Origin of the sequence: Streptomyces sp. NRRL S-31, assembly GCF_000718775.1 — a bacterium.
GTDB lineage: Bacteria > Actinomycetota > Actinomycetes > Streptomycetales > Streptomycetaceae > Streptomyces.
Map to the genome: position 1 here is coordinate 1 of NZ_JOCB01000003.1, position 57,210 is coordinate 57,210.

The following is a 57,210-nucleotide window of genomic DNA, read 5'->3' on the forward strand; positions in this document are numbered from 1 at the left end:
CCGCCGGGCAGCGAAGGCGCCGCACCCGGAGCGCGGCGGGCGACGACGGCCGCCGCACAGCCGGGGCGAAGGCGGACCGACGCAGGCCCGCCGACTCCCGCCCCCGGTCGTCCGCCGCCGAAGCCGCCCGCCCCGGCACCCGGAGCCCGAGCGCCACGCGCGCACGCGCGGCGGACGCGGGTGACTCCGCGGCCGGCGGGACGCCGTCGGACGGCACGCACCGGCGCCCCCAAGGCGACGGATGAGCACCGACCGGTGTCAGCCCGGGCAGGCGACGGTTGCGACGCATCCGCTACCGGTGGTGCGTTCGGTACCCGCGCTGCGACAGCCGGACGGGACGAAGTGCCCGGTGGCGGACGGTCCGCGCCTGGGCGCCTGACGTCGTACGACCGGGCGCCTGACCTCGTACGACCAGGAGGATGAACCTTGGACGACGCCATATGACCGGAGCACGGGTCCGGCCCCGCGCGCCATGCCGGAACGAAGCGGAATCGCCGTCGATACGCCCGATGAGGGGAGTGTTTATCGTCAGGAAGACGACTATGATCGCCGCATGCCCTACGACCCGTCAGCCTTCCCGCCCTTCGCCGTCACCGTTGACCTGGTCGTGCTGACCGTGCGCCGCCATGCCCTGTGCGCACTGGCGGTACGCAGGGGCGAGCCTCCCTTCCAGGGACGCTGGGCGCTGCCCGGTGGCTTCGTACGGGACGACGAGGACCTGTCCCAGGCGGCGGCGCGCGAGCTGGCCGAGGAGACCGGGCTGTGCGCCCACGAACCCTCGGCCCCCGCCCAGGACAACGGAGCCCATCTGGAGCAGCTCGCCACCTACGGCGACCCCAAGCGGGACCCGCGGATGCGCGTGGTCAGCGTCGCGCACCTCGCCCTCGCGCCCGACCTGCCCGCACCGCGCGCCGGCGGTGACGCCAGCAACGCGCGCTGGGCCCCGGTCGAGGAACTGCTGGCGCGGGGCGGGTACGGCCGGGACGGCGAACCCGTCGCACCCCTCGCCTTCGACCATGCCCAGATCCTCGCCGACGGGGTCGAACGGGCGCGCTCCAAGATCGAGTACTCGTCGCTGGCCACCGCCTTCTGCCCGCCCGAATTCACCGTCGGCGAGCTGCGCCGGGTGTACGAGGCGGTGTGGGGCGTGGCACTCGACCCGCGCAACTTCCACCGCAAGGTCACCGGAACCCCCGGTTTCCTCGTGCCCACCGGAGGCACGACCACCCGCCAGGGCGGCCGTCCGGCCCAGCTCTTCCGGGCCGGTGGCGCCACCCTGCTCAACCCGCCGATGCTGCGCCCCGAGGTCTGAGCGGCGGGGCGCGGAGCGTCAGGCGCCGGAACCGCCGGGCGGTGGGTCCGCCGGTCGCCCGCGCCGAGCGCGGGTTCCATCCGGCCGAGCGCGGACTCGGGTGCGGGCTCGGGCTCCGTCGAACGGCGGACAAAGGCGGGGCGAGGTCACACGGCATCTAGTCGCAAGTCGCCTTATACCCGAAAAACCAGACATGTCGCGCTATCTTGCTTCAGGTGATCCAGGCCTTCGGACTGACCAGCAACCCCCGCAAGGCGCATCCGCCCGCCGTCGACGACGTCTCCTTCGAAGCGCGCGCCGGGCACGTCACCGCGCTCCTGGGGCGTGCCGGCGCGGGCAAGACGACGGCGCTCAAACTGATGCTCGAGCTCCAACAGGGGCGTGGTGTCACCTACTTCAGAGGGCGGCCCCTGCACCAGATCGCCCATCCGTCCTGGGAGGTCGGCGCACTCCTCGGCGATGTGCCGGGTCACCCCGCCCGCTCCCTCCGCGGCCATCTGCGGATGCTGTGCGCGGCGTCGGGAGTCCCCGCGCGGCGAGCCGACGAGGTGCTCGAAGCCGTCGGTCTGGTCAGCCTCCGTGAGGAGCGCCTCGGCACACTGTCACGCGGCATGGACCGCAGGCTCGGCCTCGCCTGCGCCCTGCTGACCGACCCGCACACACTCGTACTGGACGAACCCACCGAGGGCCTCTCCACCCGCGAGGCGCAGTGGCTGCACGGCATGTTGCGGGCCCACGCCACCCAGGGCGGCACCGTGCTCTTCACCACGGCCCAGCCCAGGGAAGCCGCACGCACCGCCGACCGGGTCCTCACACTCGACGACGGCAGGCTCGTCGCCGACCAGGAGGCCGGGGTGTTCGCCCGCACCCGGCTGCGCCCGCGCGTGGCCGTGCGCAGCCCCCATGCCCCGCGCCTCGCGGCCCTGCTCGCCAAGGAAGCCCGCACCGCCCGACGCTCCGTCGAAGTCGTACGGGAGGGCGGCAACCGCCTCTCGGTGTACGGCAGCACGACCGCCGACATCGGGGAGATCGCGTACCGCCACGGCATCCTCGTCCACCAACTGGCCGACGAGGTGGGCGACATGGGCCCGGGCGCGGGAGAAGAGGAAGACGCCGGGACGCCCTCCGGAGCACCCCGGCAGCCGGTACCGGACGCGCCGCCCGCGGCGCCGGGGGACCGGCCGGAGCACGGAACCACGGGGCGGGACCCGGTCACCCCCGATGCTCCGCGCGGCGACAGGAAGCGGGTCTCGGCCGCCCGTGCGCGGGTGGGGATCGGACACGCGGTGCCCGGCGGCGTGGCACGGGAAGCCGCTCCCGCCTCCGCGCCGGACGCCGCTCATGCGGCGTTCGCCGGTTCGCCCGGAGAACCGGGCCGGGCAGCGGGCGGCACGCCGACGAAGACGCCGACGAAGACGCCGACGGAGCCGGAACACGCGAGACCGGCTGTACCGCACGGGGCCGCGCCCCCGGGCCTTCCCCCGGGCCTTCCCCCGACCGGGCCGCGTGCCACCGAGCCGCCGGTGCGGCCGGGTCCGGCCGCGGCCGGATCGAGTACGGCGACCCGTGATCGCTCCGCACCGGAACCGCGCACCCCGGCGCCGGGACGTACCCCCGCCCCCGGTCACCCGACCGAGCGGCGGGAGCGCACCTCCGCCGGCGACCTGCCGACACCGGAGAAGGAGCGGACCAAGGCCGGCCCCTCTCCGGTGGGGGAGGGCGAGTCGGCGACCGGTCGTACGGTCCCGGAACGTTCGTACGGCCCCGGAGGCGAGCGGTCGGCGCGTGCCCAAACTCTCGACCGGGAACCCGGGCCGGACCGCCCGGTGAGCGCCTCCGGCACTCGGCCCCGTGACGTGCCACCGGCCGCCGCGACCTCCTCGGCGGGAGGCACGACTCTCGGCGGCACCGCGCCGGGCGGCAGGAGCCGGACCGGCGAGGTGCCGGGCAACGCCGCCGACGGCCGGCCCACCGGGGCGACGGCCCGCCCGGAGGGCGGCCCCGGCCCGGCCACGGCGCCCCGCGAGCCGCAGACCGGCGGCGCGGGGGCTCCCGCCGCGACCGTCACCGGCACCCGCACCCTCCTGCCCGGGGCCAGGACCCCCGGCACCCCGCCGTCGCGGACCGATCGCACCGCCCGTCCAGACCATGTGCGGGTCGCCGCCGTCTCCTCCCCGCTTCCTCCTCCCATCTCCGTCCGGGCCGCCCCGAGTCCCCTGCGTCCCCTCCGCTACGAGATCCGGCGCGCCGCCGGCATCGGTACCGGCTTCCTCACCTGCGGCGCCGCGCTCCTCCTGTCCGCGCTCATCGCCGTACTCCTGGCACGGATCGGGCACACTCCGCAGGCGCGGCTGTTCGCGGCCTGGCCGCGGCAGGTGCCGTTGCCGCCCGCGGCACTAGCGGCGGGGCTGCTCGGCGCGCTGGCCTTCGGCGACGAGTTCCGCCACCCCGCCCTGGCCGCGGACCGCGGCACCGTCCCCCGACGGCTCGGGCTGCTCACCGCGAAACTGCTCGTCTCCGGGGTCACCGCGGGGCTGCTCGCCTTCCTCACCGTGGGCTGCGACGCCGAGGTGCTCTACATCGTCTACGGACGGGAGCTGACGGAAGTTCCCGCGGACTGGCTGCCGCTGACCGCGGGTTGGTTCGGGCTGGTCGTCGGCTGTGCCTGGGCCGGTGTACTGGCGGCCGGCGTGTTCCGGTCCACGACGGCCGGACTGGCCGCGGTCCTGGCCGTACCGGTCGTCGTCGTCCCCCTCGTGCACAAGGTGCTGCCGGGCCCGGCGACGCGGATGGCGGCCGGCTTCCCGGTGCGGATGCGGGAGGTCCTCCTGTCGCAGTGGCCGTTCGGAGGTGATCGGTACCTGCTCGCGGCCACCCGTGTCCTCGGCCAACCCGTGGGCGGGGCACTGGTGTTGTCCCTCGCGGGGCTGCTCTGCGCGTATCTGCTCACGGCGCTCCGCACCAGACCGCGATGACCGCCGCCTGTCCGCTTGTGGTCCTGCTCTGCGCACAACTCCCCGCAGGAAGCCCATTTCTTTCCGATAAGGCGTCAATTGCGACGGGGTGAGCGATCACCCTTTCGTGTGCTTTTCACCAAAGACCTCAAGGGAGTTGGAGGCGGCGCCGACAAAGGATCCGTGAGTACCCTTGCGCACACCATGATGAACGCCGCCCGCTCCACCGACTCAGGTCTGGTCGGCCCGGGCGAACTCGACCGCTACCCCTACACCGAGGCCCCGGTGACCGACCGCGTCGGTCCGCCCGCCTGGGACGGCGGGGAACCCGAACTGGGCCGTGTCGGCCGGCGGGCCACGGGCAGCCGCGGACGCGGACTGCACGGCCAACTCGTCCAGCAGCTGGGACAGATGATCGTCTCCGGCGACCTGGGCGCGGACCGCCCGCTGGTGCCCGAGGAGATCGGCCAGCGGTTCGAGGTCTCCCGCACCGTCGTCCGCGAGTCCCTCCGCGTCCTCGAGGCCAAGGGCCTGGTCAGCGCCCGGCCCAACGTCGGCACGCGCGTGCGTCCCGTCAGCGACTGGAACCTGCTCGACCCGGACATCATCGAGTGGCGGGCCTTCGGGCCACAGCGCGACGACCAGCGCCGGGAGCTCAGCGAGCTGCGCTGGACGATCGAGCCGCTCGCCGCCCGTCTCGCCGCCGGCCACGGACGCGAGGAGGTGCAGCAGCGCCTGTGCGACATGGTCGAGATCATGAGCCACGCCATGGCGCAGGGTGACGCGCTCACCTACTCGCGCGCCGACACCGAGTTCCACGCGATGCTCATCCAGATCGCGGGCAACCGCATGCTGGAGCACCTCTCCGGCATCGTCTCGGCGGCGCTCCAGGTGTCCGGCGGCCCGGTCACCGGCTGCGACCGGCCGAACGAGGCGTCCCTCGCGCAGCACGCGCGGATCGTCGACGCGCTCGGCACCGGCGACGGCACGGCGGCGGAGGCGGCCATGCGCCAGCTGCTCACGGTCCACCCCGAGGTGGAGCGTGTGGTGCCCGCCCCGCGCGAGCACTGACTCCGCGAGGGGCGCGGTGCGGTCGCCGGTGTGCGGTGTCCTCGTGGTGCTCGGGTTGGTGCCGGGGCCGGGCACCGGCCATCGCCGGACCCCGTCGGATCTTCGGGGGATCCGGCGGGGCCCGGCGGTGCGACGGGAGGCCTGGTCATCGGCACGACCGCCTTGGTGGCGGCTGATGATCTCGTCTGTACGTATCTGACTGCTTTTGGCCACTTACGGGGTGTGACTCGGACCACGCAGAATGGGCGTAACGCTCGCGGAGACAGCGCGATGACCTAAGAGGTGATAGCCGCGGAGGGAATACGGACGCCGTACACGGCGCTGTGCATCTTCCCGGCCCCGCCCGCGCCGTCGGCCCATCCCCAGGCCGGTGGTCGGCTCCCGTCCGCAGTGGACGGTGCCGGAAGCCGTTTTCCAACGTTCCGAGAGGTTGTTCGTGTCGGCCAGCACATCCCGTACGCTCCCGCCGGAGATCGCCGAGTCCGTCTCTGTCATGGCGCTCATTGAGCGGGGAAAGGCTGAGGGGCAGATCGCCGGCGACGATGTGCGTCGGGCCTTCGAAGCTGACCAGATCCCGGCCACTCAGTGGAAGAACGTACTGCGCAGCCTCAACCAGATTCTTGAGGAAGAGGGTGTGACGCTGATGGTCAGTGCCGCAGAGCCCAAGCGCACCCGCAAGAGCGTCGCAGCGAAGAGTCCGGCCAAGCGCACCGCCACCAAGACGGTAGCGGCGAAGACGGTGACCACCAGGAAGGCCACCGCCGCCCCGGCCGCCCCCACGGCAGCCGCCGCTCCGGCCGCGGCCGATTCCGCCGAGGATGCCGCATCCGCCAGGAAGGCTGTCGCGAAGAAGGCGACGACCGCCAAGAAGGCCGTCGCCAAGAAGACCGTCGCCAAGAAGACGGCCGCGAAGAAGACCGCGGCCAAGAAGGACGACGTCGAACTCCTTGAGGACGAGGTCCTCGAGGAGACCAAGGTCGCCGACGAGCCCGAGGGTGCCGAGAGCGCCGGGTTCGTCCTGTCCGACGAGGACGAGGACGACGCGCCCGCGCAGCAGGTCGCCGCGGCCGGCGCCACCGCCGACCCGGTCAAGGACTACCTGAAGCAGATCGGCAAGGTCCCCCTGCTCAACGCCGAGCAGGAGGTGGAACTCGCCAAGCGCATCGAGGCGGGTCTGTTCGCCGAGGACAAGCTGGCCAACTCCGACAAGCTCGCCCCCAAGCTCAAGCGCGAGCTGGAGATCATCGCCGAGGACGGCCGCCGCGCCAAGAACCACCTCCTGGAGGCCAACCTCCGTCTGGTGGTCTCCCTGGCCAAGCGCTACACCGGCCGCGGCATGCTCTTCCTGGACCTCATCCAGGAGGGCAACCTCGGTCTGATCCGCGCGGTCGAGAAGTTCGACTACACCAAGGGCTACAAGTTCTCCACGTACGCCACCTGGTGGATCCGGCAGGCGATCACCCGCGCCATGGCCGACCAGGCCCGCACCATCCGTATCCCGGTGCACATGGTCGAGGTCATCAACAAGCTCGCGCGCGTCCAGCGCCAGATGCTCCAGGACCTGGGCCGCGAGCCCACCCCGGAGGAGCTGGCCAAGGAACTCGACATGACCCCGGAGAAGGTCATCGAGGTCCAGAAGTACGGCCGCGAGCCCATCTCGCTGCACACCCCGTTGGGCGAGGACGGCGACAGCGAGTTCGGTGACCTCATCGAGGACTCCGAGGCCGTCGTCCCGGCCGACGCGGTCAGCTTCACGCTCCTCCAGGAGCAGCTGCACTCCGTGCTGGACACCCTCTCCGAGCGCGAGGCCGGCGTCGTCTCCATGCGCTTCGGTCTCACCGACGGTCAGCCGAAGACCCTCGACGAGATCGGCAAGGTGTACGGCGTGACGCGTGAGCGCATCCGCCAGATCGAGTCCAAGACCATGTCGAAGCTGCGCCACCCGTCGCGTTCGCAGGTGCTGCGCGACTACCTCGACTAGGTCGCGGTCGTATGACGGCGAAGGCCCGGCTCCCCTTCGTGGAGCCGGGCCTTCGCGCTGCGCGATCCCGTGTCGTGGATCACTCTGGGTCCCCAGCAGGACTCCAGAGTGAGGAGCACGCATGCGCCGTTCCGTAGCCCGGGCACTGGTCCGACCACTGGCCCTGATGGCCGCCATGACCGCGATACCCCTGGTCAGCGCGGCCCCGGCGGTCGCCGACAGTGTGGTGGTCGGAGGCTTTCCGATCGATGTCTCCCAGGCCCCGTGGACGGTGGCGCTCGCCAGCCGTGACCGGTTCGGAGGTACGCGGGCGGGGCAGTTCTGCGGCGCCGTGGCCGTCGGGCGCACCACCGTGCTCACGGCGGCCCACTGCATGGCCGAGGAAGTCCTCGGGGCACCGCCGAACCGGATGCGCGACCTCAAGGTCATCGCGGGCCGCACCGATCTGCTGTCGTCGGAGGGCCAGGAGATCGCCGTGCGGGACGTCCGGGTCAACCCCGGATACGACGTCACGACCAACTCCGGGGACTTCGCGGTCCTCACGCTCGCCGAGCCGCTGCCGTGGAGCAGTGTCGTCACCATGGCCCGCCCGGGTGATCCGGCCTACGCGCCGGGCACCCCGGCGGTGGTCTCCGGGTGGGGTGACACGAGCGGTGACGGAGCGTACCCACGGCGCTTGCGGGCCGCACACGTACGCGTACTCCCCGACGAGCAGTGTGCCCGCGCCTACCCCGGCGGCCCGGACGGCGCCTACCAGGCCGCCACGATGCTGTGCGCCGGTGAGGTCGCCGGCGGTCCCGACGGCTGCCAGGGCGACAGCGGCGGCCCGCTGGTGGCGGGAGGGCTGCTGATCGGCCTCGTCTCCTGGGGCAGCGGCTGCGGGCGCCCGGGGCTCCCCGGGGTCTATACACGCGTCTCCGAGGTCGTACGGGCGCTGGAGCCCGCCACGAAGGCCCGGAAGGCGCCCCACGGGAGCGTGTGAGCCCCTCCGGGGGCGTGCGCGGGCATGAGCACGGGCGGTCGCTCCTGGTGGGAGCGACCGCCCGTTCACCGGCCTGAACCGGGGCTGGCTCGTCGTGTGTGCGAGATTCAGCGCTCTTCTTCGGAAGCGGTGTTCGGAACGGACGTCAGCCGCTCCGTCTCGTCCTGTATCTCAGCGGCGATCTTCTTGAGTTCCGGCTCGAACTTGCGACCGTGGTGGGCGCAGAAGAGCAGTTCTCCGCCGCTGAGCAGGACGACGCGCAGGTATGCCTGGGCGCCGCAGCGGTCGCAGCGATCGGCGGCCGTCAACGGGCTCGCGGGGGTCAGAACAGTAGTCACGTCGCCTCTTCTCTAGCTCGACGAGCTGTCGTACCAGGGTCAACATCCAACCAGCCCCAAACGTTCCCGCTCGTGGCTTTCCCTCGAAAAAATCTCCGGGGGCGGCTGTCTGCTGCCGGTTGGCGGCGAATGTGCCGTATTGCGTCTCTATGTGCGTACGGTTTCGCGCTGTCTTGCTGTCTCGGTCCTCCCGGCCGGGTTGCCGGTTGTTCATGAGGACGTGCCCGGAGCCTAAATGGTTCATGCCCCAAAGGGAACGTGATATGTGCTTCACTCCATCGAGGGATCGAACAGGCATGCGAGGCTGGACTAGTGTGAGTTGCCACCGAGGGTGGCGTTACACCGGCTCTACCAGGGCTCGGTACCCTCTGAGCGGCGACCGAAGCCGCCCCCTTACCCAAAAGGGGGCCATCTGAAATTCAGCGAGGAGCGAACCGCGTGACCGCCGATACGTCCGTGCCGTCCACAGCGCTGCTGGCAGGAGCAGACCGGGACGGTTCCAACTACACCGCGCGGCACCTCCTCGTCCTTGAGGGCCTCGAGGCCGTGCGCAAGCGCCCGGGCATGTACATCGGCTCGACCGACAGCCGCGGCCTCATGCACTGCCTGTGGGAGATCATCGACAACTCCGTGGACGAGGCCCTCGCGGGGGTCTGCGACCGCATCGAGGTGATCCTGCACGACGACGGCTCCGTGGAGGTGCGGGACAACGGCCGCGGTATCCCCGTGGACGTCGAGCCGAGGACCGGCCTGTCCGGCGTCGAGGTCGTCATGACCAAGCTGCACGCGGGAGGCAAGTTCGGCGGCGGTTCCTACGCCGCCTCCGGCGGCCTGCACGGCGTCGGCGCCTCCGTGGTCAACGCCCTCTCCGCCCGTCTCGACGTCGAGGTGGACCGCGGCGGCCACACCCACGCCATCAGCTTCCGGCGCGGCGTGCCCGGGGCCTTCGCGGCCGGCGGTGCCGACGCGAAGTTCGAGGCCGCGAGCGGACTGCGCAAGACCAAGAAGGTTCCCAAGACGCGCACCGGCACGCGCGTGCGGTACTGGGCCGACCGGCAGATCTTCCTGAAGGACGCGAAGCTCTCCCTGGACACGCTGCACCAGCGCGCCCGGCAGACCGCGTTCCTGGTGCCCGGCCTGACCATCGTCGTCCGTGACGAGTTCGGTCTGGGCGAGGGCGGCAGCAAGGGCGAGGAATCCTTCCGCTTCGACGGCGGCATCAGCGAGTTCTGCGAGTACCTGGCGAACGACAGGGCGATCTGCGACGTCCTCCGCTTCTCCGGCAAGGGCACCTTCAAGGAGACCGTCCCGGTCCTGGACGACCACGGTCAGATGACCCCGACCGAGGTCACCCGCGAGCTGGGCGTCGACATCGCGCTGCGCTGGGGGACCGGCTACGACACGACGGTCAGGTCGTTCGTCAACATCATCGCCACCCCCAAGGGCGGCACGCATGTGGCCGGCTTCGAACAGGCCCTCACCCAGACCATGAACGATGTGCTGCGCGCCAAGAAGATGCTGCGCGTGGCCGAGGACAACATCGTCAAGGACGACGCGCTGGAGGGCCTCACCGCCGTCGTCACGGTGCGCCTGGCCGAGCCGCAGTTCGAGGGCCAGACCAAGGAGGTCCTCGGCACGTCGGCGGCCCGCCGTATCGTGAACAACGTCGTCACCAGCGAGCTGAAGGCGTTCCTGACGGCCGCCAAGCGGGATGCCGCCGCCCAGGCCCGGGTCGTCATGGAGAAGGTGGTCGCCGCCGCCCGCACCCGGGTCGCGGCCCGCCAGCACAAGGACGCCCAGCGCCGGAAGACCGCCCTGGAGTCCTCGTCCCTGCCGGCCAAGCTCGCCGACTGCCGCAGCGACGACGTCGACCGCAGCGAGCTGTTCATCGTGGAGGGCGACTCCGCGCTCGGCACGGCGAAACTGGCGCGGAACTCCGAGTTCCAGGCCCTGCTGCCCATCCGAGGCAAGATCCTCAACGTGCAGCGGTCGTCGGTGACCGACATGCTCAAGAACGCCGAGTGCGGAGCGATCATCCAGGTCATAGGAGCGGGCTCGGGCCGCACCTTCGACATCGACCAGGCCCGGTACGGCAAGATCATCATGATGACCGACGCCGACGTCGACGGGTCCCACATCCGCTGCCTGCTGCTCACGCTGTTCCAGCGGTACATGCGGCCCATGGTCGAGGCCGGCCGGGTCTTCGCCGCCGTGCCCCCGCTGCACCGCGTCGAGCTGATCCAGCCGAAGAAGGGCCAGGACAAGTACGTCTACACGTACTCCGACCGCGAGCTGCGCGACAAGCTCATGGAGTTCCAGAGCAAGGGCATCCGGTACAAGGACTCCATCCAGCGCTACAAGGGCCTGGGCGAGATGGACGCCGACCAGCTGGCCGAGACCACGATGGACCCGCGCCACCGCACCCTGCGCCGCATCAACCTCTCCGACCTGGAGGCCGCCGAGCAGGTCTTCGACCTGCTGATGGGCAATGACGTGGCTCCCCGCAAGGAGTTCATCTCCGGCTCGGCGGCGACGCTGGACCGGTCGCGCATCGACGCCTGACCACTGCGCCGGGTATCGGCCGAGGGGGGTGGCGGACAGAAGTCCGCCACCCCCCTCGGCCTTGGGTGACGCACCCCCGACGCCCGTTCGCCGGCCGTCGGCGGGCACCCGCACACCGTGCGGCTTCGCCCTGCCCGGTTGTCCGGCCCCGAGGGTTTCTCCACCCCTGGGTGGAGATGAACCGCCGTGCGGATCTCCACCCGTGATCCACCCGGGGTCCGATCCGCCGGCCCGCCGATCTCCGTAACTTCGAAGGCACCGGGGCGGTGCTCGCTCCGGCTCCGCCTACTCGCTCACGGAGGATCCGATGTCCGGGCTCGTCGACGTGCTGGTGATCGCGGCCGTGGCCGCCCTGGTGATCGCGCGGCAGTTCCGCGCCCGCCCGATCGACACGGACCGTCGCTGGTGGCTGCTGCCCGTGGTCCTCGCCGCCGTCGCGTTGCGCGAGCCCGGCGTCCTGGACCCCCACCACCGCGCGGAGTCGGCCGCCCTGCTCGTGGTCGAGCTGTTCATCGCCCTGGTCACGGGCGCCGGCTGGGGCTGGACCACCCGCGTCTGGACGGCGGCGGACGGCGTCGTGTGGACCGCGACCACCAAGGCCGGTATCGGCGTGTGGGGCGTGGGCATAGCCCTGCGCGCCGGTGCCTTCGCCCTCGGCTCCGTACGCGGGCTGCACCAGGACAGCTCCGCGCTGATGCTCGGCCTCGCCGGCACGCTGCTGGTCCGCGGCGCGATCCTGACCTGGCGGGCCCGGTCCTTCGGTGCCGCGAGCCCTCCCGCCCCGGCGTACGGTGGCGGCGTCCGGCCGGCCTGGAAGGAGCGCGTGTGACGGAGAACGTCTGGACACGCTGGCCGTCACGCGAAGCGCTCGGCCCCACCGGCATCAGCCGGCCCCGCCGCCTGCTCGCCTGGGCCGTCCGCCTGCTCGTGCTGGCCATGCTCCTGTGGGCCGCCTTCAGCCAGCGGCACGTCGGCCCCTGGGGAGCGCTCGCGGCAGTGGGCGGGATCGTCGTCGCCGCTCTCGTCTCCTGGGCCTTCTTCCGGACGACCTATGATCACCGGCTGGTGCCGTCCCTCGCGCTCATGGGCGTGCTCCTGGGCATCGCGGTCGCCGCCGAGGCGACGGGATTCACCGGACCGGCCCTCGTGATCTGGTGCGGCTGCGGAGTCAGCGCGCTGGAGCGGCTCCCGCTCGGTGCCGCGGTCCCGAGCGCGTCGGTGGCGCTGGCCTCCTACTCCGCGTTCACCAACGACGTCTGGCTGACCACGGCGGCCACGGTGGCCGGCATGGCCCTCGCCGGATACGTCCTGCGGCTCGACGCGGAAGCCCGGGGCGGCGCGCAGCGGCTGCTCGCGCAGGAACGCGCCGCCCGCGCGGCGGAGGCCGAGTCCGCGGCGCTGGCCGAGCGGACCCGCATCGCACGGGAGATCCATGACGTGCTGGCACACAGCCTCTCGGCGCAGCTCGTGCACCTGGAGGCGGCCCGGCTGCTGATCGAGAACGGCGCGGATCGCCAACGGATCCTGGAGCGGGTGGTGGCCGCCCGGGGGATGGCCCGCGACGGCCTCGCCGAGACCCGGCAGGCGCTGTCCGCGCTGCGGGGCGAGCTGACCCCGCTGGAGGACTTCCTGACCGGCCTCGTCAGCGGCGCCGACGGTGCCGAGGTCACCGTCACAGGTGAACGCAGACCCCTGCCGGCCGAAGCGTCCCAGGCCGTGCGGCGGGTCGCGCAGGAAGCGCTGACGAACGTCCGCAAGCACGCCCACGGCGCCAGGGTCGACGTCCGGCTCGACTACAGCGAGCACCAAGTGACGCTCGATGTGCGGGACTCGGGCGGCCGGCCGGGCGAACTCGACGGCTCCGGAGGTGGGTACGGTCTGCTGGGCATGCGCGAACGCGCGGAGCTGCTGGGCGGTTCGCTGGACGCCGGACCGGACGAAGAGGGGTTCGTGGTGACGCTGAAGGTGCCCGTATGACGGATCCGGAGGTGGAGAGGAAGTCCGCGCGGGTGGTCGTGGTCGACGATCAGACCGTGGTCCGGGAGGGCATCGTGATGCTGCTCGGCCTGCTGCCCGGCGTGGACGTGGTGGGGGCCGCGGGCGATGGCGAGGAGGCGGTGCGGCTGGTCGGTGAACTCGCGCCGGACGTCGTGCTGATGGACCTCCGGATGCCGCGCTGCGACGGCGTGGAGGCCACCCGGCGGATCCGGACGCGGTATCCCGGCACCCAGGTCGTGGTGCTCACCACCTACGCGGACGACGAGTCGCTGTTCCCCGCGCTGCGGGCCGGCGCCCGGGGGTACCTGACGAAGGACGCGGGCGGGGAGGAGATCGTCCGTGCCGTGCACAGCGTGCTGTCGGGGGACGCGGGGTTGTCGCCGAGCATCCAGCGGCGGCTGCTCGAGCGGCTGGCGCAGCCCGAACCCGAGCCCCTGCCGGCGGCGGGGCAGGCGCCCGACGGACTGACCGCGCGGGAGACCGAGGTCCTGGTGCTGATCGCCGAGGGGCTCAGCAACCAGGAGATCGCTCGCAGGCTCCATGTGTCGACCACGACCGTGAAGACGCACACCAACAACCTCTTCGCCAAGACGGGCCTCAAGGACCGAGCGCAAGCGGTGCGTTACGCCTACGGCAAGGGGCTGGTGCGGCCTTCTCCCCGGTAAGTCACCTGATGGAGTGAAGAGCCGGAGGAAGAAGAGTCAGGGATGGTCCCGGTCTGTCCATCCTTGGGCATGCAGTCAAGCAATGGTCGTCCCCAGGGAGCCGGGAACGGTCCCGAGAGTTCGGGCGGGAAGCACGAGGACCACGGCGGGCCCACCCGTGACGTGACGTACCAGGACCCCTGGTACGACGCCGCGGACGCGGGCTGGGCGAACCTGGACGGGGCGGGTCTGCCGACGCCGTCCGTGCCGCCCGCGCGGGGCGGGCCCGGCGAGCCGGGGGTGCGCGCCCGCGATGTGTACGTCGAGGTGCAGCGCGGGCCGGCGTTCCAGGAGGTGCGCGGCAGGTACCGGCGGTTCGTGGTGCCGGGAGTCGCCGGCTTCCTGCTCTGGTATGTGGGTTATGTGATCGCCGCGACGACGGCGCCCGCACTCATGGCCCGGCCCGTGGTGGGGGCGGTGAACGTGGCCATGTTCGCGGGGCTCGCGCAGTTCCTCACCACGTTCCTGTTCACCTGGGCCTACGCCCGGCACGCGCGGCTGCGCCGCGACCGGGCCGCGCTGGAGCTGCGCTGGGACACCCAGGAACTGGCCCGCGGAGCCAGGGGAGGTGCCGCGTGAACGGTGACCATCAGACCCTGGCGCTGCTGCTGATCAGCGGGTTCGTGGCGGTCACGCTCGGGATCACGACCTGGGTGAGTCGCGGACGGCACGGTTCCGCGGAGGAGTTCTACGCCGGCGGGCGGCTGTTCACCCCGATGGAGAATGGTTTCGCCATCGCGGGCGACTACATGTCGGCCGCCTCCTTCCTCGGCATCAGCGGACTCATCGCGCTGTACGGGTACGACGGGCTGCTCTACGGCGTGGGCTTCCTCGTGGCCTGGCTGGTCGTGCTGTTCCTCGTCGCCGAACTGGTGCGCAACTGCGGGCGGTTCACCCTGGCCGACGTGGTGGCCGCGCGGATGAGGGAGCGGCCGGTGCGGATCGCCGCGGGAACGTCCTCGGTGGTGGTGTCCGTCCTGTATCTGGTGGCACAGATGGTCGGCGCGGGCAGCCTGGTGGCGCTGCTGCTCGGGCGGACCGGGGGCGCGGCGCAGGTCTGGGCGGTCATCGGCGTCGGCGCGCTCATGGTGATCTACGTGTCGCTGGGCGGGATGCGGGCCACCACCTGGATCCAGATCGTGAAGGCGGTCCTGCTGCTCGGCGGGACGGTCCTGCTGACCGTACTCGTCCTGCTGCGCTTCCACGGCGACGTCGACCGGCTGCTCCTCACCGCCGCGGAGCGCAGCGGGCGGGGCAAGGCGTTCCTGGCGCCCGGGCTGAAGTACGGCGGGGACTGGACCGCCCGGCTCGACTTCATCAGCCTGGGGCTCGCGCTGGTGCTGGGCACGGCCGGACTGCCGCACATCCTGTCCCGCTTCTACACCGTGCCGACCGCGCGGGCCGCCCGCCGCTCCGTGGTGTGGTCCATCGGTCTGATCGGCGGTTTCTACCTGATGACGATCGTCCTCGGCTTCGGCGCGGCGGCGGTGGTGGGGTCCGGTGCGGTACGCGCGTCCAACGCGGCGGGGAACACCGCGGTGCCGCTCCTCGCCCTGGACCTGGGCGGCGGAGCGGGCTCGACAGGAGGCACCGTGCTGTTCGCGGTGGTCGTCGCCGTGGCCTTCGCGACGATCCTCGCCGTGGTCGCGGGCATTACGCTCGCCTCCTCCGCCTCGGTGGCCCATGACCTGTACGCGACGCTGCGGCGCCCCGGTGGCAGGGTCCCGCGCGGCGAGGTGGCGGTGGCACGGTGGGCCGCGGTCGGCGTCGGCGTCGTGGCGATCGCGCTCGGTCTGCTGGCTCGCGATCTCAACGTCGCCTTCCTCGTCGGGCTCGCCTTCGCGGTCGCCGCGTCGGCGAACCTGCCGGTCCTGCTCTACTCGCTGTTCTGGCGCTCTTTCACCACGCGGGGCGCGGTGTGGGCGGTGTACGGCGGTCTGGTGCCGGCGATCGCACTGGTGCTGCTCTCCCCGGTGGTGTCCGGCAGCCCGGAGTCGCTGTTCCCGGGCGTCGACTTCCAGTACTTCCCGCTGGAGAACCCGGGGGTCGTCTCCATCCCGCTCGGCTTCCTCGCCGGCTGGCTGGGCACGGTCACCTCGGACGAGGTCGTGGACGAGGCCACGTTCGCGGAAACCGAGGTGCGTTCGCTGACCGGGGCCGGAGCCGTGTGACCCGCCCGCGGGCCCGGCCCTTCCCGGACGCGAGGCCCTACGGCGCCACCCAGGCGTACCGGTGTTCCGGGCGGCCGGTGTCGCCGTACTTCAGGGACAGCCGGAGACGGCCCGCCTGCTCCAGATGGCGGAGGTAGCGCTGGGCGGTGGAGCGGCTCAGCCCCGTCCGGGCCGCCACCTCGTGGGCCGAGAGCGGATGGCCGGCGCGGTGCAGGACGCCGCAGATGAGGTCGGTCGTGGGCTCGGAGTGCCCGGTCGGCAGGCCGGGCGCGGAGGGAGCGGTGGCGGTGCGCAGGGCGCCGAAGATCCGGTCGACCTGCTCCTGCCCCGCCAGGCCGCGTCCGCCGACCCGGTCGACCGTGCGGCGCAGGGCGGCGTAGGAGTCCAGGCGGGTGCGCAGCGCGGCGAAGGTGAACGGTTTGACCAGGTAGTGCAGGGCACCGAGGCGCATCGCCTGCTGGACGGTCGTCACGTCGCTGGCCGCCGTGATCATGATGACGTCGGTGCGGTGGCCCTGCTCCCGCATGCGGTGCACGAGTTCCAGGCCGGTCCGGTCCGGCAGGTAGTGGTCGAGCAGGACCAGGTCGACGGTGCCGCGTTCGACCGCGGCCAGGGCCTGGGCGGCGGTGTGCGCACGGGCGGTCACCCGGAAACCGGGAACCTTTCCCACGTACTTGGCGTTGATCTCGGCGACGCGGAAGTCGTCGTCCACCACCAGGACGTCAATCATCGGGGCCTCTCCTTCAAGGCCGGCGAGCGTGGAGCCCGTCTTTCGGCTCCGCAGTTGTAGCGCGAGCAAAACGAGCACAACAGGTTCTTGCGAGCAAAAGAACGGCTTGAGCTCACAAGACTCCTGCCGTGACCGGGCCGCGCCTACCGTCCCGGCCCATGAGCGCATACACCGGCCCCGCCATCGAGCTGCGGGGCGCCGGCAAGATCTTCAAAACCCCGTCAGGGGGGCTGCACACGGCCGTGCACGGCCTGGACCTCACCGTCGGGCGCGGCGAGTTCGTGGCCGTCGTAGGTCCGACCGGCTGCGGCAAGTCCACCACCCTGACGCTGGTCAGCGGCCTGGAGGAGCCCACCGAGGGTGAGGTGCTGGTGGCCGGGGAGGCGGTCGACGGCGTCGGCGACAAGGTCGGCTTCGTCTTCCAGCAGGACGCCACCTTCCCCTGGCGGACGGTCCTGTCCAACGTCATGGCGGGTCCGCGCTTCCGGGGCGTACCCAAGGCGGAGGCCAGGGAGAAGGCCCGCGAGTGGCTGGCCCGCGTCGGACTCGCCGCCTTCGAGGACCGCTATCCGCACCAGCTCTCCGGCGGTCAGCGCAAGCGGGTCGCCCTGGCGGCCACGTTCGTCAACGACCCCGAGATCCTGCTGATGGACGAGCCGTTCTCGGCGCTGGACGTGCAGACCCGGGCGTTGATGTCGGACGAGCTGCTGGAACTGTGGGAGGGCACCGGTGCCTCCGTCGTCTTCGTCACCCACGACCTGGAGGAGTCCATCGCGCTGGCCGACAAGGTCGTCGTGATGACCGCCGGACCCGCGACCGTGAAGCAGGTCTTCGACATCGACCTGCCGCGCCCCCGCAAGGTCGAGTCGGTGCGGCTGGAACCGCGGTTCATCGAGATCTACCGCGAGATCTGGGAGTCCCTCGGCGAAGAGGTCCGCATCACCCGTGAGAGGGGTGCCGCCCATGTCGCCTGAGGTTCTCAAGCCCCCGGTCGTCGACACCGCCGCCGCGACGCCCGGTCGGGCCCAGACCCGCGCCCGGGCGGCACGCCGGCACAAGCTCCTCGTCAACGCGGCACGCGTGGTGGTCCTGGTGGCCGTCCTCGGGCTGTGGGAGGCGCTGTCCCGCGCCGAGGTCATCGACCCGTTCAACTTCTCGATGCCCTCGAAGATCTGGGACCAGATCCACACCTGGGTGACCCATGGGACGGCCCTCGGCTCCCTGGGCGAGCAGATCTGGTACACGCTGTACGAGGCACTGCTCGGCTGGGTCATCGGTGTGGTCGGCGGTGTCCTGCTCGGCATCGCGCTGGGGCGGATCAGATTGCTCGCCGAGATCTTTGGTCCGTACATCAAGGTGCTCAACTCGATCCCCAGGATCGTCCTGGCGCCCATCTTCCTGATCTGGTTCGGCCTCGGGCCGTCCTCCAAAGTCGCCTCCGCCGTGGTGCTCGTCTTCTTCCCGGTGTTCTTCAACGCCTTCCAGGGCGCCCGCGAGGTGGACCGCAACCTCGTGGCGAACGCCCGAGTCCTGGGCGCGAGCGACCGCAGGGTGACCCTCCAGGTGGTCGTGCCGTCGGCCACCTCCTGGATCTTCACCAGCCTCCACGTCAGCTTCGGCTTCGCGCTCATCGGCGCCATCGTCGGCGAGTACATCGGCGCGACCAAGGGCATCGGCCTGCTCGTCGCGCAGTCGCAGAACACCTTCAACGCGGCCGGCGTGTACGCCGCGATGGTCATCCTCGCCGTCGTCGCCCTCGTCGCCGAGGGCCTGCTGACCTTCGCCGAGCGCCGCATCTTCCGCTGGAAACCGACCGGTTCCGACAGCTGAGCCGACCTGCCCGCTTCCCTCCCGCACCCGCACCGCCCCCTCACAAGGACGTGAACCGCATGCGCAAGCCCACCGGACCCGTGGCCCTGGCCGTCGCCGGACTCCTCGCCCTCTCCTCGCTCACCGCCTGCGCCAACGACGCGGCCGGCCCCACGGCCGACACCGGCGGCGGAGGCGGCAAGGGCGAGACCGTCAAGATCATGGTCGGCGGACTGGACAAGGTCATCTACCTGCCCGCCATGCTCACCCAGCGCCTCGGCCACTTCCGGGCCGAGGGCCTGAACGTCCAGCTCCTCAGCGAGCCCGCCGGGGTCCAGGCCGAGACCGCGCTCGTCTCCGGCCAGGTGCAGGGAGCGGTCGGGTTCTACGACCACACCCTCGATCTCCAGGTGAAGGGCAAGTCGGTGGAGTCCGTGGTGCAGTTCTCGCACGCGCCCGGCGAGGTCGAGGTCGTCTCGGACAAGGCGGCCGGTGAGCTCACCTCGCCCGAGGACTTCAAGGGCCGCAAGCTGGGTGTGACCGGGCTCGGCTCCTCGACCGACTTCCTCACCAAGTACCTGGCGGTGAAGAACGGCGTGCCGATCAGCGAGTTCACACCGGTCGCGGTGGGCGCCGGGCCGACGTTCATCGCGGCGCTCCAGAAGGGCGCGATCGACGGCGGTATGACCACCGATCCGACCGTCGCGACGATCCTGGCCAAGAAGGCCGGGAAGATCCTCGTCGACATGCGCACCCCCGAGGGCTCGCAGAAGGCGCTGGGCGGGCCGTACCCGTCGTCCAGTCTGTACATGCAGACGGACTGGGTGAACGGACACAAGGACACCGTCCAGAAGTTGGTCAACGCATTCGTCAAGACGCTCAAGTGGATGTCCACGCACAGCGCCGACGAGATCGCCGCCAAGATGCCCGCCGACTACTCCCAGGGTGACAAGGCCCTGTACACACAGGCCGTCAAGAGCACCCTGCCGATGTTCACCGACGACGGCGTGATGCCCCAGGGCGGCCCCGAGACCGTGGAGAAGGTGCTCAAGGCGTTCAACCCCAACATCAAGAACGCCGACGTCGACCTGGACAAGACGTACACGACGGAGTTCGTCAAGGCGGCCGGGTGACCGCCGCGTAGGCGGCGGACCGGCCACCGCATGAGGTCCGCTCAGGCGCGGGTCGCCCACACGTAACGGTGTTCCGGGCGGCCCGCGTCGCCGTACTTGAGGGTGAGCCGGGCCCGGCCGGTGCGTTCCAGGAGCTTCAGGTACCGCTGCGCGGTCTGCCGGCTCACCCCCGTCCGCTCGGCTATCTCCTGGGCGGACAGCGGGTGTTCGGTGCTCAGCAGCGCCTGGCGCACCAGCTCGGCCGTCGTGGGGGAGTGGCCCTTGGGCAGACCGGGCTCCGACGGGGCGGACAGGGCACCGAAGATGCGGTCCACCTCAGCCTGCTCCGCCTCGCCGCCACCGTCCAGAGTGCGCCGCAGTTCGGCGTAGGCCTCCAGCTTGGCGCGCAGACCGGCGAAGGCGAACGGTTTCACCAGGTACTGCAACGCCCCCTGCCGCATGGCCGCCTGGACGGTCGACACGTCCCGGGCCGCCGTCACCATGATCACGTCGGTCTGGTGGCCGCGCCGGCGCATCTCCCGCACGACCGCCAGCCCGGTGTCGTCGGGCAGGTAGTGATCCATCAGGACGAGGTCCAGCGCCGGAAGGTCCTCCACCCGGCGCAGCGCCTCGGCCGCGTTGTGCGCCTCGCCGGCCACGTGGAAGCCGGGCACCTTCGCCACGTAGGCGGCGTTGACCCGGGCCACCCGGGTGTCGTCGTCCACCACCAGCACCTCGATCATCACGCTTCCTCCTCGGCGGCGGCCGGGACGTGCGCCGTCCGCGGGACCGGCACGACCGGGCCGGTGGGCTCCGGCTCCGGTTCCGGCTCGGTCAGCGCCTCGGGCAGCACCACGGTGAACTCCGCGCCACCGCCGGCGGCCGTGCCCACGGCCGCGCTGCCGCCCTGCCGCTCGGCGAGCCGCCGTACCAGCGACAGCCCGATGCCCCGCTTGCCGTGCGCGGGCGGCTTCTTGGTGGACCAGCCCTCCGTGAAGACCACCTCCCGCTGCTCCGCCGGGATCCCGGGGCCCGTGTCACGCACCCTGAGGACGACCGTACGGCCCTCCGCGCGCAACTCGACCTCCACGCGCGCGTGCGGTGTGCCCGCCACCGCGTCGAGGGCGTTGTCCACGAGGTTGCCCACGACCGTGACCAGACCCCGCGGATCGATCAGCCGGTCCGGCAACCGGGTGTGCTCCGACACCCACAGGGCGACCCCGCGTTCGGCCGCCACGGTCGCCTTGCCGACCAGGAGCGCGGCCAGCAGCGGGTCCTGGATCTTCTCCGTCACCTGTTCGGCGGTGGCCCGGTGGTCCCCGACCACCTCGCCGACGAACTCCACCGCGTCGTCGTACATCTCCAGCTCCAGCAGCCCCAGCAGGGTGTGCATGCGGTTGGCGTGCTCGTGGTCCTGGGCGCGCAGCGCGTCGATCAGCCCGCGCGTGGAGTCCAGTTCGCGCCCCAGCTGCTCCAGTTCGGTGCGGTCGCGCAGGGTGGCCACGGCGCCGCCGTCGTCGGTGGGCATGCGGTTGGCGACCAGGACGCGCTGGCCGCGCACGGTGAGCAGGTCGGTGCCGGTCACCCGGCCGGCCAGCACGTCCGTCGTACGGCCCGCGCCGAGCGCCTCGTCCGGCAGCCGTCCGACGGCCTCGTCGCCGATGCCCAGCAGCCGCCGCGCCTCGTCGTTGAGCAGGCGGACCCGGCCGCTCCCGTCCAGCGCGACCACGCCCTCCCGGATGCCGTGCAGCATAGCCTCGCGCTCCGCGAGCAGCGCGGAGATGTCGGAGAAGGCCAGGTCCCGGGTCTGCCGCTGGACACGGCGCGAGATCAGCCAGGCGGCCAGCGCGCCCACCGCGAGCGCGCCCCCGGCGTACGCGAACAGCCCCGGGATGGCGCTGATCAGCCGGGCCCGCACACTGTCGTAGGCGATGCCGACGGAGACCGCGCCGACGATGTGGTGGTCCGCGTCGTACAGCGGCACCTTGCCGCGCGCCGAGCGCCCCAGGGTGCCCTTGTCGATCTCCATGACCTCCTGGCCGGCCAGGGCGTCACGGGGGTCGGTGGAGACCTGCCGGCCGATCTCCGAGGCCGTGGGGTGCGACCAGCGCACCCAGTTCCGGTCCAGCACCACGATGTACTCGGCGTGGGTGGCCCGCCGGATCCGCTCGGCCTCCCGTTGCACGGGCCCGTTCCTGCTCGGCGGGGCGGCGCGGACGCCCTCGGCGATCTGCGGGTCCTGCGCTGTGGTCTCGGCGATGGCCAGCGCGCGGCGCATCGCCTCCTGGTCGAGCTGCTCGCTCAGCGGCGCCAGGAAGAGCCCGGTCGCGAGCACCGCCACCCCCGCGGCGATGGCCACCTGCATCAGCAGCAGCTGCGAGAACATCCGCCGGGGCAGCCCTAGGCGCAGTCGGCGTGCGGGGGGAGTGGGGCTCATACCGACGACGGTACGTGGGACAGCCGGGAGCGCCCCAGCGAGTGTGGGGTGGATCTCTTGATCAAGTCATGCCGACAGGGTGGACACGGTCCGCACCGGCGGAAACGGCGCCTCCGCCGGTCCGGACCGGGAAACGGCGACTCCGCCTCCGCTCCTAGCTCGCCAGCGCCGTCGGCCTCAGTTCCCGGACCTCGACCACGTCCATCCGCGCGGGCGTGCCGAGCACCGCGGTGCCACAGCTGTCCGGTCGCGGTGGCAGGGACGCCCCCTGCGCGACGGTGACCCGCCACCGGCGGCCGTCGGTGTGGGCGACGGTGACCTCCCAGCGGGCGGCAGCGCCGTCGGTCCGCACGACGCTGAGCACACCCGCCCGGTACTCGCCCGCGGCCGACCGCACGGCCAGCTCCGCCGCCTGGCCGGGCCGCTCCCACGCGGAGCACCCCCGGCACCCCTCGACGACCACGCGCCCCTCCCGCGCGCCGTGCAGCGCCTCCTTGACGGTGTGCGCCCCGGCACGGCCGTAGGCGTAGCCGTACGGCAGGACGAGCACCGTGGGAGCGAACCGATGTCCACCCAGATGGGTGACCTCCCAGACGCCCCGCACGCCCGACGCGACCAGCTCGGCGGCGAGGGGACGGCCCAGCAGGGCGCAGCAGCGGTCGCGCTTGCCGTTGGTGCACACGAGCGCCAGTGGCTCTCCCTGGTGGGGCCGCCCGCCGAGCACCGCGCCGAGTGAACGGTGGTCGCCCGCCCCGAGGCCGGCGAAGTCCAGGTCCAGCAGGCGCCGCGGCTCGCGTGTGGTGGCACTGTGCAGCCATCCACGCCCGGGAACGGTGTGCGCGGCGTACACCTGCCGCGTCGCGGATGTGCCGGGGTCGGCGTGGCGTCCGGGGCGGCGGATGAGCGCGACGCGGACGCCGGTTCCGTCGGCGGCGGCCTCCAGGGCCCGGCCCAGCTCGGGGTCCAGGTGGCTGGAGGTCAGGGCCTTCGCGCCCCACGGGCCGGGCTGTTCCAGCAGCAGCCACGTCGTCGCCGTGGCAGCCGTGCCGGAAACCGGCTCGTCAAGGCTCTGGGAGACGGTCGCACACCTACTCACAGAGGTGAGCCTAACCTGACTCGCCCGGGGGCGACTTCCGGCCCGGGCATGTCCTACTCCGGGAGGGGCCGCGGCGGCCGGGGACCGACGTAGTGGCCGGTGGGCCGCATGCGCAGCGGCCGTTCGCCGTACTCCTCCAGGGCGTGGGCGATCCAGCCCGCGGTCCGTGCGACGGCGAAGATCGTCTCGCCGGCCGTGGCGGGCATGCCGCTGGACGCGGTGAAGACTGCCAGGGCCAGGTCCACGTTGGCGTGCAGCGGGGCGTGCCGGGCGGTCGTGGCGACGACGTCCCGGGCCGCGAGCAGCGCGGACTCCGCGCGCGGGACCCGCTCCAGCAGCTCGAACAGCACCCGCGCGCGGGGGTCCTCGCCCGTGTACAGCCGGTGGCCGAGACCGGGGACGCGGCGGCCCGCACGCAGCTCCTCGGCGATCACCGGGACCGCCGTGCCCTGGTCGAGGACGTCCAGGAGCATCCGGTGGGCCAGGCCGCTGGCCGCGCCGTGCAGCGGGCCCTCCAGCACGCCGAGCCCGGCCGAGACGGCCGCGTAGGCGTGCGCCCGGGCAGAGGCGGCGACCCGGACCGCGAGCGTGGAGGCGGCCAGGTCGTGGTCGGCCAGCAGGGCGAGTGCGGTGTCCAGGACGCGCAGGGAGGCATCGTCGGCCGGGCGGCCGGAGAGCCGGCCCCACAGGCGGTGGGCCAGCGGACCGTCGTCCTCGCGGTCGTACAGGACCGGCGGCAGGGCGGCGACCAGGGTGGGGATGAGGGTGCGCGCCGTGTTCAGCACGGCCTCCTCGGACAGGTCGAAGCGCAGCGGGTCCTCCGCCGCCGCGGCGATCGCCGCCACCCGCAGCCGGTCGACGGGCGAGGCGTGTTCGGACAGGGCGTCCACCGCGCGGCGGGCGACCTCGACGGTGTCCCGGGGTGCGGTGAACCGCACCCCCGCGGCCGGCCGGCCGGTCCACAGCCACTCGGCGACCTCCTCGTAGGAGTGGCGGGCGGCCAGTTCCACCGAGTCCACGCCCCGGTAGAAGTACCGGTCCCGCTCGATCAGCGTGATCCGGGTGCGGACGGACAGGTCACCGCCGGAGCCCGGGCCGCCGGCGGCCTCGCGCCGGTTGCGGCGGGCGAGGGCCTCCACCTCCCCGGCCTCGAAGGTGCTGGCCCGGCCGCCGGGCTCGCGTCTGCTGCTGAGCAGACCGCGGCTCACGTACGCGTAGACCGTCTCGGGCTTCACACCGAGCAGTTCGGCGGTCTCCCGGGTGGTCAGCCGGCGCCCGGGGCGGTGGGGGGCGGTGTCGTGATCGCGCATGGAGGTCACCGTAGTCGTCCCTGCACATATTGATGACTACACATTGATTCAATCAACATTGACAGCAATATCGTCAAGCATGGACAGTCGGATCAAGTTCGGGAACACGTCCGAGGAGGCACCGTGACCGCCACCAGCCCCAGCCCCAGCGCCACCGCCCCCAGCACCGCCACCCCACTCATCGACGCCCCGCGCGGCCTCGCCGGCGTAGTCGTCGCCGAGACCGAGGTCGGTGACGTCCGGGGCCGGGAGGGCTTCTACCACTACCGCCAGTACCCGGCCGTCGCCCTCGCCCGCACCCGGAGCTTCGAGGACGTCTGGCACCTCCTCGTCCACGGCACGCTGCCCGACGCACGCCGCGGCGCCGCCTTCGCCGCCGAGACCGCGGCCCTGCGCCGCCTGCCCGGGGAGGTGCGCGCCGCGCTGCCCGCCATCGCCGGGGCCGGCCGGCTCGCCGGACCCCTCGCGGGGCTGCGCACGGCCCTGTCCCTGCTGGGGGCGGCGCGGGGCTTCCGGCCGGTCTACGACATCGACGCCGACCGGCGGCGCGCCGACACCGTGGCGGCCTGCGCGGCCGTACCCACCCTGCTCACCGCGCTCCACCGGCTCGGCCGGGGACTGGATCCGGTGGAGCCGCGCGAAGACCTGCCGTACGCGGCCAACTACCTGTACATGCTGACCGGTTCGGAACCGGACCCGCGCCGCGCCCGTGCGGTCGAGCAATACCTGATCTCCACCATTGACCACGGATTCAATGCGTCAACCTTCACCGCGCGCGTCATCGCGTCCACGGGCGCCGACGTCGCCGCCTGTCTGACCGGCGCCGTCGGCGCGCTCTCCGGGCCGCTGCACGGCGGCGCGCCCAGCCGGGCCCTGGACACACTGGACGCGATCGGCACCCCCGACCGGACCGACGCCTGGATCCGCGAGCGGGTCCTCGCCGGCGACCGGATCATGGGCTTCGGGCACGCCGTCTACCGCACGGAGGACCCCCGCTCACGGATGCTGCGCGAGATCGCCCTCGGCTTCGGGGGTCCGCGGGTGCGCCTCGCGGTGGAGGTCGAGCGCAGGGTGGAGGCGATCCTCGCCGAGCTGAAGCCCGGCCGGGAACTCCACACCAACGTCGAGTTCTACGCCGGCGTGGTCATGGAACTCTGCGGCCTGCCCCGGGAGATGTTCACCCCCACCTTCGCGACGGCGCGGGCGGTGGGGTGGAGCGCCAACATCCTGGAACAGGCCGCGGATCCGAAGATCATCCGCCCGGTGGCGCGCTACGTGGGACCCCGGCCCACCGCCGAGGTGCCCGCCGCCGGCTGACACACCCGCCCCGGCAGCCCTCTTATCCTGGTCCGCAGCCCGTCCACAGGAGAGAGGTCATCCCTTGGGGAACACCATGGCGCGGACCAGCCCGGCGCCGCACAGCGTGCCGCACGGCCGGGACGGCGGCCGAGGTCCGCGGCAGATACCGGTCGTCGTGCTCGCCGGTTTCCTCGGCTCCGGCAAGACCACGCTCCTCAACCATCTGCTGCACCGCAGCGGAGGCAGCCGCATCGGCGCCATCGTCAACGACTTCGGCGCGATCGAGATCGACGCGATGGCCGTCGCGGGCGCCCTCGGCGACTCGACCGTCTCGCTCGGCAACGGCTGTCTGTGCTGCGCCGTCGACGCGAGCGAACTCGACGGCTACCTGGACCGGCTCGCCGCGCCGGCCACCGGCATCGACGTGATCGTCATCGAGGCCAGCGGACTCGCCGAGCCCTGGGAACTGGTGCGCATGGTCCTCGCCAGCGAGCATCCGGGCATCGTCTACGGCGGGCTGGTCGAGGTGGTCGACGCCGCCGAGTTCGACGCCACGCGCGCGAAGCACCCCGAGATCGACCGGCACCTCGCCCTGGCCGACCTGGTGGTCGTCAACAAGCTCGACCGCGCCGACGACGCCGACCGGGTCCTGGAGCAGGTCCGCTCGCTCACCGGCCGCGCGGCCGTCGTCCCCGCCACCTACGGCCGCGTCGACCCCGAGTTCCTCTTCGACTGCCGGCCCGGCGAGGAGCGCGTCGGACAGCTGTCCTTCGACGACCTCCACGCGCACGGGGCGGAGGACGGCCACGCCGCACACCTGCACACCGGCTACGACAGCCTGTCCTTCACCGCCGACGTCCCCCTGGAGCCCCGTCGGCTCATGCGGTTCCTGGACAGCCGGCCCGAGGGGCTGTACCGGATCAAGGGGCATGTCGACTTCGGGCCGTACGACCCGGGCAACCGCTACACCGTGCACGCCGTCGGCCGGTTCCTGCGCTTCTACCCGGAGCCCTGGGCACCCGGCACGCCCCGCCTCACCCAGCTCGTGCTGATCGGTTCCGGCATCGACGCGCAAGCCCTCCGCACGGAGCTGGAGGCGGGCCAGGACGACACCCCACACGCCGATGAACACGGCATGTGGGGCGTCCTGCGCTACGTCCAGGGACCGGAGGAAGCGGAAGCCGACGTGGACGACGCGCAGGACCCGCCCTTCGACGACGGGCCCTAGGAGACCGGCCCCGCCACCACCGCCACGGTCTTCGGCAGCGACACGCCCGAGCCGTCCCGGCGCGGGTCAGGCTCCGGCAGCTCGGCCGGGGTGCCGTTCCGCTGCGCCGCGCGCGCGGGCGCCGGGCCCGCCCAGGCCAGCGACAGGCAGTCCTCGCCCTTCAGGAACCGCTGGCAGCGCACACCGCCCGTGGCCCGGCCCTTGCGCGGGTACTGGTCGAACGGGGTCAGCTTGGCCGTCGTCTGCACCGAGTCGTCCAGCGTGCCGCGCGAGCCCGCCATCGTGAACACCACCGCGTCGACGGCCGGGTCGACCGCCGTGAACGAGATCACCTTGGCGCCCTCGGCCAGCTTGACGCCCGCCATGCCGCCCGCCGGACGGCCCTGCGGGCGCACGATGGATGCCTGGAAGCGCAGCAACTGCGCGTCGTCCGTGATGAACACCAGGTCCTCCTCGCCGGTGCGCAGCTCCGTCGCGCCGACGATCCGGTCGCCCTCCTTGAGTGTGATGACCTCCAACTCCTCCTTGTTGGAGGGATAGTCGGGCACCACGCGCTTGACGACACCCTGCTCGGTGCCGAGCGCCAGCCCCGGGGACGACTCGTCCAGCGTGGTCAGGCAGACCACGGTCTCGTCGTCCTCCAGCGAGACGAACTCCGCCAGCGGGGCGCCCCCGGAGAGGTTCGGCGCGGTCGGCTCGGGCAACTGCGGCAGGTCGACCACGTTGACCCGCAGCAGCCGGCCCGCGGAGGTCACCGCGCCGATCACCCCGCGCGCGGTCGTCGGCACCGCCGAGACGATCAGGTCGTGCTTGACGCGCTTGGCGCCCGCCGCCCGCGGGAACGGCTCGTCCGTCGCCGTACGGGCCAGCAGCCCCGTCGAGGAGAGCAGCACCCGGCACGGGTCGTCGGCCACCTGGAGCGGGACGGTGGCCGCCGGGGTGCCCGAGGACTCCAGCAGGACCGTACGCCGGTCGGTGCCGAACTTCTTCGCCACGGCGGCCAGTTCGTTCGAGACCAGCTTGCGCAGCTCAGCGTCGGACTCCAGGATGCGGGTCAGCTCCTCGATCTCCCGGGTGAGCTTGTCCTGCTCCGCCTCCAGCTCGATCCGGTCGTACTTGGTGAGCCGGCGCAGCGGCGTGTCGAGGATGTACTGGGTCTGCGTCTCGCTCAGCGAGAAGCGCCCCATCAGGCGCTCCTTGGCCTGCGCGGAGTTGTCGCTGGACCGGATCAGCCGGATGACCTCGTCGATGTCGACCAGCGCGGTCAGCAGGCCCTCGACCAGGTGCAGCCGGTCGCGCCGCTTGCCGCGGCGGAACTCGCTGCGGCGCCGGACCACGTCGAAGCGGTGGTCCAGGTAGACCTCCAGCAGCTCCTTCAGACCCAGCGTGAGCGGCTGGCCGTCGACCAGGGCGACGTTGTTGATGCCGAAGGACTCCTCCATCGGGGTCAGCTTGTACAGCTGCTCCAGGATCGCCTCCGGCACGAAGCCGTTCTTGATCTCGATGACCAGGCGCAGTCCGTGCTCGCGGTCGGTGAGGTCCTTGACGTCGGCGATGCCTTGGACCTTCTTCGCGTTGACCAGGTCCTTGATCTTCGCGATGACCTTCTCCGGGCCGACCGTGAACGGCAGTTCCGTGACCACCAGGCCCTTGCGGCGGGCCGTGACGCTCTCGATCGTGACCGTCGCGCGCATCTTGAAGGTGCCACGGCCGGACGCGTACGCGTCCCGGATGCCGCTCAGGCCGACGATCCGGCCGCCGGTGGGCAGGTCGGGGCCCGGGACGTGCTTCATCAGCGTGTCCAGGTCGGCGTTCGGGAACCGGATCAGGTGGCGGGCGGCGGAGATGACCTCGCGCAGGTTGTGCGGCGGCATGTTCGTCGCCATGCCGACGGCGATCCCCGAGGAGCCGTTGACCAGCAGGTTCGGGAAGGCGGCCGGCAGCGCCACCGGCTCCTGCTCCTGGCCGTCGTAGTTCGGCGCGAAGTCGACCGTGTCCTCGTCGATCGACTCGGTCATCAGGCTCGTCGCCTCGGCCTGCCGGCACTCCGTGTACCGCATGGCGGCCGGCGGGTCGTCGTTGCCCAGCGAGCCGAAGTTGCCGTGGCCGTCGACGAGCGGCACGCGCATGGAGAAGGGCTGCGCCATGCGCACCAGCGCGTCGTAGATCGACGTGTCGCCGTGCGGGTGCAGCTTGCCCATGACCTCGCCGACGACACGCGCGCACTTCACGTAGCCGCGTTCGGGGCGCAGGCCCATCTCGTTCATCTGGTACACGATCCGGCGGTGCACCGGCTTGAGGCCGTCACGGGCGTCCGGCAGGGCGCGCGAGTAGATGACCGAGTACGCGTACTCGAGGTAGGAGCCACGCATCTCGTCCACGACGTCGATGTCGAGGATCCTCTCCTCGAACGAATCGTCGGGCGGCGGGGTCTTCGTGCTGCGGCGGGCCATCGCTGCCGGCTCCTCCTGGTCTGGTCGCTCACCGAGTGGGCGCGCACCCTCCGGCTCGCTCTTGCTGAAGAGATTGACGGATCTGTCGCGGACCATTGTGGACCGCGGTACTGACAACCCGTGCCAGGACCCGGTCCCAGCGGCCCCCTCCCGCACCGGGAGGGAATCCGGGGGCGGGTCCGACGCAGGCTACGCGATCCGCTGTGGGCGTACGTCCCGCGGGAACTTCGCCGAGGCCCCGCACGCTTTGCATACAGTGGCAGGAACGGCAGGAAAAGCGCGGTTTCCAACAACCGCCTCCGCTCGCGAAGGGACGTACATGCCCATGGGTCACACGACCACAGCCGAGGCAGGCTCCGGGGGCCTGACAGCGACCGAGCACCGCCTGGCCAACGGTCTGCGCGTGGTGCTCTCCGAGGACCACCTGACCCCGGTGGCGGCGGTCTGCCTCTGGTACGACGTCGGTTCCCGCCACGAGGTCAAGGGGCGTACCGGCCTGGCTCACCTCTTCGAGCACCTGATGTTCCAGGGCTCCGCGCAGGTCAAGGGCAACGGCCACTTCGAGCTGGTGCAGGGCGCCGGCGGCTCGCTGAACGGCACCACCAGCTTCGAGCGCACCAACTACTTCGAGACCATGCCCACCCACCAGCTGGAGCTCGCCCTCTGGCTGGAGGCCGACCGGATGGGCTCGCTGCTGGCCGCCCTGGACGACGAGTCCATGGAGAACCAGCGGGACGTCGTCAAGAACGAGCGCCGCCAGCGTTACGACAACGTTCCCTACGGCACCGCCTTCGAGAAGCTGACCGCCCTCTCCTACCCGGAGGGCCACCCGTACCACCACACGCCGATCGGCTCGATGGCGGACCTGGACGCGGCCACCCTGGAGGACGCCCGCCAGTTCTTCCGCACCTACTACGCGCCGAACAACGCGGTGCTCTCCGTGGTCGGCGACATCGACCCCGAGCAGACCCTCGCCTGGATCGAGAAGTACTTCGGCTCCATCGCGTCCCACGACGGCAAGCCCGCGCCGCGCGACGGCTCCCTGCCGGACGTCATCGGCGAGCAGAAGCGCGAGGTCCTGGTCGAGGAGGTCCCGGCGCGCGCCCTGATGGCCGCCTACCGGCTGCCGCACGACGGCACGCGCGCGTGCGACGCGGCCGACCTGGCCCTGACCGTCCTCGGCGGCGGCGAGTCCTCCCGGCTCTACAACCGCCTGGTGCGCCGCGACCGCACGGCCGTCGCCGCCGGCTTCGGCCTGCTGCGCCTGGCCGGCGCGCCCTCCATGGGCTGGCTGGACGTGAAGACCTCCGGTGACGTCGAGGTGCCGGTCATCGAGGCCGCCATCGACGAGGAGCTGGCCCGGTTCGCCGAGGAGGGCCCCACGCCCGAGGAGATGGAGCGCGCCCAGGCCCAGCTGGAGCGCGAGTGGCTGGACCGGCTCGGCACGGTCGCCGGCCGCGCCGACGAACTGTGCCGGTACGCCGTCCTGTTCGGCGACCCGCAGCTCGCCCTGACCGCCGTCAAGCGCGTCCTGGAGATCACCCCGGAGGAGGTCCGGGAGGTCGCCGAGGCCCGCCTGCGGCCCGACAACCGCGCGGTCCTCGTCTACGAGCCGAAGTCCCCGGAGGCCGCCCCGGACGCCGACGTCCCCGACGACCCGGAGCAGGAAGCGACCGTAGAGGCGGGTCGCGACGAGACCGAGAACGAGGAGACGGCCAAGTGACCGAGCTCGCCACCATGGAGTTCCACCCCCAGCCGCAGCCCGGTGCCGCCAGGCCGTGGGCCTTCCCGGCCCCCGAGCGCGGCACGCTGGACAACGGTCTGACCGTGCTCCGCTGCCACCGCCCCGGCCAGCAGGTCGTCGCCGTCGAGGTGCTGCTGGACGCGCCCCTGGACGCCGAGCCGGCCGGTCTGGACGGCGTCGCCACGATCATGGCGCGGGCGTTCTCCGAGGGCACCGACCGGCACTCCGCCGAGGACTACGCCGCCGAGCTGGAGCGCGCGGGCGCCACCCTCGACGCGCACGCCGACCACCCCGGCGTCCGGATCAGCCTGGAGGTCCCGGCCTCCCGCCTGGCCAAGGGGCTCGGCCTGCTCGCCGACGCGCTGCGCGCCCCCGCCTTCGCCGAGAGCGAGGTCGAGCGGCTGGTCCGCAACCGCCTGGACGAGATCCCGCACGAGCTGGCCAACCCCTCCCGCCGGGCCGCCAAGCAGCTGTCCGAGGAACTGTTCCCGGCGGCCTCGCGCATGTCGCGCCCGCGCCAGGGCACCGAGGAGACGGTCGAGAAGATCGACGCGGCGGCCGTACGCGCCTTCTACGACCGTCACGTGCGGCCCGCCACGGCCACCGTGGTCGTCGTCGGCGACCTGACCGGCACCGACCTGGACGCGCTGCTCGGCGAGACCCTGGGCGCCTGGACCGGCACGCCGGGCGAGCCCCGGCCGGTGCCGCCGGTGACCGCCGACGACACCGGGCGCGTGGTCATCGTCGACCGGCCCGGCGCCGTGCAGACGCAGCTGCTCATCGGCCGGATCGGCCCCGACCGGCACGACCGCGTGTGGCCCGCGCAGGTCCTCGGCACGTACTGCCTCGGCGGCACCCTCACCTCCCGTCTGGACCGCGTCCTGCGCGAGGAGAAGGGCTACACCTACGGCGTGCGCTCCTTCGGGCAGGTCCTGCGGTCCGCGCCGGACGGCACGGGCGCGGCCATGCTCGCCATCAGCGGCTCCGTGGACACGCCGAACACCGGCCCGGCGCTGGACGACCTGTGGAAGGTGCTGCGCACCGTCGCGGCGGAGGGCCTGACCGACGCCGAGCGGGACGTCGCCGTGCAGAACCTCGTCGGTGTGGCGCCGCTGAAGTACGAGACCGCGGCGGCCGTCGCGAGCACGCTGGCCGACCAGGTCGAGCAGTACCTGCCCGACGACTTCCAGGCCACGCTGTACCGGCAGCTGTCCGCCACGGGCACGGTGGAGGCCACCGCGGCCGTCGTGAACGCCTTTCCGGTGGACCGCCTGGTGACCGTCCTCGTCGGCGACGCGTCCCAGATCAAGGCACCGGTCGAGGCGCTCGGCATCGGCGAGGTGACCGTGGTGTCGGCCGAGTAGGCGGCACCCGCGCGCGGAGCCCTGGCGACCGACGGGTCGTCAGGGCTCCCGTCCGTCCGCTCGTCCCGCCAGATGCCCGTTTTGGGGCGGAGGTTGCCTGTCTGGCCTGTGGGATGCGCTACAAAAAGCCAGATTCGTTTGATGATCGAAAGCGGGCCGCCGTAGCGTCGTCCGGGCTGTTCGTCAGGCAGTGCGCCGCGCCCGCGGCACCGGACAGTCATCGCCGAGTCCCCGTACGGCGCGAGCCAGGGGAGCCGGGGACCCACGCAGTCCCTGGGGTGAATCGGGCGCCCGCGCAGCCGCGAGGGGGCCCGTAGGAGACCTTCCTGCTCCGAACCCGTCAGCTAACCCGGTAGGCGAGAGGGAAGGAAAGGACCAGCCACTTCATGGCGTTCATGTGCGCCACCGGGAAGCACCGCAAGCCCGGCCGGGTCAAGCGGACCACCGCTCAGGCGGCCGGCGTCGCGGCCCTCACCACCACCGGTGTCATCGGTGGTCTCACCGCCTCCCCGGCGCTCGCCGCCGACAACTCCGCGGACCAGACCGGCCTCACCCCGGTCCTCGCCGCGACGGAGGACGTCGCCGCGCAGATCGACGCACAGGCCACCGCCCAGCAGCAGGCCGCCGATCGCAAGGCGGCCGAGGAGGCCGCGGCGAAGGCGGCCGCCAAGCGGGCCGAGGAGGTGCGCGAGGCCCGGGCCCGCGCCGCGCGCGAGGCCGAGCGCAAGCGGCTGAACGCCTTCGTCGCCCCCATCGCGCACTCCTACGTCTCGACGGCCTACCGGGCCAGCAGCTCCCTGTGGTCCTCGGGCTCGCACACCGGCATCGACTTCCACGCGGCCAGCGGCACGGCCGTGCACGCGGTGGGCTCCGGCACGGTCGTCTCCACGGGCTGGGGCGGCGCCTACGGCAACGAGGTGGTGATCCGGATGGCCGACGGCATGTACACCCAGTACGGCCATCTGTCCTCCATCGGCGTCACCGTGGGCCAGCGGGTCGTCCCGGGCCAGCAGATCGGCCTGTCCGGCGCCACGGGCAACGTCACCGGCCCGCACCTGCACTTCGAGGCGCGTACCAGCCCCGACTACGGCTCCGACGTCGATCCCGTCGCCTACCTCCGCAACCACGGCGTGCACATCTGACACGCGCGCCTGGCGCGCACCGCGCGGACGCCCCCGGCGCGCATCGCGCGTCATCGGGCACATCGCGCGGGCGTCACCGCCCGCACCGCCCGGACATCCGAGGCCCCGGCTCACCGAGCCGGGGCTTTCGCCGTTTCCGCTGCGTCCGCCGGATCCGCTGTCCAAGAAATATCCAAGAATTATGGCCCGCCGTCGGAAATGCAGGTCCGCTGGAATAGAGTCTCGGAAACACATGTGCATCGTCAATGTTTCACGGGGATCAAGGCGGAGGTCGTATGCGTATTCCGGCGCACTCGGTGTGCACCGCGGTCCGGGACGACATCGTGGCCGGCGTCCACGAGCGCGGCAGCCGCCTCACCGAGGAAGTCCTCGCCCGCCGCTACGGCGTCTCCCGCGTCCCCGTGCGCGAGGCGCTGCGCACGCTGGAGGCCGAGGGCTTCGTGGTGACGCGCCGGCACGCGGGCGCGTGCGTGGCCGAACCGACCGAGCAGGAGGCCGCCGACGTGCTCCAGATGCGGATGCTGCTGGAGCCGCTGGGTGCCGCGCGGGCCGCCCAGCGACGCTCGGAGGCCCATCTGAAGGTGCTGCGCGGCCTGGTCAGGCTGGGTCAGGAGCGGGCGCGGAAGGGCACCAGCGAGGATTTGCGCTCGCTGGGCGGCTGGTTCCACGACACGCTCGCCCAGGCGTCCGGCAGCCCCTCGCTGACCTCGGTGCTGACCCAGTTGCGGCACAAGATCGCCTGGATGTACGCGGTGGAGGCGCCGCTGAACCCGGTGGAGTCCTGGACGGAGCACGGCGCCGTCGTGGACGCGGTGGCACGCGGCGACGGCGAACGCGCGCGGGTGCTCACGGCCCTGCACGCCGAGCGCGCGGCGGAGGCCAGCAGACTGCGTTTCGCCGTGACCACGGGGCCGGTGGCCGGAGAGCCGGTGGCCGGGCAGCGTGTGAGGACTTCGCAACACGCCGTGAACACGCCGGGTCCGGGGATTTAACGAGGACGCCGTATACAAAGAGAAGTTATTCGGCTGCGCATGTTTTCCGCCACCCTTTTCTGCCACCCTTTTCCGTCACCGGGAAATGCGGGCCGGAGTACTGCCGGGACGCGGTGCGCGCCAGCGATGAATTCCGGCCGGAAAAACGCGGAAGCCGCGCCGTCCGGTGGTGCGGACGGCGCGGCTTCCCGGTACCCGCTCAGACGGTCTCGGGCAGTTCGTCCAGACCCTCGGAGACCAGCTTGGCCAGACGGTCGAGGGCGGCGTCCGCGCCCTCGGCGGCGGAGGCGAGGACGATCTCCTCGCCACCCTGGGCACCCAGGCCCAGGACGGCCAGCATGGAGGCCGCGTTGACGGGGTCGCCCCCGGCCTTGGCGATCGTCACCGGGACGCCTGTGGCCGTGGCGGCTCGGACGAAGATGGAAGCGGGGCGGGCGTGGAGGCCCTCGGCCCAGCCGACGTTGACGCGGCGCTCAGCCATGTGTTGCTGCCCTTCGGTGTTCATGTTGTCTAGACCAGTTTCCCATATCGTGAAGCGTGCCCGGAGGGGACCAGGGTCCCGCCTGGGCGCGGGGCCGGACCGCGGCCTCGGTCCGGCCCCCCGTCGTGCACAGACTGCCTCGCGCCGTTGTCGTACGCGAGCCGTACTCTGGGGCCCATGCAGACCTCGGCGGACCGGCAGGACCGGCACCAGTACCCCGCCCACTGGGAGGCGGACGTGGTGCTGCGCGACGGTGGCACCGCGCGCATCAGGCCCATCACCATTGATGACGCCGACCGCCTGGTCAGTTTCTACGAGCAGGTCTCGGACGAGTCGAAGTACTACCGCTTCTTCGCGCCGTACCCACGCCTCTCCGCCAAGGACGTCCACCGCTTCACTCACCACGACTTCGTGGACCGGGTGGGACTCGCGGCCACCATCGGCGGCGAGTTCATCGCCACCGTACGCTACGACCGCATCGGCGGCGACGGTCTGCCCGCCTCCGGTGCCGCCGACGAGGCCGAGGTCGCCTTCCTGGTGCAGGACGCCCACCAGGGCCGCGGGGTCGCCTCCGCCCTCCTGGAACACATAGCGGCCGTCGCCCGCGAGCGCGGCATCCGCCGTTTCGCCGCCGAGGTGCTGCCCGCCAACACCAAGATGATCAAGGTGTTCACGGACGCCGGCTACACCCAGGAGCGCAGCTTCGAGGACGGCGTCGTCCGCCTGGAGTTCGACCTCGAGCCCACCGACCGCTCCCTCGCCGTGCAGCGCGCCCGGGAGCAGCGCGCCGAGGCCCGCTCGGTGCGGCGGCTCCTCGCGCCCGGCTCCGTCGCGGTCGTCGGCGTCGGCCGCACCCCCGGCGGGGTGGGCCGCAGCGTCCTCGGCAACATCCGCGAGGCCGGCTACCCCGGCCTGCTGCACGCCGTGAACAGGGCCTTCCCCGAGGACCTCAAGGAGGTCGACGGGGTGCCCGCGCACCGCTCGGTGCGCGACATCGACGGGCCCGTGGACCTCGCCGTCGTCGCCGTACCGGCCGAACACGTGCCCGCCGTGGTCGCCGAGTGCGGTGAACACGGCGTCCAGGGGCTGGTCGTGCTCTCCGCCGGATACGCCGAGAGCGGCCCCGAGGGCCGGGAGCGGCAACGGGCCCTGGTGCGGGCCGCACGCGCGTACGGCATGCGGATCATCGGCCCCAACGCCTTCGGGCTCATCAACACCGCCGCCGGCGTCCGGCTGAACGCCTCCCTCGCCCCCGAGATGCCGCGCCCCGGCCGCATCGGCATGTTCGCCCAGTCCGGCGCCATCGGCATCGCCCTGCTGTCCCGGCTGCACCGGCGCGGGGGAGGGGTGACCGGGGTCACCGGCATCTCCACCTTCGTCTCCGCCGGCAACCGTGCCGACGTCTCCGGCAACGACGTCCTCCAGTACTGGTACGACGACCCGGAGACCGATGTCGTCCTCATGTACCTGGAGACCATCGGCAACCCCCGCAAGTTCACCCGCCTCGCCCGGCGGACGGCGGCGGCCAAGCCGCTGGTCGTCGTGCAGGGCACCGGCACCGCCCCGCAGGGGCACGCGGTGCGCGCCACCCGGCTGCCGCACGCGACCGTGTCCGCGCTGCTGCGGCAGGCCGGGGTGATCCGGGTCGACACGATCACCGAACTGGTCGACGCGGGACTGCTGCTCGCCCGGCAGCCGCTGCCCGCCGGGCCGCGCGTGGCCATCCTCGGCAACTCGGAGTCGCTGGGCGTGCTGACGTACGACCGGTGCCTGGCGGAGGGGCTGCGGCCGGCCCGGCCGGTGGACCTGACGACCGGGGCGACGGCGGCGGACTTCCACCGGGCGCTGGCCGCCGCGCTGGCCGACGACTCGTGCGACTCCGTGGTGGTGACGGCGATCCCCGCCATCGGGGAGGCGTCACCGCCGGACGCGGAGCTGGCGGAGGCACTGCGGTCGGCCGCGGCGGCCGTGCCGGGGAAGCCGGTGCTGGTGGTGCACGTGGAGCTCGGGGGGCTCGCGGAAGCGCTGTCGGCCGCGGCGAGCACCGCGCCGGGGGCCGCCGGCAAGACGCCCGGCACGGCCGCGGCGACGGCTCCCGCCCCCGCCGCCGTACCCGGCACCGCTCCCACCGTCCTCCCCGCCACCCCGCCCGAAGGCACCCACCTCATCCCCGCCTACCCCGCCGCCGAACGCGCCGTGCGGGCCCTCGCCGAAGCCGTGCGGTACGGGCAGTGGCGGCGGGACGCCGCGGACCCCGGGAGGGTGCCGGAGTTCGACGACATCGACGAGAAGGGGGCCGCCCGGCTGATCGGCGAGCTGCTCGCGCGCGGGGAGGGCCTCGCCCTCTCCGACGAGCAGACCTGTGAGCTGCTCGGCAAGTACGGCGTCCCCGTGCGCCGCGCCCTACCCGCGCCCACCCCGGACGCCGCCGTGGAGGCCGCCCGCGCGCTCGGCTACCCGGTGGCCCTCAAGGCCACCGCCCCGCACCTCAGGCACCGCGCCGACCTGGGCGGCGTCCGCCTCGACCTCTCCGACGAGGAGCAACTGCTGCGGGCGTACGGTGAGTTGACCGAGCTGTTCGGCCGGCCGGAGGAGCTGCGGCCGGTGGTGCAGAAGATGGCACCGCGCGGGGTCGACACCGTCGTACGCGCGGTGATCGACCCGGCGGCCGGTGCCGTGCTCTCCTTCGGCCTGGCCGGCGCCGCCTCCCAGCTGCTCGGGGACATGTCCCACCGGCTGGTCCCCGTCACCGACCGGGAGGCGACCTCGCTGGTCCGGTCGATCCGCACCGCGCCGCTGCTGTTCGGCTGGCGCGGCTCCACGCCCGTCGACACCCCGGCCCTCGAGGAACTGCTGTTGCGGGTGTCCCGGCTGGTCGACGACCACCCGGAGGTGGTCGCGGTCACCCTGGAGCCGGTCGTCGTCGCGCCGCACGGCGCGAGCGTCCTCGGCGCCACCGTACGGCTCGCGCCCCCGCCCGTCCGCGACGACCTCGGCCCGCGGACGATGCCGGCGTACTGACCGGAAAGGCGCCGACCGGAAAGGTGCTGACCGGAAAGCTGCCGACCGGAAAGGCGCCGGGCACGGAGGGCCGACCGGGGACGGAGGGACGGCCGGGGGCGGGGACACCGCACGGAGGCCGCCGGGCGGGAGCCGCCCGGGGGCAGCCGACGGGACGATCTCACGTACCCCGGATACCCCACGTACCCCACGCCCCGGCCCCGCCCCCGGCCTGGCCGCGGTGGAGGGACCGGCCGTCCCGCCCGGGCCCGGGCGCCGGCGCCCCGCCCCGGCGAGCGCGCGCGGGGTGCCACCGGTCCGCGCGACTGGCCCGGACCCCCCTTGCCCACGGATTAGGATGGACGCCATGGCCAAGACCAGTACGACGACCCAGGGGCTGCGTGCGGCGATCGAGCGCAGCGGCTACTACCCGGCCCTCGTGGCCGAGGCGGTGGAGGCCGCCGTGGGCGGCGAGCCCATCCGGTCGTACCTGGTCCACCAGGAGACGACGTTCGACCAGAACGAGGTGCGCCGGCACGTGACCGTGCTGGTGCTCACCGGCAACCGCTTCATCGTCAGCCACACCGACGAGCAGGCCGCCGACACCACGTCCCCGACCCCGTACGCCACCACCTCCACCGAGTCCGTGAAGCTCGACCGGATCTCCTCGGTGGTGGTCAGCCGGGTGGTCGCGAACCCGGAGCAGTACACCCCGGGCACGCTGCCCCGCGAGGTCGTGCTGACCATCGGCTGGGGCGCGGTCAACCGCATCGACCTGGAGCCCGCCGCCTGCGGCGACCCCAACTGCGACGCGGACCACGGCTACACGGGCAGCTCCACGGCGGACGACCTCAGCCTGCGCGTCAGCGAGGCCGGGGACGGGCCGGAGACGGTGCGCCAGGCGCTCGTCTTCGCCCAGGCCATCTCGGAGGCGACCGCGGACCTCACGCGCTGATGTCCCAGCTCTCCGCCTGGGACCACCCGGAGCCCCTCGCCCTGCACAGCGCGCCGCTGCCCGAGTACGGCACCGGCTCCCTCGCCGACCTGCTGCCCACCCTGGCCGCCGGCCTGGGCGTCCCCGGAACGACCGCCGCGATCCGGGAGCTGACCGCCGCCGACCGGGTCTGCGTCTTCCTGGTCGACGGCCTCGGCTGGGAGCAGCTCAGGGCCCACCCGGACGAGGCGCCCTTCCTCACCTCCCTGCTCGGCAGCTCGCGCGGCGGCACCGGCCGCCCGCTGACCGCCGGCTACCCGGCGACCACCGCCACCTCCCTCGCCTCCGTGGGAACCGGCCTGCCGCCCGGCGCCCACGGCCTGCCCGGATACGCCGTGCGCAACCCGGCCACCGGCGAGCTGATGAACCAGCTCCGCTGGCAGCCGTACACGGACCCGCGCCCCTGGCAGCCGTACCCCACCGTCTTCCAGCTGGCCCACGAGGCCGGCGTGCACACCGCCCAGGTGTCCTCGCCCGCCTTCCAGCACACCCCGCTCACCAAGATCGCGCTCAGCGGCGGCACCTTCCACGGGCGGCTCGCCGCCGAGGAGCGCATGGACCTCGCGGCCGAGCAACTGGCCGCCGGGGACCGCTCGCTCGTGTACACGTACTACGCGGAGCTGGACGGCTCCGGACACCGCTACGGCGTCGCCTCCGACACCTGGCGCGGCCAGCTCATGCGCGTCGACCGGCTCGCCCAGCGCCTCGCCGAGCAACTGCCCCCGCGCAGCGCCCTGTACGTCACCGCCGACCACGGCATGGTCGACGTCCCGTTCGACGAGCGGCACCGCATCGACTTCGACGAGGACTGGGAGCTGCGGGCCGGCGTCGCCCTGCTGGGCGGCGAGGGCCGGGCCCGGCACGTGTACGCGGTGCCGGGCGCCCGGAACGACGTGCTGGTCGTCTGGCGCGAGGTGCTCGGCGAGCAGTTCTGGGTGGCCTCGAGGGACGAGGCGATCGCGGCCGGCTGGTTCGGGCGGCCCGGCGAATGCGACGAGCGCGTGTACCCGCGGATCGGGGACGTGGTCGCCGCCGCCCACGACGACGTGCTGATCATCGCCTCCGAGCGGGAGCCCAAGGAATCGGCGCTGGTGGGCAACCACGGCTCGATGACCCCGGCGGAGCAGCTGGTCCCGCTGCTCGAAGTACGCTCCTGACCCCGCCCCGCCCTCCGTTGCCGAAAGGTGCTCAACCCCTCATGCCCGAGCTGGTGTTCTTCTCCGGAACGATGGACTGCGGGAAGTCGACGCTGGCTCTCCAGATCGAGCACAACCGGTCCGCGCGCGGTCTGGCCGGCATGATCTTCACCCGGGACGACCGCGCGGGCGAGGGCAAGCTGTCCTCCCGGCTCGGCCTGGTCACCGACGCGGTGGAGGTCGAGGACGGCCAGGACGTGTACGCGTATCTGGTGGACCACCTCTCGCAGGGCGGCCGGGCCGACTATGTGATCGCGGACGAGGCGCAGTTCCTCGCCCCCGAGCAGATCGACCAGCTCGCGCGCGTGGTGGACGACCTCGGCCTGGACGTGTTCGCCTTCGGCATCACCACCGACTTCCGCTCCAAGCTCTTCCCCGGCTCGCAGCGGCTGGTGGAGCTGGCCGACCGGATCGAGGTGCTCCAGGTGGAGGCGCTGTGCTGGTGCGGCGCCCGCGCCACGCACAACGCCCGCACGGTGGGCGGCGCGATGGTGGTCGAGGGCGCCCAGGTGGTCGTCGGGGACGTCAACCAGTCCGCGGGCGAGGTCGGCTACGAGGTGCTGTGCCGCCGCCACCACCGGCGCCGGATGACCGCCGCGTCGGCCCGCGCGGCGGCCCTCTCCCCGGACGTGCTGCCCGTCTCGCCCTCCTGAGGGCTCAGCGCGGGCCCTGGACCACGGAGAACTCGGCGCCCTCCGGGTCCGCCACCGTCGCCGTCCGCCCGTGCGCGCCGTCGTGGGCCGGTCTGAGGATCCGTCCGCCCAGCCCGGTGACCCGCCGCAGCGTCTCGGCGATGTCGGCGACCTCGAAGTACGTCTGCCAGTAAGACCCCCGCTCCCTCGGCAGGCCGTGCCCCATGCCGTGCAGCCCGGCCACCGGCCGGCCGTCCAGACGCAGGGTCAGGTAGTCGAAGCCGGCGGAGACCACCGGCTCCTCCTGGTAGCGGAAGACGCTCCGGTAGAACTTGGCGACGCTCTCCGTCTCGAAGGTCAGCAGCTCGTTCCAGACGGGCGTGCCGGGCACACCGGTGATCGCCGTGCCGAAGAGCGCCGAGCCCTGCCAGATCCCGAACACCGCGCCGGACGGGTCGGCGGCGATCGCCATCCGCCCGGCCTCGGCGGCGTCCAGCGGCCCCACGGCCACCGTGCCGCCGCACAGCCGGACCGTGTCGGCGGTCCGGTCCACGTCGTCCGAGGCGAGGTACGGCGTCCAGGCGACCGGCAGCCGGCGGTCCGGCGGCAGCTGGCCGATCCCGGCCACCTCGCGCCCGTCCAGCAGCGCCCGGACATACGGTCCGAGCTGCTGCGGGCCCGGCCGGAACTCCCAGCCGAACAGCTCACCGTAGAACTCCTCGGTGGCGTCCAGCCCGTGGACCATCAGGCTCACCCAGCAGGGCGTGCCGGGCACGCGCCGCGCGTGCGGACCGGCCGACTCCCGTGCCTCGGTCATCGATCACTCTCTCCCCGGCCCCTCGCGGTGGCCGTGTCGCTTCCGCTCCCCGGAAGGGATGTCCGCGCCGTCGGCGCGCACGCCCGTGCCGGTGCCCGCATCCTCCGCGGTGCCGTGGGGCCGTACCGCGCCACGCGGCCGTACCTCGGAGAGGATGCCCGATCTGCCGTCTTTCGTCGCTTGGCGGTGGCCGACGCCTGTCCGCCGGTTGTACGGCATGTGCTCGATCCCTTACACCTCGTGATCGAGTGTGTCCGGCCGAGCAGAGTAGCCGGACCTGGACGCCGCGGCCACCCCTGGCGTATGGATGGACGCCATGACAGCCATCATCACCGCATCCGAACTCGCCGCCGGGCTGGCCGGCGACAACCCGCCCGTCCTGCTGGACGTGCGCTGGCAGCTGAGCGTGGCGAAGGCGGCGGGCGCGCCGGCCTTCGACGGCCGGGCCGAGTACGCGGCCGGACACCTTCCCGGTGCGGTCTTCGTCGACCTGGACCGGGAGCTGGCGTCCGCGCCCGGCGCCCGCGGCCGGCACCCGCTGCCCGACCTCGCCGAGTTCGGTGCCGCGATGCGTCGCGCGGGCGTGTCGGCCGGCCGCCCGGTCGTCGTGTACGACGGCGGGCAGGGCTGGGCCGCCGCGCGCGCGTGGTGGCTGCTGCGCTGGACGGGTCACCCGGACGTGCGGGTGCTGGACGGCGGGTTGCCGTCCTGGACCGGGGAGCTGTCCACGGACGTGCCGGCCCCGGCCGAGGGGGACTTCACGCCGGTGCCGGCCGCCGCCGGGCTGCTGGACGCGGACCGGGCCGCGGCCCTCGCCCGTACGGGAGTGCTGCTGGACGCGCGGGCGGGGGAGCGCTACCGCGGCGAGGTGGAACCGATCGACCGGGTCGGCGGACACATCCCGGGCGCGGTGTCGGCGCCGACGACGGAGAACGTGGGCCCCGACGGCCGCTTCCTGCCCGCGGCGGAGCTGCGGGACCGCTTCAAGGCGCTGGGCGTGTCCGGGGACGCCGAGGTGGGCGTGTACTGCGGCTCCGGTGTCTCCGCCGCCCACGAGGCGCTGGCGCTGGCGGTGGCGGGCATCCCGGCGGCGCTGTACGTCGGGTCCTGGTCCGAGTGGTCCGCCGATCCGGCCCGGCCGGTGGCGGTGGGCGCCGACCCGCAGTAGCGGGCGGCGGGACAGGGGGCACGCGCGCGTGCCCCCTCGTCGCCGTGGCGGAGCGCTACTCCTGCTTCTTGCGCCGGGTGCCGAACACGATCTCGTCCCAGCTCGGGACGGCGGCGCGGCGGCCGGGGCGGACCCCGTCGGCCTCGGCCTGGCGGTCGGTCGCGCCGACCAGCCGGTCGCGGTGGCTGCCGACCGAGCGAGGCATGAGGACGTCCGCGTAGGCGGACCCGGCCGACGCGGCGGGCGCCGGCGGTTCCTCGGCGTCGGGCTCGTCCTCGGACTCCTCCGCGGACTCCGACGGACGATCCGGGACCACCAGATCGCCCCGGAAGCTCGGCACGGCCTCCAACAGGCTGGTCAGCGAGTCGCGTTCGCCCGCGCCCTCCTCGGCCGGCTCCGACGGCTGCGCGGGCAGGCCGGGCCGATCCCGGTCGAGGGCGCGGTCCATCGCGCGGTCGCGGGGCAGCCGGGCGATCCGCGGGACGAACGGGAAGCTCGGCTCGGGCACGGCGAGGTCGTCGGACTCGCCGATCAGCGAGCGCGCCTCGTCGTCCACGGCCTGTACGAGCCGCCGGGGCGGGTCGTACGTCCAACTCGCCGAGTGCGGTTCGTCCGCCACCCGGTAGACGAGCAGGACCTCCCAGGTGCCGTCGTCGCGGCGCCAGGAGTCCCACTGCACGGTGTCCTTGTCGGCCCCGCGCAGCAGCAGCCGCTCCTGCACGGCCTCGCCGAGCAGCGGACCGGAGTTCTCGCCGGGGCGGCGGACCGGGGTCTTGCGGGCACGCTCGGCCATGAAGGCGCGCTCGGCCAGGACCGGACCCTCGAAGCGCCGTACCCGGTCGACGGGGATGCCGGCGAGCTGCGCGACCTCTTCCGCGGAGGCACCGGCCCGTATCCGGGCCTGGATGTCGCGGGGGCGGAGGTGGCTCTCGACCTCGATCTCGATCTGGCCGAGGCGCGGCCGGTCGCCGCGCACGGCGGCGCGCAGCCGTTCGTCGATCGGAAGGGTGTACTCCGTTGAGTCGGCAGCCTTCAGCACCAGCCGTGTGCCGTCATTCGAGACGGCCACGACACGCAGTTCGGGCATGGGGACCTCCCGGGTGGTGCCTGCCGACGTCACGTGCGTCGCTGCTTCCGCTAGTCGAGTGTGGCCTGCCCGGGTGCAGCCTGCCACAACCTTGCCGAGTTGCCCGGCGTGTCGGGCGCGGGCCCGGAACCGCCGTTATGGCACGGTTACCTGTTCACAACGCTAAGTGACCAACTGCGTCACCCTGTGCAACTAGCTCCCTCCCGGCGGTTCTGCCAGGCTCCGGGCACCCTGACGGGAGACCGGACCCAGGGTTCGCAACAGTACTCCATTTGGACCACCTGCGTGGATTGGCGCGCTGCTCTACTTCGGGGAAGGTCGCGACTTGGTCGTTCTCAACCACTTCCGTCGATCGCGAGGGTGGCGTACTTCACGGAATCGCCAGAAACGGAACTAATGGTTTCGTCCGTACGTCCCCTTCTCGTGCAGTCGGTCGAACAATGTCGATCAAGTACGGGAAAGGCAGGCAAGGTCCGGGTATGCGTGAGACACCCGATACGGGGCGGAAGCGGATCGATCTGAGCGTCCCCCAGGTCGCCGGCAGCGCCCTGGCGGCGGTCGTGGCGGCCAAACTGGCTTCGTACTTCGGGGTGTACGGCACGATCCTGGGCGCCGGCGTGGTCAGCATCGTCGCCACCTGCGGGGGCACGCTGTTCCAGCACTTCTTCAGGCGGACGGGGGAGCAGCTCCGGGAGAAGACCGTCGTGGCGCCCCGGCCGGGGGAGCGGACGCCCGCGCCGGCCGGCGAGTTCACCGCGGGCACCGTCTACCGCGCGCGGGTGAAGAGCTGGCGCCGCCCGCTGGTCGCCGCGGCCCTGGTCTTCGGGGTCACCATGGCCGGCATCACCACGTACGAGCTGGTGTCCGGCAGCAGCTTCAGCGGCGGCCGGGGCACGACGGTCAGCGACGCGGTCTCCGGCCGGGGCGCCTCCGGTGGTACGTCCGGTGACGAGCCCGCCCCCTCGGACACCCCGTTCCCGCGGCGCACGCCCTCCACCGACGGCGGCACGGCCGGCGGCACGACCCACGGCGCGACCCCGGGGACGGGCGGCTCGGCGAGCGCGGAACCGGACGCGCGCCCGAGCGGCGGCCCGGACACGGACCCGAGCGCCGACCCGTCCGCCCCGGTCACCCCGGCGCCCACGACGAGCGCGCCCGGCGCACCGGTCACGACGCCTACGCCCCCAGAACCCTCCGCGAGTAGTCGTTCTGGAACAGACGTTCCGGGTCAAGGCGGTCCCGCAGCGCGGTGAACTCGCCGAACCGCGGATACACCCGGTCGAGGTACTCCGCGTCCCGCGTGTGCACCTTGCCCCAGTGCGGACGCCCCTCGTGCGCCGTGAAGACGCGCTCGGCGGCGGTGAAGTACGCCTGGTACGGCGTGCCCCGGAACATGTGCACGGCGATGTAGGCGCTGTCCCGGCCGGAGGCGGTGGACAGGGTGATGTCGTCGGCCGGGGCGGTGCGCACCTCGACCGGGAAGCTGACCCGCAGCCCCGAGCGGTCGATCACGGCACGCAGTTCGCGCAGCGTCTCCACCAGGGCCGCGCGCGGGACGGCGTACTCCATCTCCACGAAGCGCACCCGGCGCGGTGAGGTGAACACCTTGTACGGGATGTCGGTGTAGGTCCGCGCGGACAGCGCCCGGCTGGAGATCCGGGCGATCGAGGGGATCGTGGCCGGGACGGCACGGCCGGCCCACTGGGCCGCCTGGAACACCCCGTTGGAGAGGAACTCGTCCTCGAACCAGCCCGCCAGGCGCCCCACCGGCCGCTCGGGGCCGGCGCTGCGGTTGTTGCGCTTGGTGGTGGTGCTGCCGGTGTGCGGGAACCAGTAGAACTCGAAGTGCTCGTTCTCCGCCCACAGCTGGTCGAACTCGGCGAGGACCCGGTCCAGCGGCATCGGTTCCTCGCGCGCGGTCAGCAGGAAGAGGGGCTCCACGGCGAACGTGATCGCGGTGACCACGCCCAGGGCGCCGAGCCCGATCCGGGCGGCGGCGAAGACGTCGGGGTTCTCCTCCTCGGAGCAGGTGAGCACCGAGCCGTCGGCCGTGACGAGTTCCAGCCCCTTGATCTGGGCGGCGATGGAGCCGGACGTGCGGCCCGTGCCGTGCGTGCCGGTGCTGGTGGCCCCGGAGACGGTCTGCTCCATGATGTCGCCCATGTTGGTGAGCGACAGCCCCTCGCGCGCGAGGGCGACGTTGAGTCTCTTGAGCGGGGTGCCCGCCTCCACCGTGACCGTCATGGACCGCCGGTCGACGTCACGTATGCCGGTCAACAGTTGAGGGCGTATCAACACACCGTCGGTGGCGGCGATCGAGGTGAAGGAGTGCCCGGTTCCGACCGCCTTCACCTTCAGGCCGTCCTCCCGGGCCCGGCGCACCACCGCGGCCAGCTCCTCCACCGAGGCCGGCGCGACCTGCCGGGCGGGCCGGGCGGAGACGTTGCCGCCCCAGTTACGCCAGGTGCCGCTCTTCCCGCTCGCTGTGCTGCTCAACGGTGCCTCCCCGCCCCGCGGCCGGCCTGCGCAGCCGGCGGTACCCGAGGAAACCGACCGCGACCGCGACGGCCCCGGACACCACCGGAACCCCGTACCCGGCCCGTGCTCCGGCCGCGTCGATCACCCAGCCGGCCGCGGAGGAGCCGAGCGCGACACCGACCGCCAGGCCGGTACTCACCCAGGTCATGCCCTCGGTGAGCTGCGCGCGAGGTACGTGCTCTTCGATGAGGGACATCGTCGTGATCATCGTCGGTGCGATGGACAGCCCCGCAACGAACAGCGCCACGGCCAGAAGCGGCAGGTTTCCGACCAGTAGGAGGGGGATCATACTCACGGCCATCGCCGTCACGCCCAGCAGCCAGCGGCGCTCCGGCGCCCCGCCGAAGCGCAGCAGTCCGAAGACCACGCCAGCCGCGCAGGAGCCGGCCGCGTACAGCGCCAGGACCACGCTCGCGGCGCCCTTGTGGCCGCGCTCGTCGGCGAAGGCGACCGTGACCACGTCCACGGCGCCGAAGATCGACCCCGTCGCCACGAAGGTCGCCACCAGTACCCGCAGCCCCACCGCGCGCAGCGCGCTGCCGCCGCCGTGCCTCTCGCGCGGGAGCGGCACCGGCTCGGTCGCACGCTGGGCGGTCAGCCAGTGCACGCCGGCCGCCAGGAAGCAGGCGGCCAGCAGCGGGCCCGCCTCGGGGAACCAGGCCGTGGACAGGCCGATGGAGATGATCGGCCCGAAGATGAAGCAGACCTCGTCGACGACCGACTCGAACGAGTAGGCGGTGTGCAGCCGGGGCGTGCCCCGGTACAGCGCCGCCCAGCGCGCCCGGATCATGGCGCCCAGGCTCGGCACCGAGCCGATCCCGGCCGCGCAGACGAACAGCGTCCAGTCCGGCCACCGCAGGTGCGCGGCGAGCAGCAGTCCGGCCGCCGCGGTGAGCGCGACCAGGGTGGCGGGGCGCAGCACCCGGCGCTGGCCGTGCCGGTCCACCAGCCGGGAGATCTGCGGTCCGATCGCGGCGGCGGACAGCGCGATGGTGGCCGACAGGGCGCCCGCGAGGCCGTACCGCCCGGTGAGCTGGGAGACCATCGTGACCACGCCGATGCCCATCATGGACAGCGGCATCCGGCCGAGGAATCCCGCGGCGGAGAACGCCTTGGTGCCGGGCTCGGCGAACAGGGCTCTGTAAGGGCTGGGCACGCGGATCTCCGTAATGCGTGAAGTGCGAGGTTATAGCTTACTGGTTAGGTGACCCTAAGTCTCCCGTCGCCCGGTGGGAATCCGGACGGGGACCGACCGGGGATCCGGCAGGGGGCTACCCGCGCGAACAACTCGAATCGGACTCTCCACCCCGCTGTTGTCCGGCTGTCGGTACCGGGTGGCAGGATCGAGTCATGCCAGACGCGCTCGATGCCACCCCGTACGACGCCCTGCTCCTGCTCTCCTTCGGCGGCCCCGAAGGCCCGGACGACGTGGTCCCGTTCCTGGAGAACGTCACGCGCGGGCGCGGCATCCCGAAGGAACGCCTCAAGGAAGTCGGCCGGCACTACTTCCTCTTCGGCGGGGTCAGCCCCATCAACGACCAGAACCGCGCCCTGCTGGAGGCCCTGCGCGAGGACTTCGCCGGACACGGCCTGGACCTGCCGGTCTACTGGGGCAACCGGAACTGGGCGCCGTACCTGACGGACACCCTGCGCCAGATGGTCGCCGACGGCCACCGGCGGGTCCTGGTCCTCGCCACCAGCGCCTACGCGTCCTACTCGGGCTGCCGCCAGTACCGCGAGAACCTCGCCGACGCGCTGGCCGCGCTGGAGGCCGAGGGCCTGGAGCCGCCGAGGATCGACAAGCTGCGGCACTACTTCAACCACCCCGGCTTCGTCGAGCCCATGACCGACGGCGTGCTGCGCTCCCTCGCCGACCTCCCCGAGGACGTGCGCGAGGGTGCCCACGTCGCCTTCACCACCCACTCCATCCCGACCTCCGCCGCCGACACCTCCGGCCCGGTCGAGGCCCACGGCGAGGGCGGCGCCTACGTCGCGCAGCACCTGGACGTCGCCCGGCTGATCGCCGACGCCGTCCGCGAGCGCACCGGCGTGGACCACCCCTGGCGGCTCGTCTACCAGTCCCGCTCCGGCGCCCCGCACATCCCCTGGCTGGAGCCCGACATCTGCGACCACCTGGAGGAGCGGCACGCCGCCGGCGTCCCGGCCGTGGTCATGGCCCCCATCGGCTTCGTCTCCGACCACATGGAGGTCCTCTACGACCTCGACACCGAGGCGAAGGCCAAGGCCGAGGAGCTGGGGCTGCCGGTGCGCCGCTCGGCCACCGTGGGCGCCGACCCGCGGTTCGCCGCGGCCGTCCGCGAGCTGATCCTGGAGCGGGCCGCCGCGGAGCGCGGCCGGGAGGTCACCCGCTGCGCCCTGGGCGCGCTCGGCCCCAGCCACGACCTGTGCCCGGTCGGCTGCTGCCCGGCCCGGGTCCCGCACCCGGCCGCCGCGGGTGCCGACAGCCCCTACGCGTGAGGAGACCCGTGACCGACACCCCGCACCGGGACCTGCTCGACCTCGCCCGGGAGGCCGCCAGCCGGGCCGGCGAGCTGCTGCGTGACGGCCGCCCCGCCGACCTGGCCGTGGCCCGGACCAAGTCCAGCCCCATCGACGTCGTCACCGAGATGGACATCGCGGCCGAGAAGCTGATCACCGATCTGATCTCCGGCCGCCGCCCCGACGACGGCTTCCTCGGCGAGGAGGGCGCCTCCGTCGAGGGCACGAGCGGCGTCCGCTGGGTGATCGACCCGCTGGACGGCACGGTCAACTACCTGTACGGGCTGCCGACCTGGGCGGTGTCCATCGCGGCCGAGCGGGACGGCGAGACCGTCGTCGGGGTCGTCGCGGCTCCGATGCGCGGCGAGACGTACCACGCCGTGCGCGGCGGCGGCGCGTGGGCCACGGGCGCGTGGGAGGGGGAGCGGGCGCTCGCCTGCCGGCCCGCGCCCCCGCTGGACCAGGCACTCGTCTCCACCGGCTTCAACTACGTCACCGAGGTCCGCACCCACCAGGCCGGGGTGGCCAACCGGCTGATCCCGCTGCTGCGGGACATCCGGCGCGGCGGCTCGGCGGCGGTCGACCTGTGCGACGTGGCCTGCGGCCGGCTCGACGGGTACTACGAGCGGGGTCTGCACGCGTGGGACTTCGCCGCCGGGGACCTGATCGCCCGGGAAGCGGGCGCGCTGACCGGTGGGCGGCCCGGAGAGCGCCCGTCACGGGAGCTGACGGTCGCGGGCACGCCGGGGGTCTTCGAGCCGCTCCAGCGGCTGCTGGAGGACTTCGGGGCCTGGCACGACTGACCGGGGGTACCCGGACCCGGGCCGGCCGTGCCGGCCCGCCCGCACGCGAAGGACCCCGGCGCTGGATTCGCCGGGGTCCCTCGCCGTGCGCTCTGGCAGATCAGACGCGTGACGCGCCGACCTCCACACCGTGTTCGGCGGCGAGGCGTCGCAGGTCGTCCAGCTCTGCCTGCTCCACCTCCGCGAGGAAGTCGTCGCCTTCGTCACGAGCCCGCGACAGGTCGGACTCGGTCGCCTTTATGCGCTGGAGGAGTCCTGCGGTGAAAGCGTCCATGCTGCGCCCCCTCGTCCTGGGTCGTGGGTCGGTGGCACCGGGGTGTGCCGTAGGGAAGGGGCGATCACGTCTCTCGCGGGTGCCCAGCGCTGCCCGGCCGGGCGGCGACGGTGCCTGGACACCCACGCCCGCTCTGCGAAGCGGAGGGCGGAGTACCGCATGGTGCTGCGGCACATGCAGAGCGTGATCGCGGGGTGTAAAGCCGTCCTCCCCCCGCTCTCCTCCGGGGAAACCTCGACCGTGGAGAAATTCTCGTCGTTCCGCCCCCGGACCCCCGTCCCTGCGGTCCGAACCTCGTCTTACAGCCGACTTACGGCCGAAAAGGGCAGGATGGGAGCCACACCCCACGAAGGACCCCTGCCGCGCGCGCTCACAGCGCGCTACGCGGGTGGACACAGGAAGGACAAGGGACGTGCGCGTACTCGTCGTCGAGGACGAGCAACTGCTCGCCGATGCGGTGGCCACCGGGCTGCGCCGGGAGGCCATGGCCGTCGACGTCGTGTACGACGGTGCGGCCGCCCTGGAGCGCATCGGCGTCAACGACTACGACGTGGTCGTCCTCGACCGCGACCTCCCGCTCGTGCACGGCGACGACGTCTGCCGCAAGATCGTCGAACTGGGCATGCCCACGCGCGTGCTGATGCTCACCGCCTCCGGCGACGTCAGCGACCGCGTCGAGGGCCTGGAGATCGGCGCCGACGACTACCTGCCGAAGCCGTTCGCCTTCAGCGAGCTGATCGCGCGCGTGCGCGCCCTCGGCCGCCGCACCAGCGTGCCCCTGCCGCCGGTCCTGGAGCGCGCCGGCATCAAGCTCGACCCCAACCGCCGCGAGGTCTTCCGCGACGGCAAGGAGGTCCAGCTCGCACCCAAGGAGTTCGCGGTGCTGGAGGTCCTCATGCGCAGCGAGGGCGCGGTCGTCTCGGCGGAACAGCTGCTGGAGAAGGCCTGGGACGAGAACACCGACCCGTTCACCAACGTGGTGCGCGTGACGGTGATGACCCTGCGCCGCAAGCTGGGCGAGCCGCCCGTCATCGTCACCGTCCCCGGCTCCGGCTACCGGATCTGATCGCCGTGGCAGCCACCCCCGCGCCGCCCCAGGCGCCCCCGAAGCCCACCTGGGACCCCAGGAGGCCGCAGCCGCCGTTCCCGTGGCTGCGCCCGACCATCCGCATACGGCTGACGCTGCTGTACGGCGGCATGTTCCTGATCGCCGGCATCCTGCTGCTGTCGATCATCTACCTGCTCGCCGCGCAGGCGATCAGCACCGGCAACCAGCCGCTGTTCAAGATCGTGAGCGGTACGTCGATCCGGGTCGCCAGCGACAACTGCCCCGCGATCACCGCGATCAACACCACCAGCCTGCCGCTGTCGGACTTCAACGACGCCATCGCCCACTGCGTGGACCAGCAGCGCCAGACGGCCCTGGACAACCTGCTCAGCCGCTCCCTGCTGGCGCTGCTGGGCCTGGCCGTGATCGCCTTCGCCTTCGGGTACGCGATGGCCGGCCGGGTGCTCTCACCGCTCGGCCGGATCACCCGCACCGCCCGCCAGGTCGCCGGCTCGGACCTGTCCCGCCGCATCGAGCTGGACGGGCCGGACGACGAGCTGAAGGAGCTGGCGGACACCTTCGACGACATGCTGGAGCGGCTTCAGCGCGCCTTCACGGCCCAGCAGCGCTTCGTCGGGAACGCCTCGCACGAGCTGCGCACCCCGCTCGCGATCAACCGCACGCTGCTGGAGGTCCACCTGTCGGACCCCAACGCGCCGGTGGAACTCCAGCAGCTGGGCAAGACGCTGCTGGCCACCAACGAGCGCAGCGAGCAGCTGGTCGAGGGGCTGCTGCTGCTGGCGCGCAGCGACAACCAGATCGTCGAGCGCAAACCGGTCGACCTGGCCGAGGTCGCCACGCAGGCCATCGACCAGGTGCATGCCGAGGCCGAGAGCAAGGGCGTGAAGATCCGCGGCGAGCGCGGGCCGGCCGTGGTGCAGGGCAACGGCGTGCTGCTGGAGCGGATCGCGCTGAACCTGGTGCAGAACGCGGTGCGCTACAACGTGCCGGAGAACGGCTGGGTGGAGGTGAACACCGCGCTCGAGCACGGGCAGGCGGTGCTGACGGTCTCCAACACCGGGCCGGTGGTCCCGGCGTACGAGATCGACAACCTTTTCGAGCCCTTCCGGCGGTTGCGCACCGAGCGCACGGGCAGCGACAAGGGGGTGGGCCTCGGCCTGTCCATCGTCCGGTCCGTGGCCCGGGCGCACGGCGGCCACATCCAGGCCCGGCCCCGTGAGGGCGGCGGGCTGGAGATGCGCGTCACCATGCAGGTGTGACACGGACCGACACACGCGGACGGTGTTCGCTTTCCGCGTAATTCCCCGGCCGCCGAATGGAGCCCCTCCTGTGTGATCGATCACACCGGTGGATTTCCGGCCGTGTACGCACGGTGATCATGACGCAAGGGGGAAAGCCGGGAAAGTCCTGGTTTTCAGGGCTCTTGATCACGGGAAGTACACGGTGAGGCGCCTTTGAGGTGCGACATCAGAACCGTGTACGGTCCACACCGCCATCCAAGCCGATCACTCCTGAGGGGTCGGGTTGGGTGTCGATTGAGTAACAGACCTTGATGTGAGGCAAAATCTCCGCCTCAGGTCGGGCACAAGTCCGGCCTCTCACGCGTTACGTGCGCTGGAGACACCGCAGACACCCAGAGGGGGAGAGCGACTATGGCAACCGATTACGACACTCCACGCAAGACCGACGACGACGTCGACTCGGACAGCCTTGAAGAGCTGAAGGCCCGGCGGAACGACAAGTCCACCTCGGCGGTGGACGTCGACGAGTTCGAGGCCGCCGAAGGGCTCGAACTGCCCGGCGCCGACCTCTCGAACGAGGAACTGGCCGTCCGGGTACTGCCCAAGCAGCAGGACGAGTTCACCTGCATGAGCTGCTTCCTGGTGCACCACCGCAGCCAGCTGGCCAGGGAGAAGAACGGTCAGCCGATCTGCCGCGACTGCGACTGAGGACGGGTCGGCCATGTCTGGCTCGACCCCTCCCCGGAAGCGCCGCTTCCCGTTGCGGAAAGCGGACCAAGGGCCGGCCGACGGCCCGCACGGCGCGCGTGACGACGAGGGGGGCTCCCCCGGAACGGGAGCCCTCCTCGGACCGGCGGACGGTTCGGACGACCTGCCGGTGCCGGACCGTCGCCCGGCACCCGTAGCCCGTCGCCGGGCGGTCGCCGTCCGCGACAAGGCCCGGGATCTGGCCCGGGAAGGCGCCCGCAGGGGCGGCAGCCGCGCTCGCGCGGGCCTGTCGTACCTCGCGGACCGGATCATCGAGATCGCCCCGCGTGTCCCCGTACGCGACCTCGCGGCCCTGCGCGGACAGTTCCCCGGCCTGGGCCCCGAGGAGATCGCCGACAAGCTGGTGGCGGGCGCGGCGGCCGGCACCTCGACGGTCGGCGCCGGAATCGGCGCGGCGGCGATGCTGCCGATACCCCCGGCCCTGCCCACCGAACTGGCCACGGAGATCACCGGGGTCGCCGCGATCGAGCTGAAGCTGATCGCCGAGCTGTACGAGGTCTACGGGGTGCGCCCGCCGGGCAGCCTCAAGGCCCGTTCCACCGCGTATCTGTCCTCCTGGTCGGGGGAGCGCGGCATCGACGTGATGAAGCCGTCGACGTACGACACGGCCCTCGGCGGCCGGATGAAGCGCGAGCTGCGCCAGCAGATCATGAAGCGGATGGTCCGCGACCTGCCCAACCTGATGCCGTTCCTGGTCGGCGCCGCGGTCGGCGCGGTCATGAACCGCCGGGACACCAGAAGACTCGCCGGCCGCATCCGGGCCGACCTGCGCAAGATCCAGGTGCCCTGGGACGAGCTGCCGGAACTGCCGCCGCTGGAGAAGCCGGCAGATCCGCTGGAGCTGGGGAAGCTCCCGAAGGACTCCTAGGCCCCGGCCCCGCGGGCCTGGGCGCCGGCCACGCGCGCCGCCTCGATCGCCGCCGCCAGCCGCTCCGGCTCCCGCGTCGACAGGTACAGGTACGGCGTCGGGTCCTCCGGGTCCGTGACCTCCACGCGCAGCGCCCCCGGGATGTAGGCGCGCAGCAGCAGGAAGGCGCGGGTGTCGGCCTTGTACGTCCGCCAGGCGCGGGCCTCCTCCGCGTCCAGGACCTCCGCCGCCCCCAGCGCCGACACCGGGATCTTCGCCTCGCCCGCGATCAGCGAGTCGCCCACGACCCGGATCCGCGGGGAGCCGTACGCGCTCGCCACCACCGCCGCCGCGGCCGTACCGCCGACCAGGCCGCCGAGCAGCGGCAACGTGCCGAACGGAAGCAGGATCAGGGCGAACGAGACACCCACCAGGAAGCTGATCAGCCACCAGGAGCGGGGGGCGGTGAGGCGTTCTTCGTACGGGGTGGCGGAAAGCTGCATGAAACCAAGCTTGGCACGGGGTCCGGAACACCCCGGCGCGCGGGTAAGGTCTGCGCCTGTGAGTGGTAGTTCCGCAGCTCTTGAGCCGCCCGCCGAGGCGGGGAAACCGGTACGGCACCCCGACGCGCCCGCGCCCGGGGAGCTTCTCGGCGCCCATTACGAGCACTGTTTCGGGTGCGGCCCCGGACAGCCGCACGGACTGCACCTCCAGGCCCGGGCCGGCGAGGGCGTCTCGCTGACCGCCGAGTTCACCGTGCAGCCCGCCCACCAGGGCGCCCCCGGCCTCGCGCACGGCGGAGTGCTGGCCACGGCCCTGGACGAGACCCTGGGCTCGCTGAACTGGCTGCTGCGCACCATCGCCGTGACCGGACGGCTGGAGACGGACTTCGTACGGCCCGTGCCGGTCGGCACCACGCTGTACCTGGAGGCCGAGATCACCGCCGTCGCCGGGCGGAAGATCTACTCCACCGCCACCGGGCGCATCGGCGGCCCCGACGGCCCGGTCGCCGTCCGCGCCGACGCCCTCTTCATCGAGGTCAAGGTCGACCACTTCATCGACCACGGCCGCGAGGCGGAGATCCAGGCCGCCATGAGCGACCCGGACCAGGTCCGGCGCGCCCGCGCCTTCGAGGTGAACCCGTGAGCCGCGACCCCCTCGACGTGCTGATCCGGCGCGTCGACCCCGAGGTGCCGCTCCCGGCCTACGAACACCCGGGCGACGCCGGAGCCGACCTGCGTACCACCGAGGCGTGCGAACTGGCCCCCGGGGAGCGGGCCGTCCTGCCCACGGGAGTGTCGATCGCCCTCCCGGAGGGGTACGCGGCGTTCGTGCATCCGCGTTCCGGCCTCGCCGCACGCTGCGGTGTCGCCCTCGTGAATGCCCCGGGGACGGTTGATGCCGGGTACCGTGGGGAGATCAAGGTGATCGTGGTGAATCTCGACCCGCGCGAGAGCGTGCGGTTCGAGCGCTTCGACCGGATTGCCCAACTGGTCGTCCAGCAGGTCGAGAGGGTCCGCTTCCAGGAGGTGGCGGAACTTCCCGGCTCCGCGCGGGCCGAAGGGGGCTTCGGGTCCACCGGTGGCCATGCCGCGGTGGGCGGCGAGAGCGGCACAAGCGGTCGGGCCGCCGACGGCGGTCCGACGGGTGGGAATCGATACGCTTCGGTCGTATCCGACCGGGAAGGACAGTGACGTGTTCGGACGTCGCAAGAAGAAGGGTGCCGCCGAGGACGCGGCCGGCGAGGCCGAGCAGGTCGTCGACAGCGTCGACACCGAGGCGGACGAGGAGGCCGAACGCGAGCGCGTCCGGCTGGAGCCCGGGCCCCGGCCCGACGGTCCCTGGGACAGCAGCGAGGTCCGCGACCCGGCCGAGGGCCGCGTGGACCTCGGCGGTCTGTTCGTGCCGGGCGTCGACGGCATGGAGCTGCGGGTCGAGGTCGCCGGTGACGCCATCGTCGCCGCGACCGTCGTACTGCGGGACAGCGCCGTCCAGCTCCAGGCGTTCGCCGCGCCCAAGCGCGAGGGCATCTGGGGCGAGGTCCGCGAGGAGATCGGGGCCGGCATCACCCAGCAGGGTGGCATCGTCGACGAGGTCGAGGGCCCGCTCGGCTGGGAGCTGCGCGCCCAGGTGCCGGTGCAGCTGCCCGACGGCACCGGTGGCTTCCAGGTCGTCCGGTTCGTCGGCGTGGACGGCCCGCGCTGGTTCCTGCGCGGTGTGATCTCCGGCCAGGGCGCGGTGCAGCCGCAGGCCGCCGGACTGCTGGAGCAGATCTTCCGTGACACCGTCGTGGTCCGCGGCGAGGGTCCGATGGCCCCGCGCGACCCGATCGTCCTGAAGCTGCCGAACGACGCGCAGATGGTCCCCGAGGGCGTGCAGCAGGAGGAGTCCTCGCGGTTCTCCGGCGGCATGGGGCAGTTGCAGCGCGGACCGGAGATCACGGAAGTCCGCTAGACGCTCCGCCGGGTCCAGCGTGTCCGACAGGTTCAGCAGGGTTTGAGGGCCGTGCCTCCAAGGGGCACGGCCCGTTCTCGCTTTCGCGGCCACACGCCGACGGGGTCGCCCCGGCGGGGGGAGGCGCCGACGCCGGGTGCGAGGCCGTTCGCGGCCCTTCGGGCTCCTCCCGGTCCTCCGCGCCGCCCGCCGGACCCGGCCGGTTCTCAGGGGCGCTCATCAGGGTTGCGTCAAAGTTGTCCACCGCACGTACCCCTGTCCCGTTTGCCGTGATTGTTGGCCGTAGGGTCGACGCTGCGTAGGCATCGGACACGGGAAGACAATGGGGCCATGGCACGCGGCAAGCTGCGGATCTACCTCGGTGCGGCACCGGGCGTGGGCAAGACCTATGCCATGCTCGCCGAGGCGCACCGCCGGATCGAGCGGGGTACCGACTGCGTGGTCGCGTTCGTGGAGCACCACGGCCGGCCGCGCACCGAGGTGATGCTGCACGGTCTGGAGCAGGTGCCGCGCAGACGGCTGGAGTACCGGGGCGCCACCTTCGGCGAGATGG

The 57,210-nt window shown here is 72.6% G+C and carries 50 protein-coding genes and 1 riboswitch (1 of these 51 only partly in view); of the genes, 36 read left to right on the plus strand and 14 right to left on the minus strand.

Features of this window, described 5'->3' with window-relative positions; translation table 11 throughout:
- Nucleotides 1–553: 553 nt before the first annotated feature.
- The 5 genes from IF37_RS0101825 to IF37_RS0101845 all read left to right on the plus strand — a co-directional run bounded on the left by IF37_RS0101825 (nt 554) and on the right by IF37_RS0101845 (nt 8,300).
- Nucleotides 554–1,312: an NUDIX domain-containing protein gene (locus IF37_RS0101825; protein ID WP_030735000.1), complete on the plus strand. Its 759-nt coding sequence runs from the start codon at nt 554–556 to the stop codon at nt 1,310–1,312.
- Nucleotides 1,313–1,518: 206 nt separating this feature from the next.
- Nucleotides 1,519–4,287: an ATP-binding cassette domain-containing protein gene (locus tag IF37_RS0101830; RefSeq protein WP_173456692.1), complete on the plus strand. Its 2,769-nt coding sequence runs from the start codon at nt 1,519–1,521 to the stop codon at nt 4,285–4,287.
- 162 nt (nt 4,288–4,449) lie between these two features.
- Nucleotides 4,450–5,337, plus strand: coding sequence for a FadR/GntR family transcriptional regulator (locus tag IF37_RS0101835; RefSeq protein WP_079165503.1), 888 nt, complete (start codon nt 4,450–4,452; stop codon nt 5,335–5,337).
- A gap of 436 nt (nt 5,338–5,773) precedes the next feature.
- Nucleotides 5,774–7,318, plus strand: coding sequence for an RNA polymerase sigma factor (locus IF37_RS0101840; protein WP_030735009.1), 1,545 nt, complete (start codon nt 5,774–5,776; stop codon nt 7,316–7,318).
- A gap of 121 nt (nt 7,319–7,439) precedes the next feature.
- Nucleotides 7,440–8,300: a serine protease gene (locus IF37_RS0101845; RefSeq protein ID WP_030735012.1), complete on the plus strand. Its 861-nt coding sequence runs from the start codon at nt 7,440–7,442 to the stop codon at nt 8,298–8,300.
- Between the two features lie 107 nt (nt 8,301–8,407).
- Here the strand turns inward: IF37_RS0101845 and IF37_RS0101850 are convergent, their stop codons facing one another.
- The gene (locus IF37_RS0101850) at nt 8,408–8,638 is read right to left on the minus strand and encodes a hypothetical protein (RefSeq protein ID WP_030735014.1); all 231 of its coding nucleotides are present in this window, start codon (nt 8,636–8,638) and stop codon (nt 8,408–8,410) included.
- A gap of 438 nt (nt 8,639–9,076) precedes the next feature.
- Between IF37_RS0101850 and IF37_RS0101855 the strand changes: the two genes are divergently transcribed.
- From IF37_RS0101855 to IF37_RS0101880, 6 genes are all read left to right on the plus strand, one after another.
- On the plus strand, nt 9,077–11,200 hold the full coding sequence (locus IF37_RS0101855) for a type IIA DNA topoisomerase subunit B (protein WP_030735017.1): 2,124 nt from the start codon (nt 9,077–9,079) through the stop codon (nt 11,198–11,200).
- A 307-nt stretch (nt 11,201–11,507) separates the two neighbouring features.
- Nucleotides 11,508–12,029 (plus strand): hypothetical protein, encoded by a 522-nt coding sequence (locus tag IF37_RS0101860; protein ID WP_030735020.1) that lies wholly within the window; start codon nt 11,508–11,510, stop codon nt 12,027–12,029.
- Nucleotides 12,026–13,177: a histidine kinase gene (locus IF37_RS0101865; RefSeq protein WP_030735023.1), complete on the plus strand. Its 1,152-nt coding sequence runs from the start codon at nt 12,026–12,028 to the stop codon at nt 13,175–13,177. The genes IF37_RS0101860 and IF37_RS0101865 overlap by 4 nt, the downstream gene beginning before the upstream one ends.
- Nucleotides 13,174–13,863, plus strand: coding sequence for a response regulator transcription factor (locus tag IF37_RS0101870; protein WP_030735026.1), 690 nt, complete (start codon nt 13,174–13,176; stop codon nt 13,861–13,863). Before IF37_RS0101865 ends, IF37_RS0101870 begins: the two co-directional genes overlap by 4 nt.
- A gap of 69 nt (nt 13,864–13,932) precedes the next feature.
- On the plus strand, nt 13,933–14,481 hold the full coding sequence (locus IF37_RS0101875; RefSeq protein ID WP_030735029.1) for a DUF485 domain-containing protein: 549 nt from the start codon (nt 13,933–13,935) through the stop codon (nt 14,479–14,481).
- On the plus strand, nt 14,478–16,073 hold the full coding sequence (locus tag IF37_RS0101880) for a cation acetate symporter (RefSeq protein WP_030735032.1): 1,596 nt from the start codon (nt 14,478–14,480) through the stop codon (nt 16,071–16,073). Before IF37_RS0101875 ends, IF37_RS0101880 begins: the two co-directional genes overlap by 4 nt.
- Before the next feature lie 37 nt (nt 16,074–16,110).
- Here IF37_RS0101880 and IF37_RS0101885 read toward each other — a convergent pair whose 3' ends face one another.
- Complete coding sequence (locus tag IF37_RS0101885; RefSeq protein ID WP_030735035.1) at nt 16,111–16,803, minus strand: response regulator; 693 nt, start codon at nt 16,801–16,803, stop codon at nt 16,111–16,113.
- Between the two features lie 158 nt (nt 16,804–16,961).
- Here IF37_RS0101885 and IF37_RS0101890 point away from each other — a divergent pair, with 158 nt between their 5' ends.
- Genes IF37_RS0101890 through IF37_RS0101900 form a run of 3 tightly spaced genes read left to right on the plus strand, consistent with a single transcriptional unit; the run spans nt 16,962 to nt 19,745 of the window.
- Nucleotides 16,962–17,777 (plus strand): ABC transporter ATP-binding protein, encoded by an 816-nt coding sequence (locus tag IF37_RS0101890; protein ID WP_030735038.1) that lies wholly within the window; start codon nt 16,962–16,964, stop codon nt 17,775–17,777.
- Nucleotides 17,767–18,633 (plus strand): ABC transporter permease, encoded by an 867-nt coding sequence (locus tag IF37_RS0101895; protein ID WP_030735041.1) that lies wholly within the window; start codon nt 17,767–17,769, stop codon nt 18,631–18,633. The genes IF37_RS0101890 and IF37_RS0101895 overlap by 11 nt, the downstream gene beginning before the upstream one ends.
- Nucleotides 18,634–18,692: 59 nt before the next feature.
- Nucleotides 18,693–19,745: an ABC transporter substrate-binding protein gene (locus IF37_RS0101900; protein WP_030735044.1), complete on the plus strand. Its 1,053-nt coding sequence runs from the start codon at nt 18,693–18,695 to the stop codon at nt 19,743–19,745.
- Nucleotides 19,746–19,786: 41 nt separating this feature from the next.
- Here IF37_RS0101900 and IF37_RS0101905 read toward each other — a convergent pair whose 3' ends face one another.
- The 4 genes from IF37_RS0101905 to IF37_RS0101920 form a co-directional block, all read right to left on the minus strand.
- On the minus strand, nt 19,787–20,467 hold the full coding sequence (locus IF37_RS0101905) for a response regulator (protein ID WP_030735047.1): 681 nt from the start codon (nt 20,465–20,467) through the stop codon (nt 19,787–19,789).
- Nucleotides 20,467–22,161, minus strand: coding sequence for a sensor histidine kinase (locus tag IF37_RS0101910; RefSeq protein WP_173456693.1), 1,695 nt, complete (start codon nt 22,159–22,161; stop codon nt 20,467–20,469). The genes IF37_RS0101905 and IF37_RS0101910 overlap by 1 nt, the downstream gene beginning before the upstream one ends.
- A gap of 154 nt (nt 22,162–22,315) precedes the next feature.
- The gene (locus tag IF37_RS0101915) at nt 22,316–23,257 is read right to left on the minus strand and encodes a sucrase ferredoxin (RefSeq protein WP_030735052.1); all 942 of its coding nucleotides are present in this window, start codon (nt 23,255–23,257) and stop codon (nt 22,316–22,318) included.
- A 53-nt stretch (nt 23,258–23,310) separates the two neighbouring features.
- Nucleotides 23,311–24,567, minus strand: coding sequence for a citrate synthase (locus IF37_RS0101920; protein WP_030735055.1), 1,257 nt, complete (start codon nt 24,565–24,567; stop codon nt 23,311–23,313).
- A gap of 123 nt (nt 24,568–24,690) precedes the next feature.
- On the opposite strand from IF37_RS0101920, the gene IF37_RS0101925 reads away from it, so the two are divergent.
- On the plus strand, nt 24,691–25,884 hold the full coding sequence (locus IF37_RS0101925) for a citrate synthase/methylcitrate synthase (protein ID WP_052844919.1): 1,194 nt from the start codon (nt 24,691–24,693) through the stop codon (nt 25,882–25,884).
- A gap of 76 nt (nt 25,885–25,960) precedes the next feature.
- A complete protein-coding gene (locus IF37_RS0101930) occupies nt 25,961–27,094 on the plus strand; it encodes a GTP-binding protein (RefSeq protein WP_052844920.1) in 1,134 nt (377 codons plus the stop codon).
- On the opposite strand, the gene IF37_RS0101935 is transcribed toward IF37_RS0101930, so the two are convergent.
- Nucleotides 27,091–29,547 carry a DNA topoisomerase (ATP-hydrolyzing) subunit A gene (locus IF37_RS0101935; protein WP_030735064.1) on the minus strand — a complete coding sequence of 819 codons (2,457 nt, stop codon included), beginning with the start codon at nt 29,545–29,547 and terminating at the stop codon, nt 27,091–27,093. The genes IF37_RS0101930 and IF37_RS0101935 overlap by 4 nt on opposite strands.
- A gap of 319 nt (nt 29,548–29,866) precedes the next feature.
- On the opposite strand from IF37_RS0101935, the gene IF37_RS0101940 reads away from it, so the two are divergent.
- The 4 genes from IF37_RS0101940 to IF37_RS0101955 all read left to right on the plus strand — a co-directional run bounded on the left by IF37_RS0101940 (nt 29,867) and on the right by IF37_RS0101955 (nt 34,789).
- Nucleotides 29,867–31,270, plus strand: a complete 1,404-nt coding sequence (locus IF37_RS0101940; RefSeq protein ID WP_030735067.1) for a pitrilysin family protein — start codon at nt 29,867–29,869, stop codon at nt 31,268–31,270.
- A complete protein-coding gene (locus tag IF37_RS0101945; protein WP_030735070.1) occupies nt 31,267–32,655 on the plus strand; it encodes a pitrilysin family protein in 1,389 nt (462 codons plus the stop codon). The genes IF37_RS0101940 and IF37_RS0101945 overlap by 4 nt, the downstream gene beginning before the upstream one ends.
- Before the next feature lie 211 nt (nt 32,656–32,866).
- Nucleotides 32,867–33,029: riboswitch (cyclic di-AMP (ydaO/yuaA leader) on the plus strand.
- Nucleotides 33,030–33,041: 12 nt separating this feature from the next.
- Entirely contained in the window at nt 33,042–33,797 is a 756-nt protein-coding gene (locus tag IF37_RS0101950) for a M23 family metallopeptidase (protein WP_030735073.1), read from the plus strand.
- Between the two features lie 275 nt (nt 33,798–34,072).
- Nucleotides 34,073–34,789 (plus strand): GntR family transcriptional regulator, encoded by a 717-nt coding sequence (locus tag IF37_RS0101955; RefSeq protein ID WP_030735076.1) that lies wholly within the window; start codon nt 34,073–34,075, stop codon nt 34,787–34,789.
- A gap of 199 nt (nt 34,790–34,988) precedes the next feature.
- On the opposite strand, the gene IF37_RS0101960 is transcribed toward IF37_RS0101955, so the two are convergent.
- Nucleotides 34,989–35,270, minus strand: coding sequence for an HPr family phosphocarrier protein (locus IF37_RS0101960; RefSeq protein ID WP_030735079.1), 282 nt, complete (start codon nt 35,268–35,270; stop codon nt 34,989–34,991).
- Between the two features lie 177 nt (nt 35,271–35,447).
- On the opposite strand from IF37_RS0101960, the gene IF37_RS0101965 reads away from it, so the two are divergent.
- From IF37_RS0101965 to IF37_RS0101980, 4 genes are all read left to right on the plus strand, one after another.
- Entirely contained in the window at nt 35,448–38,291 is a 2,844-nt protein-coding gene (locus IF37_RS0101965) for a bifunctional GNAT family N-acetyltransferase/acetate--CoA ligase family protein (protein WP_030735082.1), read from the plus strand.
- 337 nt (nt 38,292–38,628) lie between these two features.
- Nucleotides 38,629–39,225: a DUF5998 family protein gene (locus tag IF37_RS0101970; RefSeq protein WP_030735085.1), complete on the plus strand. Its 597-nt coding sequence runs from the start codon at nt 38,629–38,631 to the stop codon at nt 39,223–39,225.
- Complete coding sequence (locus IF37_RS0101975; RefSeq protein ID WP_030735087.1) at nt 39,225–40,421, plus strand: alkaline phosphatase family protein; 1,197 nt, start codon at nt 39,225–39,227, stop codon at nt 40,419–40,421. Before IF37_RS0101970 ends, IF37_RS0101975 begins: the two co-directional genes overlap by 1 nt.
- Before the next feature lie 41 nt (nt 40,422–40,462).
- Nucleotides 40,463–41,113 (plus strand): thymidine kinase, encoded by a 651-nt coding sequence (locus tag IF37_RS0101980; protein ID WP_030735090.1) that lies wholly within the window; start codon nt 40,463–40,465, stop codon nt 41,111–41,113.
- A gap of 4 nt (nt 41,114–41,117) precedes the next feature.
- Here IF37_RS0101980 and IF37_RS0101985 read toward each other — a convergent pair whose 3' ends face one another.
- Nucleotides 41,118–41,909 (minus strand): VOC family protein, encoded by a 792-nt coding sequence (locus IF37_RS0101985; protein WP_030735091.1) that lies wholly within the window; start codon nt 41,907–41,909, stop codon nt 41,118–41,120.
- A gap of 316 nt (nt 41,910–42,225) precedes the next feature.
- Between IF37_RS0101985 and IF37_RS0101990 the strand changes: the two genes are divergently transcribed.
- Nucleotides 42,226–43,077: a sulfurtransferase gene (locus IF37_RS0101990; RefSeq protein WP_030735093.1), complete on the plus strand. Its 852-nt coding sequence runs from the start codon at nt 42,226–42,228 to the stop codon at nt 43,075–43,077.
- A gap of 55 nt (nt 43,078–43,132) precedes the next feature.
- Here IF37_RS0101990 and sepH read toward each other — a convergent pair whose 3' ends face one another.
- Nucleotides 43,133–44,164, minus strand: a complete 1,032-nt coding sequence (gene sepH, locus IF37_RS0101995) for a septation protein SepH (protein WP_030735095.1) — start codon at nt 44,162–44,164, stop codon at nt 43,133–43,135.
- Between the two features lie 479 nt (nt 44,165–44,643).
- Between sepH and IF37_RS0102000 the strand changes: the two genes are divergently transcribed.
- Nucleotides 44,644–45,417, plus strand: a complete 774-nt coding sequence (locus IF37_RS0102000; RefSeq protein ID WP_030735096.1) for a hypothetical protein — start codon at nt 44,644–44,646, stop codon at nt 45,415–45,417.
- On the opposite strand, the gene IF37_RS0102005 is transcribed toward IF37_RS0102000, so the two are convergent.
- Nucleotides 45,341–46,660, minus strand: coding sequence for a D-arabinono-1,4-lactone oxidase (locus IF37_RS0102005; RefSeq protein ID WP_030735098.1), 1,320 nt, complete (start codon nt 46,658–46,660; stop codon nt 45,341–45,343). The two genes, IF37_RS0102000 and IF37_RS0102005, sit on opposite strands and share 77 nt — an antisense overlap.
- On the minus strand, nt 46,620–47,858 hold the full coding sequence (locus IF37_RS0102010) for an MFS transporter (protein ID WP_030735100.1): 1,239 nt from the start codon (nt 47,856–47,858) through the stop codon (nt 46,620–46,622). The genes IF37_RS0102005 and IF37_RS0102010 overlap by 41 nt, the downstream gene beginning before the upstream one ends.
- A gap of 194 nt (nt 47,859–48,052) precedes the next feature.
- On the opposite strand from IF37_RS0102010, the gene IF37_RS0102015 reads away from it, so the two are divergent.
- Nucleotides 48,053–49,180 (plus strand): ferrochelatase, encoded by a 1,128-nt coding sequence (locus tag IF37_RS0102015; RefSeq protein WP_030735102.1) that lies wholly within the window; start codon nt 48,053–48,055, stop codon nt 49,178–49,180.
- Between the two features lie 8 nt (nt 49,181–49,188).
- Nucleotides 49,189–50,004: an inositol monophosphatase family protein gene (locus IF37_RS0102020; protein WP_030735104.1), complete on the plus strand. Its 816-nt coding sequence runs from the start codon at nt 49,189–49,191 to the stop codon at nt 50,002–50,004.
- A 100-nt stretch (nt 50,005–50,104) separates the two neighbouring features.
- On the opposite strand, the gene IF37_RS44790 is transcribed toward IF37_RS0102020, so the two are convergent.
- On the minus strand, nt 50,105–50,278 hold the full coding sequence (locus IF37_RS44790) for a hypothetical protein (RefSeq protein ID WP_173456694.1): 174 nt from the start codon (nt 50,276–50,278) through the stop codon (nt 50,105–50,107).
- Between the two features lie 412 nt (nt 50,279–50,690).
- Between IF37_RS44790 and IF37_RS0102030 the strand changes: the two genes are divergently transcribed.
- From IF37_RS0102030 to IF37_RS0102045, 4 genes are all read left to right on the plus strand, one after another.
- Nucleotides 50,691–51,344, plus strand: coding sequence for a response regulator transcription factor (locus IF37_RS0102030; protein WP_003993508.1), 654 nt, complete (start codon nt 50,691–50,693; stop codon nt 51,342–51,344).
- A 5-nt stretch (nt 51,345–51,349) separates the two neighbouring features.
- Nucleotides 51,350–52,606, plus strand: a complete 1,257-nt coding sequence (locus IF37_RS0102035) for a HAMP domain-containing sensor histidine kinase (RefSeq protein ID WP_030735109.1) — start codon at nt 51,350–51,352, stop codon at nt 52,604–52,606.
- 393 nt (nt 52,607–52,999) lie between these two features.
- A complete protein-coding gene (locus IF37_RS0102040; RefSeq protein ID WP_005481602.1) occupies nt 53,000–53,296 on the plus strand; it encodes a DUF4193 domain-containing protein in 297 nt (98 codons plus the stop codon).
- A 13-nt stretch (nt 53,297–53,309) separates the two neighbouring features.
- The gene (locus IF37_RS0102045) at nt 53,310–54,224 is read left to right on the plus strand and encodes a hypothetical protein (RefSeq protein ID WP_030735115.1); all 915 of its coding nucleotides are present in this window, start codon (nt 53,310–53,312) and stop codon (nt 54,222–54,224) included.
- Here IF37_RS0102045 and IF37_RS0102050 read toward each other — a convergent pair.
- A complete protein-coding gene (locus tag IF37_RS0102050) occupies nt 54,221–54,706 on the minus strand; it encodes a DUF3093 domain-containing protein (RefSeq protein WP_030735118.1) in 486 nt (161 codons plus the stop codon). The genes IF37_RS0102045 and IF37_RS0102050 overlap by 4 nt on opposite strands.
- A gap of 58 nt (nt 54,707–54,764) precedes the next feature.
- Here IF37_RS0102050 and IF37_RS0102055 point away from each other — a divergent pair, with 58 nt between their 5' ends.
- From IF37_RS0102055 to IF37_RS0102070, 4 genes are all read left to right on the plus strand, one after another.
- Complete coding sequence (locus IF37_RS0102055; protein ID WP_030735120.1) at nt 54,765–55,349, plus strand: PaaI family thioesterase; 585 nt, start codon at nt 54,765–54,767, stop codon at nt 55,347–55,349.
- Complete coding sequence (dut, locus tag IF37_RS0102060; RefSeq protein WP_030735123.1) at nt 55,346–55,897, plus strand: dUTP diphosphatase; 552 nt, start codon at nt 55,346–55,348, stop codon at nt 55,895–55,897. The genes IF37_RS0102055 and dut overlap by 4 nt, the downstream gene beginning before the upstream one ends.
- A gap of 1 nt (nt 55,898) precedes the next feature.
- On the plus strand, nt 55,899–56,657 hold the full coding sequence (locus tag IF37_RS0102065; protein WP_030735125.1) for a DUF3710 domain-containing protein: 759 nt from the start codon (nt 55,899–55,901) through the stop codon (nt 56,655–56,657).
- Nucleotides 56,658–56,987: 330 nt separating this feature from the next.
- Nucleotides 56,988–57,210, plus strand: the beginning of a protein-coding gene (locus tag IF37_RS0102070; RefSeq protein WP_030735128.1) for a sensor histidine kinase KdpD. It continues 2,351 nt past the right edge of the window; the window shows 223 of its 2,574 coding nt (coding positions 1–223); the start codon lies at nt 56,988–56,990; its stop codon lies off the right edge, out of view.

Coding starts and splice junctions, on each gene's coding strand:
- IF37_RS0101825 (WP_030735000.1), top strand. CDS start 554: ATGCCCTACGACCCGTCAGCCTTCCCGCCCTTCGCCGTCACCGTTGAC.
- IF37_RS0101845 (WP_030735012.1), top strand. CDS start 7,440: ATGCGCCGTTCCGTAGCCCGGGCACTGGTCCGACCACTGGCCCTGATG.
- IF37_RS0101860 (WP_030735020.1), top strand. CDS start 11,508: ATGTCCGGGCTCGTCGACGTGCTGGTGATCGCGGCCGTGGCCGCCCTG.
- IF37_RS0101870 (WP_030735026.1), top strand. CDS start 13,174: ATGACGGATCCGGAGGTGGAGAGGAAGTCCGCGCGGGTGGTCGTGGTC.
- IF37_RS0101875 (WP_030735029.1), top strand. CDS start 13,933: ATGCAGTCAAGCAATGGTCGTCCCCAGGGAGCCGGGAACGGTCCCGAG.
- IF37_RS0101885 (WP_030735035.1), bottom strand. CDS start 16,803: ATGATTGACGTCCTGGTGGTGGACGACGACTTCCGCGTCGCCGAGATC.
- IF37_RS0101890 (WP_030735038.1), top strand. CDS start 16,962: ATGAGCGCATACACCGGCCCCGCCATCGAGCTGCGGGGCGCCGGCAAG.
- IF37_RS0101895 (WP_030735041.1), top strand. CDS start 17,767: ATGTCGCCTGAGGTTCTCAAGCCCCCGGTCGTCGACACCGCCGCCGCG.
- IF37_RS0101900 (WP_030735044.1), top strand. CDS start 18,693: ATGCGCAAGCCCACCGGACCCGTGGCCCTGGCCGTCGCCGGACTCCTC.
- IF37_RS0101905 (WP_030735047.1), bottom strand. CDS start 20,467: ATGATCGAGGTGCTGGTGGTGGACGACGACACCCGGGTGGCCCGGGTC.
- IF37_RS0101910 (WP_173456693.1), bottom strand. CDS start 22,161: ATGAGCCCCACTCCCCCCGCACGCCGACTGCGCCTAGGGCTGCCCCGG.
- IF37_RS0101920 (WP_030735055.1), bottom strand. CDS start 24,567: ATGCGCGATCACGACACCGCCCCCCACCGCCCCGGGCGCCGGCTGACC.
- IF37_RS0101930 (WP_052844920.1), top strand. CDS start 25,961: ATGGCGCGGACCAGCCCGGCGCCGCACAGCGTGCCGCACGGCCGGGAC.
- IF37_RS0101935 (WP_030735064.1), bottom strand. CDS start 29,547: ATGGCCCGCCGCAGCACGAAGACCCCGCCGCCCGACGATTCGTTCGAG.
- IF37_RS0101940 (WP_030735067.1), top strand. CDS start 29,867: ATGCCCATGGGTCACACGACCACAGCCGAGGCAGGCTCCGGGGGCCTG.
- IF37_RS0101950 (WP_030735073.1), top strand. CDS start 33,042: ATGGCGTTCATGTGCGCCACCGGGAAGCACCGCAAGCCCGGCCGGGTC.
- IF37_RS0101955 (WP_030735076.1), top strand. CDS start 34,073: ATGCGTATTCCGGCGCACTCGGTGTGCACCGCGGTCCGGGACGACATC.
- IF37_RS0101960 (WP_030735079.1), bottom strand. CDS start 35,270: ATGGCTGAGCGCCGCGTCAACGTCGGCTGGGCCGAGGGCCTCCACGCC.
- IF37_RS0101965 (WP_030735082.1), top strand. CDS start 35,448: ATGCAGACCTCGGCGGACCGGCAGGACCGGCACCAGTACCCCGCCCAC.
- IF37_RS0101970 (WP_030735085.1), top strand. CDS start 38,629: ATGGACGCCATGGCCAAGACCAGTACGACGACCCAGGGGCTGCGTGCG.
- IF37_RS0101975 (WP_030735087.1), top strand. CDS start 39,225: ATGTCCCAGCTCTCCGCCTGGGACCACCCGGAGCCCCTCGCCCTGCAC.
- IF37_RS0101980 (WP_030735090.1), top strand. CDS start 40,463: ATGCCCGAGCTGGTGTTCTTCTCCGGAACGATGGACTGCGGGAAGTCG.
- IF37_RS0101985 (WP_030735091.1), bottom strand. CDS start 41,909: ATGACCGAGGCACGGGAGTCGGCCGGTCCGCACGCGCGGCGCGTGCCC.
- IF37_RS0101990 (WP_030735093.1), top strand. CDS start 42,226: ATGACAGCCATCATCACCGCATCCGAACTCGCCGCCGGGCTGGCCGGC.
- sepH (WP_030735095.1), bottom strand. CDS start 44,164: ATGCCCGAACTGCGTGTCGTGGCCGTCTCGAATGACGGCACACGGCTG.
- IF37_RS0102000 (WP_030735096.1), top strand. CDS start 44,644: ATGCGTGAGACACCCGATACGGGGCGGAAGCGGATCGATCTGAGCGTC.
- IF37_RS0102015 (WP_030735102.1), top strand. CDS start 48,053: ATGCCAGACGCGCTCGATGCCACCCCGTACGACGCCCTGCTCCTGCTC.
- IF37_RS44790 (WP_173456694.1), bottom strand. CDS start 50,278: ATGGACGCTTTCACCGCAGGACTCCTCCAGCGCATAAAGGCGACCGAG.
- IF37_RS0102040 (WP_005481602.1), top strand. CDS start 53,000: ATGGCAACCGATTACGACACTCCACGCAAGACCGACGACGACGTCGAC.
- IF37_RS0102045 (WP_030735115.1), top strand. CDS start 53,310: ATGTCTGGCTCGACCCCTCCCCGGAAGCGCCGCTTCCCGTTGCGGAAA.
- IF37_RS0102050 (WP_030735118.1), bottom strand. CDS start 54,706: ATGCAGCTTTCCGCCACCCCGTACGAAGAACGCCTCACCGCCCCCCGC.